This window comes from Burkholderia sp. ZZQ-2 (assembly GCF_050768715.1).
GTDB classification, from domain to species: Bacteria; Pseudomonadota; Gammaproteobacteria; order Burkholderiales; family Burkholderiaceae; genus Burkholderia; species Burkholderia cepacia.
In genome coordinates this window covers 57,481-115,151 of record NZ_LDVA01000273.1, presented here as the reverse complement: position 1 = coordinate 115,151, position 57,671 = coordinate 57,481, and the positions used below count along the sequence as shown (strand labels likewise).

Below are 57,671 nucleotides of genomic sequence, written 5' to 3'. Positions count from 1 at the left end.
CGCGCACGATCCGGACAAGGCGAAATTCCTGCTCCAGAAGGCGGGCGCGCTGGGCGTCACGCTGCCGCCGATGTATGCGACGTCCGACGCGAACGGGTCGGTCGAGATGGCCGTGCTGCTGCAGCAGGCCGGCCAGAAGATCGGGCTGAACCTGCAGGTCAACCGCGCGTCGCCCGACGGCTACTGGTCGAACCACTGGATGAAGCACCCGCTCACCTTCGGCAACATCAACCCGCGCTCGAGCGCCGACGTGCTGTTCACGCAGTTCTTCAAGTCGGATGCGCCGTGGAACGAGTCGGGCTGGAAGAACGCGAAGTTCGACCAGCTGCTGCTCGCCGCGCGTTCGGAAACCGACGACGCGAAGCGCAAGCAGATGTACGGCGACATGCAGGTGATCGTGTCGCAGCAGGGGCGCGTCGGCATTCCGGCCTTCATCAGCTTCCTCGACGGTTATGACAAGCGCCTCGCCGGTCTCGGTTCGATCCCGACCGGCGGGATGATGGGCTTCATGTTCGCCGAGCACGTGTGGTGGAACGCGTGACGTCGTTGCTGGCGGCCGCCGTGCGGCCGGTGCGGGCGACCGCGCCGGCCACGCGCGGCCTTTTCGGGAGTGTCGCTTCATGAACCGAATTCTCATCGGCCTGATCGTCCGACGCATCGCGCTCACCGCGCTGACGTTGCTGATCGTGTCCGCGATCATCTTCACGATCACGAACCTGCTGCCCGGCGACGCCGCGCAGGCCGCGCTCGGCCAGTCGGCGACACCGGAGACGGTTGCCGCGCTGCGCCAGCAGTTCGGCCTCGACATGCCCGCGCACGTGCGTTACGCGCACTGGCTCGCCGGCCTGATGCACGGCGATTTCGGCCGTTCGCTGTCCGGCGACATGCCGGTGTCGGAGATGATCGGCGGGCGCCTGCCGAAGTCGCTCACGCTTGCGGCGATCACGACCGCCGTGTCGGTGCCGATCGCGCTGCTGCTCGGCATCCTCGCGGCGGTCAAGCGCGAGTCGCTGGTCGACCGCGTGATCAGCCTCGGCACGCTGTCGCTCGTCGCGACGCCGGAATTCCTGATCGCGACCGTCGCCGTGCTCGTGTTCGCCGTGAAGCTGCGCTGGCTGTCCGCGTTGTCGTACAGCGGCGAGATCGAAAGCCTGCACGATTTCCTGCGTGCGTATGCGATGCCGGTGCTGACGCTGTGCGCGGTCGTGATCGCGCAGATGGCACGCATGACGCGCGCCGCGGTGATCGAGCAGTTGAGCGCGTCGTATGTCGAGATGGCCGTGCTCAAGGGCGCGAGCCCCGCACGCGTCGTGCTGCGCCATGCGTTGCCGAACGCGATCGGCCCGATCGCCAATGCGATCGCGTTGAGCCTGTCGTATCTGCTCGGCGGCGTGATCGTCGTCGAGACGATCTTCAACTATCCGGGCCTCGCGAGCCTGATGGTCGACGCCGTCAGCAACCGCGATTTCCCGCTGGTCCAGGCGTGCACGATGATCTTCTGCGTCGCCTACCTGACGCTCGTGCTGTTCGCCGACCTGTGCTCGATCGTGTCGAACCCGCGACTGCGGACCTGACCGTCCCGTCCTTCTTCCGAGATGCCGCCCATGCACCCGACCGACCCCGTTCAACGCAGCAACACGCTGCCGCCGTCCGGCGAACCGCGCCCGCCGTGGGGCGGCGCGACGCCGCCCGCCGCCCCGGCCCCCGACCAGCCGCGCAAGCGCCGTTCCGCACGCATCGAATTGACGGCCGGCGGCCGTGTCGGCCTGTCGATGGTCGGGCTGATGCTGTTCATCGCGGTGTTCGCCCCGCTGCTCGCGCCGCACGACGTGGGCGCGATCGTCACGCCGGACGTGTTCGCGCGGTTCAGCGCGAAGCTGCCGTTCGGCTCCGACTTCCTCGGCCGCGACATGCTGAGCCGGATCCTGTACGGCACGCGTCTGACCGTGCTGCTCGCGCTCGCCGCGGTGCTGCTCGCCGCGCTGACCGGCACGACACTCGGGCTGCTCGCGACCGTGTCGGGCCGCGCGGTCGACGAGACGATGAGCCGGCTGCTCGACGCGCTCACGTCGATTCCGTCGAAGATGTTCGCGCTGATGTTCGTCGCCGCGTTCGGCTCGTCGCTGCCGCTGCTGGTCCTGACCGCCGCGGTCAGCTACATGCCGGGCTCGTACCGGATCGCGCGCGCGCTGGCGGTCAACATCAGCACGCTCGAATTCGTGCAGGTCGCGAAGGCGCGCGGCGAGAGCGCGCTGTACATCGCGTGCGTCGAGATGCTGCCGAACATGATTCATCCGATGCTCGCCGATACGGGCCTGCGCTTCACGTTCGTCGTGCTGCTGCTGAGCGGCCTGAGCTTTCTCGGGCTCGGCGTGCAGCCGCCGTACGCGGACCTCGGCTCGCTCGTGCGCGAGAACATCGCGAGCCTTGGCGACGGTTCGGCTGTCGCGATCATGCCCGCGGTCGCGATCGCGATCCTGACGGTGGGCGTCAACCTGTTGATCGACGGTCTGCCGCATCGCGGCCGCCGCAAGGGCGCGGCCGCGGCCGCCGGAGAACACTGATGCGAGATCAATCGACTCCGCTCGTCGAGGTGCGCGGGCTGCGCGTTGTCGGCGGTCGCCCGGGCGCCGCGGAAACGACGATCGTCCACGACGTCGACTTCGAGATCGGGCGCGGCGAGGTGCTCGCGCTGATCGGCGAATCCGGCTCGGGCAAGACGACGATCGCGCTGTCGCTGATGGGCCACGCGCGCACCGGCTGCCGGATTGCCGGCGGCTCGGTGAAGATCGGCGGCACGGACGTCTGCAGGCTGTCGGCGTCGGGCCTGGCCGCGCTGCGCGGCCGCAAGGTCGCGTATATCGCGCAGAGCGCGGCTGCCTCGTTCAACCCGTCACGCACGATCCTCGACCAGGTGATCGAGAGCGCGCTGATTCACCGGACGATGTCGAAGCGCGATGCGCAGGCAAAGGCGGTCGAGCTGTTCCGCGCGCTCGCGCTGCCGGAGCCGGAGACGATCGGCAAGCGCTATCCGCACCAGGTGTCGGGCGGGCAGTTGCAGCGGCTGATGGCCGCGATGGCGCTGATCACGGATCCGGAGCTCGTGATTCTCGACGAACCGACCACGGCGCTCGACGTCACCACGCAGATCGACGTGCTGCAGGCGTTCAAGAGCGTGATCCGGCGCTACGGGATGAGCGCGGTCTACGTGTCGCACGACCTGGCCGTGGTCGCGCAGATGGCCGACCGGATCGTCGTGCTGAGCGACGGCGTGATCCGCGAGACGGGCGACACCGAACAGATCCTGCATGCGCCGGCGCACCCGTACACGCAGAGCCTGATCGCGGCGGTCACGCCGAACGATGCGCAACGCGACGGGAAACCGGCGCCGGCCGACCCGGCGCCGTTGCTCGAGGTGCGCGGCGCGGTCGCCGGTTACGGCGGCCGCAACGCGAAGGGCTGGCCCGCGAAGCTGATCCTGAACGAAGTCGACCTGCGCATCGGGCGCGGACAGACGGTCGGCGTGATCGGCGAATCGGGCTCCGGCAAGACGACGCTCGCCAAGGTGATCGCGGGCCTGGTGCCGGCGGCGGCCGGGAAGATCCTGCTCGACGGCGAGCCGCTCGCGCGCGATATCGGCAAGCGCACCAAGGAGCAGCACCGCCGGGTGCAGATCGTGTTCCAGAACGCCGACACCGCGCTCAATCCGGTGCATACCGTCGAGCGCACGCTTGCGCGGCCGCTCGCGTTCTACCACGGGATCAAGGGCGCGCGTGCGCGGCAGCGCGTCGCGGAGCTGCTCGAACTCGTGCGGCTGCCGCAGGCGGTGGCCGCGCGGCGCACCGGCGAGCTGTCGGGCGGGCAGAAGCAGCGCGTGAACCTCGCGCGCGCGCTCGCGGCCGAACCCGACCTGATCCTGTGCGACGAAGTCACGTCGGCGCTCGACACTGTGGTCGGCGCCGCGATCATGGACCTGCTGCGCGACCTGCAGGCGAAGCTCGGCGTGTCCTACGTGTTCATCACGCACGACATCGCGAAGGTGCGCGCGATCAGCGACGACATCGTCGTGCTGTATGCGGGCCGCCGCGTCGAGACGGGCAGCCGCGACGCATTGTGCGCGCCGCCTTATCACCCGTATTCGCACCTGCTCGTGTCGTCCGCGCCGGAGCTGCGCGCGGGCTGGCTCGACGATGCGGCCGAGCGCTGCCATCGGCCGCTGGTGCCGATCGGCGAGCGCGCGGACGACGGCGAGCTGTGTCCGTTCCTGTCGCGCTGCGCGATGCGGGTGGACGGCGTCTGCAACCGGACGCCACCGGTGCTGCGCAAGCTCGACAACGGCGCGCAGGTGCTGTGCCATCGCAACGAGGAAGACCTGGCGCGCTTCCAGGCCGAGCCGACGCAGGCGGGTGCCGCGCCCGGGCAGCCCGTGCAGCTGTAATGCGCGACACGCCGCCGTTCGGCGCGCGCGACGTGGCGGCCGGTGCACCGCATAGTCTGCTGCGGCGGTTGCCCAAAACGGCGATTTGCGCGCGTGCCGCGCGCGAATACGCGGCAACTGCGGTTTTTGATGGTGATTAAATGATTTCCCGTGAACGGCAGCCGATCGTCGTCGTCAACAAGCTCGAGAAGGACCCGATGAAATTCGAATCGTACTGGCTGGATACCCGCCCCGCATTTCGCGCGGGCTGCGAGGGCCCCGTCGAAGGGCGCGCCGACGTGGTCGTGATCGGCGGCGGCTTTACCGGCTTGTCGGCGGCGCTCGCGCTGGCGCAGCGCGGCGTATCGGTGGTCGTGCTCGAGGCCGCGCAGGTCGCGGGCGAAGCGTCCGGCCGCAACGGCGGCCAGTGCAACACGGGCGTCGCGCAGGATTACGCGTCATTGGCCGCGCGCATGGGCGCGGAGCCGGCGAAGCAGTTCTATCGCGCATACGAAAGCGCGGTGAAGAGCGTCGAGACGATCGTCACCGAACACGCGATCGACTGCGATTTCCGGCGCGCGGGCAAGCTGAAGCTCGCCGCGAAGCCGCAGCATTTCGCGGGGCTGGCGAAGACGTTCGACGCGTTGCGGCGCGACGTCGATCCGGACATCGAACTGATCGAACCCGAGCGGATTCGCGATGAAGTCGCGTCCGACGGCTTCTACGGCGGACTCCTGCAGCGCAACGGTGCGCAGATGCACATGGGCAAGTTCGGTGTCGGGCTGGCGCACGCGGCGGTGCGCGCGGGTGCACGCGTCTACGAGCATGCGGCCGTCACGCAGCTGGACCGGCTCGACGGCGAGCGGCACGCGATTACCTGCACGCGCGGCAGGATCGTCGCCGATCGCGTGCTCGTCGCGACCGGCGCATCGCAGCACGGCCCGTTCGGATGGTTCCGGCGGCGCATCGCGCCGGTCGGCAGCTTCATCGTCGTGACCGAGCCGCTCGCCGACGCGCAGTTGAACCGGCTGTTCCCACATCGCCGTGCGTACGTGACGTCGCGCCAGATCGGCAACTACTTCCGCGTGACGCCCGACAACCGGCTGCTGTTCGGCGGCCGCGCCCGCTTCGCGATGTCGAGCCCGCGCTCCGACGCGAAAAGCGGCGACATCCTGCGGGCCGGCATGGCCGGCTATTTCCCGGAACTGGCCGACGTCCGGCTCGACTACTGCTGGGGCGGGCTGGTGGACATCACCGCCGACCGGCTGCCGCGCGCGGGCCAGCACGACGGGCTCTATTACTCGATGGGCTACAGCGGCCACGGCGTGCAGATGTCGGTGCACATGGGCCGCGTCATGGCCGACGTGCTGTATGGCGCGACGGCCTCGAATCCGTGGCGCGAGCTCGACTGGCCGGCGATGCCCGGACATTTCGGGCACGCGTGGTTCCTGCCGTTCGTCGGCGCGTATTACCGCGTGCAGGATTTCCTGCACTGAAGCGGGCGCCGGGGAGAATTCAACATGAAAGCGCGTTTCGTTTGCCCGTCAGCGGGCGTCGCCTTGCCGGGCGTGACACCGCAGGCGGCGAAATGAGGACTGCCAGCATGCTCGACCTGATTCACGATTCGGTCGAAGACACGACGCCATGCACACCGCGCGTCGCGCGGCCCGTCTCGCCGGCGATCGGCGATGTGCTGCGCACGATCGACGCGTCGTTCGCGCAGCCGCTGAATCTCGACACGCTCGCGGCGGTGGCCGGGTTGAGCGTATCGCGTTTCACCGCGCGCTTTCGCAGCGAAACCGGGTTGTCCCCGCACCGGTATCTGTGCCTCGTCCGGGTACGGCGGGCGCAGGACCTGTTGCGTGCCGGTGTGGCGCCGTCGGTCGTCGCGACCGACGTCGGTTTCTTCGACCAGAGCCATCTGTGCCGACATTTTCGGCGGGTGCTCGGGATCACGCCGCGCGATTGCGTGGTCGCGCGACCGGGCGGTGCATCGGCGCGCACGACGTCGGCGCGCGCGCACACCGAACGCCGCGCGGGCGCAAGTGCGGGCGGCGTGCACACCTGACGGGATTCCGGCGGGTTCGCCGGCGAACGGAGATTTCCAATATTGCGCGACGGTTTTTCGATCCGGCCGCCGCGCACTGCAGAGGAGCAGAAATGACCGCAGCTTTCGTGTTGCATCGTGCCGACGGCGCGCCTTGTTCCACCTCGTTCCGCAAGCAGGCGTTCGGCGAGGGCGATCCTTTTGCGCGACATCGGGAGATCGCGTGGGAAGGCCCCGACTCGATGGCCGCGGGGCGTATCGCCTTCGTCGGCGAACTCGACGTGACGCACTTTCCGCACATCGAAACGATCGCGGTCATCGAAGGCGAGCTGACGCTCGAAGCGGCCGGGGCCGCGCCGCTGGTGCTCGGGCCGGGGGAAGGGGCAGTCATCGGCGCCGGCACGGCGCTTCGCATCAACGCGGAATCGCGCGTGTTGTTGATGTTCTGCGCAGCCGCGTGCACGACGCCGACGAAACACGGCCTGTTTCCGCTGCGGGCCGACGCCGACTTCAAGCCTTCCGCATCGCTGCCGCCCGAGGTGCTGCTCGGCCCCGCACCGCAATGCCGCAGCGACAACGTGTTCCTCGACGACGGTGCCGGGTATTGCGCCGGTACGTGGGATTCGACGCCCTATCACCGGATCGTTCGCCCGCATCGCGTCAACGAGTTCATGCTCCTGCTGGCCGGCAGCGTGCGGTTTGCCGACCCCGACGGCAGCGTGCTGTCGCTCGGCACCGGCGATGCGCTGTTCGTGCCGCGCGGCGCATCGATCGGGTGGGAAAGCAGCGAACGCGTCGCGAAGTTTTACGTCGTGCAGAACGTACGTGCCTCAACCGAACGAGACTGACCATGTCACCACCGCTGCGCCTTATTGAAACCTCGCCCACGCCGCCGGCATCGGCCGACGTCGTCGTAATCGGCGGCGGCATCATCGGCGTCTTTACCGCCTATTACCTGGCCCGGCGCGGGGTATCGGTCGCGCTCGTCGAGAAGGGGCGAATCGGTGCCGAGCAGTCGAGCCGCAACTGGGGCTGGTGCCGGCAGCAGAACCGCGACGAACGCGAATTGCCGATGGCGAGCAAGAGCATCGATCTGTGGGAACGATTCGCCGCCGAATCCGGCGAAGACACCGGCTTTCATCGCTGCGGGCTGTTGTATCTGAGTAACGACGAGGCCGAGCTGTCGCGCTGGGCCAACTGGGGCGAGTTCGCGAAGACCGCGGGCGTGACGACATACATGCTCGACCGCAAGCAGGCCACCGAGCGCGGACACGCGACCGGGCGGACGTGGAAAGGCGGCGTCTTTTCGCCGACCGACGGCACGGCCGACCCGGAGAAGGCCGCACCGGCCGTCGCCGCCGCACTGATGAAGCTCGGCGGCAGTGTCCACCAGCACTGCGCGGCGCGCGGCATCGAACTCGAGGGCGGGCGTGTCGGCGGCGTCGTCACGGAGGCCGGCGTCATCAAGACCAGGACGGTCGTGCTTGCCGGCGGCGCATGGGCGTCGTCGTTCTGCCGCCAGCTCGGCATCCGCTTTCCGCAGGCGTCGATCCGTCAGTCGATCCTGAGCGTGTCGCCTGTCGAGCATCCGCTGCCGGGTGCGATGTATACGTCCGGTGTGTCCGTGACGCGCCGCAGCGACGGACGCTACGCGCTGGCGATCAGCGGTCGCGCGCGCGTGGACGTGACGCCGCAGTTCCTGCGATTCGCGCCGCAGTTCTTGCCGATGTTCGCGAAGCGTTGGCGCAATCTTCTGCCGGGCTGGCTCGAAGGCGTGCGCGGCGGGCATGAAACGCTGAAGCGCTGGCGGCTCGATGAACCGACGCCGATGGAGGCGGTACGCATTCTGGATCCGAAACCGGACATGCCGACGGTCAACGAGACCCACCGCCGCGCCGCCGAACTGTTTCCCGAACTTCGCGACGCGAAGATCACGCACGCTTGGGCCGGATTCGTCGACAGCACGCCGGACGGCGTGCCGGGCATCGGCGAAGTGCCGGGTGTGCCGGGGCTGATCCTTGCCGCGGGCTTTTCCGGTCACGGCTTCGGCATCGGGCCGGGCGCCGGGCATCTGATCGCGGATCTCGCAACCGGTGCGCAACCGCTGGTCGACCCGGTGCCGTATCGGCCGGAACGGTTCAGTGATTCCGCGTGGGGCAAGGTCGCGGATTTCTAGTACGCGGGGCGACGGCGGCCACGGCGCGAACCGTGGTCATGCCGATGGCGCGAATCATCGACGGACGATCGACGGACGCGCCGCTCTCACCCCGTCGACAAGCTTCGATCGGCCCGTTATATCCGACCGCTTCGGCAGACTGTCGTTCGTGCCGTTCGCGGGCGTGCAGCACCGCCTCAAGGACATCCTGCAATGAATTCATCCGTCATTTCCCCCGTTCGTCACCTGATGCAAGCCGGCAGGCTGGATCGTTTCTTCATCGACGGCGACTGGGTCCTGCCCGACGGCGGCGACCGGTTCGCGGTCGTGTGTCCGTCCACCGAGGACACGGTGTGCGACATCCCGCTCGGCAGCGCACGTGACGCCGACCGGGCCGTCACCGCCGCGCGCCGCGCTTTCGAACGGTGGTCGGCCACTTCGCCGCAGGCGCGTGCCGCGCTGCTCGATCGCGTCCACACGTTGATGCTGGAGCGGGCGGAACTGTTCGCCACGGCGCTGGCCACCGAGATGGGTGCGCCGATCGCCTATGCGCGCGCCGCGCACGTGCCGCTCGCGGCCGAGCATATCCGGGTCGCGCGCGACAATCTCGCGCGCTATCCGTTCGTTTCCCGACGCGGGACGACCGCGATCGTACGCGAGCCGATCGGCGTGTGCGCGCTGATCACGCCGTGGAACTGGCCGATCTACCAGATCACCGCGAAGGTCGGCCCGGCGCTCGCGGCCGGTTGTACGGTCGTCCTGAAACCCAGCGAGCTGTCGCCGCTCAGCGCATTGCTGTTTGCGGAAGTGATCGCCGATGCGGGGGTGCCGGCAGGCGTATTCAACCTGGTGAGCGGCAATGGCGCAGAGGTCGGTTCCGCGCTTTCGTCGCATCCGGAGGTCGACATGGTGTCGATCACCGGATCGACCCGCGCGGGCGTGCTGGTCGCGCAGGCAGCCGCGCCGACCGTCAAGCGCGTCGCGCAGGAGCTCGGCGGCAAATCGCCGAACATCGTGTTGCCGGATGCGGACTTGCAGCAGGCGATCGCACCTGGCGTCGCCGCCGCATTCAGGAACATGGGCCAGTCGTGCAGCGCGCCGACCCGCATGATCGTGCCGCGCGCCGCGCTCGGCGCGGTCGAGGCGCTGGCCGTCGCGGCAGTGGAGCGGCTGGTGGTCGGCGATCCGTTCGCCGAGGCGACGACGCATGGGCCGCTTGCCAATCGCGCGCAGTTCGGGCGGGTCGCGCAGATGATCGACGCGGGCATCGACGAACGGGCGAAACTCGTCGCCGGCGGCCCGGGGCGGCCGGCGGGATTCGATCGGGGCTTCTACGCGCGGCCGACCATTTTTTCCGACGTGCGCACCGACATGACGATCGCGCAACAGGAGATTTTTGGTCCGGTCCTGGCGATCCTTCCCTACGACACGGTGGAAGAAGCGATCGCCATCGCGAACGACACAGTGTACGGGCTCGGCGCGCATGTGCAGGGCAGCGACCACGAAAGCGTACGCGCGGTGGCCGCCCGCATCCGGGCAGGGCAGGTGCACTTGAACTATCCGGCATGGGATCCGCAGGCGCCGTTCGGCGGCTACAAGCAGTCGGGCAACGGCCGCGAGTACGGGATCGAAGGGATGGAGGACTACATGGAAATCAAGTCGATCATCGGCTTTTACGACTGACGCAGCCGCTGCGTGCGAACGCGGCGGCAGCACGGACTGGAAGCCGCTTACTTTCGGAAGGTGCCGAAATTGGAAAAACCTGTCATTCCCGATACGTCGCTGCAAGCGCATCACGCGCACTGGGCAAGGCTGCGGCGCGATCTGCATGCGCATCCCGAGCTGCGATTCGAAGAACACCGGACCGCCGACGTCGTTGCCCGCGAGCTTGACGCGCTCGGCTATGCGGTATCGCGTGGGCTGGGCGGCACGGGCGTCGTCGCGAGCCTGCCCGGTGCGGATCCGGGGCGCGGCATCGTGCTGCGTGCGGATCTGGATGCACTGCCGATCCAGGAAGCCAACGACTTCGCGCACGCATCGTGCACGCACGGGATCATGCATGCATGCGGGCATGACGGCCATACCGTCATGTTGCTCGGCGCCGCGCGCATTCTGAAGGAGCTGCCGCCATTGCCGGGTGCCGTTCATTTCGTGTTTCAGCCGGGAGAAGAGGGCGGCGCGGGCGCGCGCAAGATGATCGACGACGGGCTGTTCGAGCAATACCCGACCGAAGCGGTGTTCGGCATGCACAACTGGCCCGGCTTGCCTGCCGGGCATTTCGGATTGCGTACCGGCCCGATCATGGCCGCGGGCTCGCGCTTCAGGATCAAGGTGACCGGCAAGGGCGCGCACGCGGCGCAGCCGCATCTGGGCATCGATCCCGTTCCGCTCGCGTGTTCGATGGTGCTGCAGTGTCAGACCATCGCCGCGCGGCACAAGGACCCCGTGGACCCTGCGGTCATTTCCGTCTGCATGATCCATGCGGGCACGACGGACAACGTCATTCCGGACAGCGTCGAGCTGCGCGGGACGATCCGCACGCTGTCGTCCGCGTTGCAGCAGAAACTGCAGACAGACGTGCAGCTCACGTGCGAGGGGCTGGCGCGCGCGTATGGCGCGCAGGTCGACGTCGAGTTTTTCCAGTATTACCCGGCGACGGTCAACACGCCGGCCGAGACGGCGCTGTGCGAAGCGGTGATCGGCGACACGTTCGGTGGCGAACGCCTGTACCGCGACGTGCCGCCGAACATGACGTCGGAGGATTTCGGCTTCATGCTGGAGGAACGGCCCGGCGCTTACGTGCTGATCGGCAATGCGCCGGAGGGCGCGGCGGCACCGTCGCTGCATCACCCGAAGTACGATTTCAACGACGAAATCATCCCGGCCGGTGTCCGGTATTGGGTCGCGCTGGCACAGCATTACTACAGGCGATCGTCGTGAACCTGTGCCTGATATCGGGGCGCGGCATCGTGCTGCGCTAGATATGGGACGTGCGCACGCTGCTCGACAGCGTGCGCACTCGTGCAGGTGCTGCCCGGCGTCGCGCAGCCCGCGAACGTGTGGGCGTGCGTCGACTTTCCGGCGGACGTATTCGGCCGCATGGCCTGGCCGGCCGTGTTCAGTGCCAACCTCCGCCGTGTCACGGCCGTCGTATCGTCAGGCCACGCTGCCGAGGCGCGTCGCCAAATGACCGCATGCGATGAAAGCCATCCTCGTAGCTGATTGACGGTTGCAGGAAGATCGTCTTTTGTCATACGACAAAGGTTTCACGCTCCCGGACAAGTTCGCGTGGCCACGGGCGAATTGCGCCAGACAGGACCGTCTTCACGGAACAGCGCAAATTCTCAGGATCGAAACGTTCCGACATGCAGGCCGTCGAGCCACACGATTCGTGATCCGTAGCATTTTTCACCCCACCGGATCGGCCGCAAACCAGGCGCAGAGTCGAAATGCATTTCCTCTCCCCCTGCCGGTATCGATGATTCCTGAAGCCGGTACCACCGTGCATCGCCGCCGCGCGTTTCTTTGGCGTTACGTTTTTTTTGCGTTGCGATGTCGTTCTCCTTCGTCTGTTGCCGGCCCGCTTCGGTGGAACGGTGCCTGGCATCGTTAATGCATGTGTGGTCGGTGTGATGAGCAAACGAGGGCCGCAACTGCACGCTCGACACACGCATCGGGTGTCTGCCGTTTGCGGGTGCAGTTGCGGTCATCACAGGGCGACGTGACCGACGCCGGTGGCGGTTCCGTCGTCATGCGAGTGACGATGCGTGGCGCAATTCGTATGAGGTTGTTTCAGGCATCGACGTCCCCCAGGGTCCGCGGTCGCCAGACACTCAATGCTCAGGCCAGGCGTTGTTCCGATGACATACCTCCGGTTTTCACGCAGAGACCAGTGAAAGGAGTTCTCCAATGAAATCCCCACTCAAGCTTGCCGTGGCATGTGCAGCGATCTTGTCCGCGACGGCATTGATGAGCCCCGTTTGCAACGCGGGAGCGTCCGGTGCTTCCGCCTCACACAAACGCGTCGAGCCGCCACCGCGCGCGGCTGTCGCGACGGAGATCGTGCCAGGCGTGGCGGAAGACGAGAAACGGAATGCCGAGCGCGAGCATGGCAGGGGACCGACCTTCAACGAAGGCAAACATCGTCGGGCCAACGGCGACATTCAGCGCGACTAAGCACGAAGGAGATCACAATGAAGAAGCTCATCCTCGCATGGGTGCTGGTGCTCGGATTCGCATTCGGCCAGATGCCGTCCACCGTGCTCGCCCAGACCACCACGGCGAACGTCCTCGTGCTCTATGACGCCCCACCGAACGACCCGTACACGAAACTCGGCATGGCTTATGCGATCATGCTGCGCAATCTGCTTGGCCATTTCAACACCAATGTCACGCTTGCGCCCGTCGACAGCTATACGGCCGGAACCGTCGAAAAGTACCAGGCGACTTTCTACCTGGGGAACTATTACAACAACACCCTTCCTGCCGCATTTCTGTCGGACGTCGTCAAGACGTCGAAGACGGTGGTCTGGTTCAAGGACAACCTGTGGGAAGTCGCGTGGGATCCGTCGTACAACTTCACGGCCCGCTACGGATTCACCTTTAGCGGGATAAGCGGGCTGGCCTACGCGCCGACCAGCAGCAACCCGAACCCGGACTTCTTTGACACGGTGCTCTACAAGAACATGAGCATGGTCAAATACTATGCGTTCAACGCGAGCACCGGCGTCGTCAGCGCGGATCCGGACATCGGCATCACCGCGGTGTCCGACGCGACGAAGGCCAGTGTACTCGTCACCATCAAGGACAGTCAGACCGGTGCGCAGGCGCCTTATGTCATGCGCGCGGGCAATTTCTGGTACTTCGCCGACATGCCGTTCTCGTACATCGGGCCGCGCGACCGGTACCTGGTGATCTGCGATCTGCTGCACGACATTCTCGGGACCAACCAGCCGGTGCTGCATCGCGCGATGGTGCGTCTGGAAGACGTCAACGCGTTCACGACCTCGTCGTCGATGAAGACGCTGACCGACTACATGTATTCCAAGAAAATTCCGTTTTCGATTGCGACCATCCCGCTGTACCAGGATCCGCTCGGTGCCTATAACGGCGGTGTGCCGCTGACCGTACACCTCGCGCAGGCGAGCAGCCTGAAGCAGGCGCTCAATTACGCGCTGATCCGGGGCGGCAGTATCGTGATGCACGGTTACACGCATCAATACAATTCGACGCCGAATATCGACAATGCGGTCAGCGGCAATGACTACGAGTTCTGGCTGGCGACGCAGAACCGTCCGGTGGACGAAGATTCGACACAGTGGGCATCGAACCGTCTGAAAGCGGGCCTGCTGGAACTGTCGACGAACGGCTATGTTCCCTTTGCGTGGGAAGCGCCGCACTACCAGTCGTCGCCCCTTTCGATCAAGGCCGTTCCGCCGCTGTTCAAGACGACGTACCAGCGGGTCGTCTACTACACGTCGGATCAGCCGAACCTGAATTCGACCGCGCCGAATCACGATTTTTCGGTCGGGCAGTTCTTCCCGTACATCATCAATACCGACTATTACGGGCAACGGGTGCTGCCCGAGAACCTCGGGAACATCGAATACAACATCTGCGGTATCGATCCGTTCTCGTGTCTGTCCTATACGTGGCAGGATCTCTACACGAATGCACAGTACGCGCTGACGGTTCGGGATGGTTTCGCGTCATTCTTCTTCCATCCGTTCTGGCTCGAGCCCGATCTCGGCACGCCCGGGTTCCAGGATTTCCAGAGCCTGGTGAACGGGATCACCGGTCTCGGCTTTCAGTGGGTCGCCGGGAATGGCGTCAAGTAGATGATTCCGGAATCGGGAGGGAGCCGGGGAGCCGGGCTCGACTCCTTCACCGGGTTCGATGGCGCCACGTTTCGCTTCGCCTGATGGCGAGTGAGATAAATCCAAGGGGATCGGGCCGGAAAATCTGCTCGCGGCCGCACACGTTTTTCTATTGCGCCCCGCCGTACTGGCAGACCGAGGGCTACGGCGTTGCATTTCCGTTCGAGGAGTACGAGCAGATGGCGGCCACCGTGCGGACCTGCGCCGGCGAGATCATGGCAGCATCAACGACCATCCGGATATCCGGCGGGTGTTCGAGGGGTTCGAGATGGAGAAGGCCAGCCTCAACTACACGGTAGGCAAGAGCGGCCGCGATGCCGCGCGCGGCGAACTGATCGTGTACAGCGGGGATCGGGCGGCCGCGCCGGCTGGGCTGTTCCAGGCAATGCGGTAAAGTATCGCCTTCGCAGGGGGCCACGCTGAGAGAGCAGCGCCCTTGCTGGACCAGGAGAAAAATTGAATGTCCGAAAACCGCTACACCTACGGCACCTGGCACAATCTGCGGCCAGTCGACGTCTTTGCCCTGGTGGCGCTCGACGAGACACGCAAGCAACTCGGCCTGGACGATCTGGCCGCCGCGTCGGCAATGCTGCTCGGTCAGGGCGACGTTCCTGTTCCGGGCAAGTTCGCTGGTGCTACGCCGGGGACTTCCGTCGCCTCGCTTGCCGCCCGGAAACTATTTCCCCAAATACTGCCGTTTCGCCTGCCGATGATCACGGGCGTCGGGTTGTCCGGTATTCGAATCTCCTTCACCCGCCGCCTCGGCGCGTGGGTCGGCCGGACGATTCCGGTCGTAGGCGAGGTGTTCCTGGCTCGCGATGCGTTCCTGATCATGCGCAATACCGTGACGACCTACAACCGACTCGTGAAGCCCGAGGATCGGGTGCTCTGAGCCATGAAAGACGATACCTGGGAACGTTTTGAAGCCTTCACCCGTAAGGAACTCGGCCGGCCATTGTTCGGTGGCCAGTTGAACCTTCAGCCGGAATCGCGGCTTGAGGAGGATCTCGGCGTGACTGGCCTGGATGGGGTTGAATTCATCGACAAGTGGGCCGAGACGTTCGGCGTCGACGCCCAAGGGTTCCCGTACCGGCGCTATTTCGGCCCGGAAGGCCAGGAACTGCTGTCGTCGCTCATTGGGTTGTTCGTGAAGCGGCTGCGGCCGCCGAAGCGCCACCCGCTGACGCTCGGCATGCTGGCGGAGGCAACGCGACGTGGGAAGTGGGATACGGACGCGATCGAGGCTGCTGCAGGGGAGTGATCGTATTTGATAGGACCGGTCGGCATAGCCGACCGGTCTTTTTCATTGGCGGAAATATAGTTGAGCCACGTGAAATTTTTCCACCCACCCATTTATCGCGCTTCAGCCGGTGCATTTATCGCGCGCGGCTTCATTCGTCGGAACGAGCGGGAGGCGGCGCACGGACGCTTCGCATGGACGTCGCCGCCGGTCGGAGGCGACGTCGCACGGATCGATCGCTGTGCCGGTTACGCCGCCGACAGCACGATCGACACCCCCGTCGCCGTATAGACCGGCGTCGCCTTGAAGCCGTCGACGGTCACCGTCGCGAATTTCGCCGCGCCCGCTGCCGCGTCGATCAGCGCGATGGTGTCGCCGGCCTTCGGCGCATAACCGTTCACGAACTTCACGTGCAGCGTGCCGCCCGCGATGGTGAACGCGCCGCCCACGCGCAGGCGGCCGCCGCCGTTGCCGTCGATGTCGAGTTCGAGCGTCGTGTTGTCGAGCTGCGTATAGCGCGTCGCGATCGTGACGGGCGCACCCGCCGCGATCCGGATGCCGCCGCCGGCGCCGACATACACATCGCCGTTGCCGAACGCCGTCGCGGACGCCGCGGCGAGCGTGCCGCCGCTGACCTGCGTGCCGCCCGTATAGCTGTTGTTGCCCGCGAGCGTCAGCGCGCCGCTGCCTTGCAGCGTCAGCTTGCCGGTGCCCGTAATGTCGTTGCGCCACAGGTCGGCGGCGTTGAGGCCGCCCTTCGACGCATCCATCGCGACGATCACGTTGCCGTTGAATGCGCCGTAACCGTCGGCGGCCGCGAACAGGTTCAGCCGGCCCCAGCCTTCCGCATCGTCCATCACCGGGTAGCCGGACGGCAATTCGGTGGTCTTCAGCACGACGCGCCGCTGATCCGCGCCCAGGTACGGAAAACGCGTCTGCAGCAGGATCTCCGCCCCCTTCGGCACGACCGGCGGCGCACCGGTCGCGTCGAGCGCGCCGAAGCCGTAGGTCATGCGGCGCGCGAAGGCCGCCTTGTTCGTCGCGTAGTCGGCGAAGCGGTCGGTCGCCGTCGTGCCCGACCGTGCGAATGCCGCGAACGTCGAACCGGTCGTGCCGGTGAGCTGCTGCAGCGTCTGGTGCGCCTGCCCGTAGGCGGCCTGCGCGTCGTTCGCGTACGCCGCGAGATTGGCCGCGCTGATCGCCAGCGCGAGCATGCGCCCGCCGATCACGTCGAGCGGCGAGTGCATGCCGGCGAGGATGCGGTTCTCGCCGAGTTCGAGGCCGCGGCTGACCATTTCCTGGTAGCGCTCCGGCACGAGCCACGCCATCGTCACGGCGTCGCGCATCGCTTCCGCCTGGTGGCCGCTGATGAACCCGCCGTCGGTCGCGGGCGTCGTGCTTTCCGCGGGCACGAGCGTGGGGGCGACGACGACACCCGTGCTCCAGCGGTACGGCCGCGCATACTTGTAGAAGCGTTTCGCGGGTTCGGTCGACGCGTTGTTGCCCATCTCGTTGAGCAGGTCGACGACTTTCCCGAAGCTCGCGTTCGCGCTGCCGCCCACGCCCACGTTGTTGCCCGTGTCGTTGTACAGGACGGTCGTCGCGTCGGCCGGCACGCTGGTGATGCTGGTCGTCTGCTGCGCGGCCGTGCGCCATGCGGAAGTGAGCGGCCCCATGCCGTCGGTCACGCTGTAGCCCTTGCCGCGCCGGTCGTCGTAGTACGCGGCGTCGGCTTGCTGCGGCGTGCGCGCGGTCGTCGCGTTGACCACGTATTGCACGTTCGCCCGCAGCACCGCGTCGTTCAGGATCGTGCCGCACGGCGTGCCGTTGCCGGGCAGCCCCGTGCAGGTCGACGGCGAAATGGCCGGAAACGCGCCGTTGGCCGGCGCGCTCACGCCCGCATCGACGAGCATCGTCGACGGCTGCCACAGGTCGAGGAAGCGGCTGACCACGCGCACCGCGGCGTTCGTCGACAGCGTGGCGTAGCGCGCGTCGCCGCGCTGGTTGGTCGCGACGTTGTCGACGAAGGCGGGCACGCCCGGAACCGGCGCGCTGTCGACGAAACCGGGATCGGCCGGCGGCGCCGGCATGGCCGCGCTGGTCGGGGTGGTCGAGGCGACATCGTCGCCGCCGCCGCACGCGGCGAGAACGATCGCGCTCGACAGCGCGGCGACATGCAGCGGGAAACGGCTTCGTGACGCAAACATGCAAGACTCCATCCTGATGGTCAAAGATGGCGAATTGTGGTGACGATTCGTTACGCGGCCGTTAAGGATTTGTTGCGTGTCGTACTCCGTGCGCGAAAATTCCCACTATCTGGTTAATTCACGATACTGAACATCTCGGATGCCATTTTTTACGCATCCGAGACGGATATGTAGCGGCGTGCCGCTACGCGCCGGCCATACGCGTGGATGGAAAGTCCGGCGACCTCGATATCGAACAACGATCCCTGTTGCCGCAACGACCCATGACGGAACAGTGGCCCGGGGCAATCGTTGGTGTGCAACCCGCGGCCCGGAGCCGCGACTCGACCCGTGGCCGTCATGCCGAGCGCGCGGACGGCTCCGTTTCCGCGCAACACACCCGGTTTCGGCCTTCGCGCTTCGCGCGGTAAAGCGCCATGTCCGCCTGATGCGACAGCGCGTGCACGGAGGCGGGGCGTGCGCGATGGCCGGTCGCGCAGCCGATGCTGACGGTGAACGGCGGAACGGGTTCCGCGAACCCGTCGAGCCGGTTGTGTTCGACCTCGCGGCGAATCGCCTCCGCGACCTTCGCGGCGCCGCGTTCGTCGGTGTCGGGCAGCACCGCGACGAACTCTTCGCCGCCGTAACGCGCGGCGAGGTCGCCGCGCCGCTGCGTATGGGCACGGATGCATGCGGCGAGGAACCGGAGCGCCGTGTCGCCGCGTGCGTGTCCGTATCGGTCGTTGTACTGCTTGAAGTGGTCGGCATCGATGAACAGCACCGACAGGCTGCCGTCGTGGCCGCGCTGGAGCCGTTCCCATTCGTCGGCCAGCGCGACGTCGAGCGCGCGGCGGTTGTGCAGGCCCGTCAGCGGATCGGTGCGCGTGAGGTCGGTGAGCAGCGTCTGCTTGCGAAGGTTGTCCCGCAACGCGAACGCGAGCAGCCAGACGACCGCGCAGAAGAGCGCGCAGAGGAGCGACGCCGACACGCCGACCGACCACGACATCCGGATGAAACCGGCCAGCACGTCGGCTTCGGCCGGCGCGACGACGGCGATCAGCGGTGTGCCGGGCACCCGCTGGAACGTATAGAGCCGCAGCGTTCCGTCGATGCGCGAATGCGCCGCGTAGAAGCCCGAATCCTGGTTCAGCATGCGATCGAAGGCTTTCGAGCGGCGCAGGCGGACCATCTGGTGATCGTTCAGCGACGGGTTGCGGGCGAGGATGGTGCCGTCCGCGCGCACGATCGCGCTGATGCCGTGCGGCCCGACGTCCAGCCGCGACAGCAGCTGATCGAAATAGGCGAGGTCGATCGCGACCACCGCGATGCCGTTGAACGTGTGGTCCGGTCGTTCGATGCGCCGGGAAAGCGCGATCGACTCCGTGCCGCCGCGCGAGCGCGCGCGATAGGCCTCCGACACGTAAAGGCCGACGTTCGGCGAGTCGCGATGGACCTTGAAATAGTCGCGATCGCCGAAGTTCCAGTGGTGGGACGGGCCGCAGCACGCGTCGATCAGCCGGCCGTCGCGGTCCGTCACGCCCATTCCCGTCACGTATTGCGCGGCCGCGCGCTGGAACAGCAGGTCGTGCCGCAGCCCGGCGTCCATGCGTCGCACCTCCGGCTTGCCGAGATCGGCGGAGAGCGCGATCAGCGCGTTGTTGGACGTTTCGACGGTCCGCGCGATCTCGCTGACCAGCACGGCGGCGACGTTGCGCGAGGTTTCGTGCGCGTGCTCGACGACTTCGCTTCTCGTGGCCCAGAGCGTGGCCGCGCTGATGCCGATCGCCGCGAGCGACATCAGGGTGCCCAGCGCACCGACGACAAGATGGTTTCGTCCCGCCCAGTCGGCGATTTTCTCGATGGAGGTGGATGCGGACATGCTGGCGCTCGCAGGGGGAGGCCCGGCGCGATGAACCGGGCTGCGCTGAAACCCGGGTTAACGGCAGGTCGTCGAAGAAATCGAGGCCCGGCTGCAATCCAAGTGGGCGCGGTGCGGCCCGCAAACGTGTGCGGGCCGGGTGCTCGACGGGGCGCGTATCGGAAAGCGCGAGCGGGGGCGCGGCTGGCGAAGCGATCGCGTCGCGGGCTGGACGATCGGCGCGGCGGAATCCGGAACGCGGGCCTGACGCGGTGCCGGCGATGTCCCGTCCGCGCGATCAAGCCGGCCCGGCCGCGTCCGTCTCCGCGTCATCCGTCGCCGCCGCGTGGCGCGCGCGTTTCAGCGTACCGGCCAGCTTCTCGATCGCATGCAGGTCCAGCGTATCGAGATGCTCGCGCACCTCCTGCACGAAGGCCGCGTAATCCTGTTCGTCCGCGTACTGGCCGAGCCATTCCTCGATATCGGTGAGCTGCCCGTTGCCGGCGAGCCGGATCAGCGCATCGAGTGCATCGTCGGGCGGGCAGCCCATCGCGGGCGCGGTGCCGCCGGGCACGGCCTCGTCCGCCGCATGAAACCGCCGCACGAGCTCCGATGCCGGCACGAGCACGTGCCCGACGGCCGGCGCGACGATCGCGAACGAGAACGACGTGCCGACGCCCGGCTGGCTTGCGACGGCCAGCTCGCCGCCCATCGCGCCGACGATGCGCTGCGCGATGAACAGGCCGAGCCCGGTGCCGCCGTTGACGGCCTGCACCTGCTGGTACGCGCGAAAGATGTCGCGGGTGCCGCTGATGTCGATGCCGATGCCCGTATCGGCGACCTCGAACAGCAGGCGCCATGCGTCGCCTTCGCGCGACGCATGCACCGACAACGTGACCGTGCCGTCGCGCGTGAACTTCGATGCGTTGGACAGCAGGTTCAGCAGCACCTGCTGCAGCCGCATCCCGTCGATCGACATCGTGCGCGGCAGCGGGCTGGCCGGCCGGTACACGAACCGGTTGTCCTGCTGCGCGCACAGCGCGAGTGCATAGTGGCCGATGTCGTCGAGCAGGCCGGGGAGGTCGGTCGCGTCCGGCGACACGCCGAGCGGCTGCAGCTCGGCCTTCGTGAACGCGAGCAGTTCGTCGATCAGCGTGAGCTGGTAGCGGATGCTGCGGTCGATCGAGCGGATCAGCCGTGCCTGGCCGCGCGTCGCGCCTTGCAGCAGCAGCTTCGCGTAGCCGTTGATCGTCGACAGCGGCGCGCGCAGGTCGTGGCTGACGTAGCCGAGCGTCTCGATCTTCTGCTGCATGTGCGTGGTGACCTGCTGGAGCGCGTCGTTGAGCGCGAGCGTGCGTCGTGCGACTTCGTCGCGCAGGCGATCCTGTTCGGTGAGCTGCCAGTGTTCGAGCCGCTTGCGCGCCTCGGTGCGCTGACGGCCCACGTGGTGGATCCACGCGGCCAGCACCAGCAGGTGCGTGGCAAGCCCGACGATCGCGATGACGGGGTTCGGATAGATGTCGGACTTGAGCCAGGACAGCACCGGCGGCAACGCGTCGACGCCGTCGAGCACGCGGATCAGCATGTTGAAGGTGGCGAACGCGATCGCGATCAGCATCACGCGGCCGGTCGGCGTGCGGCGGACGGCGAGCCACAGCGCGAGGCTGATGTTGACGATCCCCAGCGCCGCGTTCAGCCGCAGGCAAAACCACGTGAAGGTCAGCAGATCGCCGCAGGCGGCGCCGGCCACGCCGACGAACTCGAGCGCGAGGAATGCCATGTAGACCGCGCGCAACGGCAGCCTGGCCTGTTCGCGCCGGGCGACTGTCAGGATGAAGACGATGAAGCAGGCGATCGCGAGATACACGAAGATGATTTCGCCGCGTGCCGACCACTCGCGCAGCGCGGGCGGCAGCGCCATCGCCGTATAACCGCGGTAGGCCGCTTCGAACAGCGTCGTGCCCAGCGCAAGCCCGGCCAGTACGTAGAACATGCCGCTGCGCGAAAAGAACCCGATCAGCAGCGCGCACCACACGAGCGCGAGCAGCCCGCCGAAGAAACCGAAGTCCCACATCGTCGCGCGCCGTTCCAGCGCATCCCATGCCGCACGGGAGAATGCCGCCGGCGCGAGCCGCATCTCCTTGCGCGACGTGACGCGGATCAGCACGGGGATGCTTGCGCCGGCGGGCAGCGTGACGTCGAGCGTCGGGTAGCGCGACGGCGGCCCGGCCGCATCGCCGCCGGCATCGGCGGCCGGGAAGCGGCCGTCGAGCGTCCACCGGCCGTTCCGGCCGACATAGAAGTCGGCATGGTCGACGCGCGCGTCGCGAATCGCCAGCACCAGCGGCCGAGCGGCACTGTCACGGTTGACCAGCGTCGCGCTGACCCACCATGCCGACCGCGAAAACTCGATGTTGAACGAGGGCGCTGTCGTCGTGGACGCATCGTGCGGCCGATCGGCAACGCGCGCGGCGACCTGTTCGGCGGTCATCGTCGTGCTCGCGTCCTCGAACACCGACACGGCTTCCAGTTGCGCGGGGTTCGGCGTCGCTGCCGCGCGGGCCGTCGCGCAGGTGACGGCCAGTGCGATCAGAAGCAGCAGCACCGCGCGCCATCCGGCTGCCCAAGCCGCGTCGCGACTACACATCGGGATGATGCCCGCCGGGTGTGGGCGGTGCGTTGACCGCATGGCGCTGGCGCCGCCAGTCGGACGGCGTGATGCCGAAGCGTTCGCGGAATGCCGTCGCGAAATTGCCGGGCGTGGAAAAGCCGATTTCCTCGGCGATGTCGCCGATCCCCATCGACGTCTCCGCGAGGAAATGCATCGCGGCGCGCAGGCGCGTGTCGCGCAGGTACTCGAACACGGTCAGGCCGAGCTGGTCGCGGAACACGCGCGACAGCCGCTTTTCGTGCGTGCCGACCTGCCGGGCGAGATCCTCGAGCGCCGGCGGATGGCGCAGGTCGCGCAGCAGGACCTCGGCCGCCGCGCGCACGAGGGCCGCCTCCGGGTTGTCGGGCATCTCGGGCAGGTGCGCGAATGGCTGGCTGCGCCGCGCGCGCTTCAGGTGGTTGCGGATCCGGGCCAGCACTTCGGTCGGCTCGAACGGCTTGACGATGTAGTCGATCGCGCCGGTTTCGAGCCCCGCGATGCGATCCTCGAGATCGCCCGCGGCCGTGAGGATGATGACCGGGATGGACTGCGTCGACGGCGTCGACGCCAGCAGCCGGCACGCGGCGAAGCCGTCCATGCGCGGCATGCGGACATCCATCAGGATCAGGTCGGGCGCGATCGCCTGGGCGCGGTGATACGCCTGCAGCCCGTCGAACGCGACGCTGATCCGGCACCGCGCGGCCCGCAGGATTTCGGTCAGGAGCCGCAGGTCGTTCGGGCGGTCGTCGACGACAAGAATATGGGCGTCGGCGAGATCCGGCGTGGAGCGAAGCGACGCCGGGCTGGACGAGCGGGATGACATGGTGGCGGACGCGGTGGAAGGGTGGTCGGTCGGATTGAAAGCTTCGCTTTCAGCGCGATTGTTGCGAAAAATTATATGTCGACAACAGTACCGATTGTGAGGATTCCGTGCGGCCCGTGTGGGCATATTCGGCGGGGCGCCGCGCGGTTTCGACACTGGCGTTCCGCCGAATGGAATCGGAGTGGAAAAACATGCCGAAGTGCATTTTTAATATCGGTCTTTATTTCCGGATTTTATCGGTTGATGAATCGAATTGGCCCGCAGAATGAATTCGAGCGAGTTGTGTCGAGAGACGATGCCTTCCAGTGTGAAGTTGATGCGCTGAATCGACGCTCGCCTGATTAATTTCTTTTTGCGGGACGGTCAAGATTTATCCGGATGAAAACCGGATTTCGAGCGGGAATGTATGAATGTAAATGCCGTCCGCTCGGGAAAAGTTTTTTTCCGCTCCAGAAAAGATGCGTTTGAACGGATGACCGCACACTAGCCCCGGCGCGGCTGGAATCGGTTCTTCGAGGGGAACGGTTTTGCAAGAATTCCTGCCGCTGCCCTATTCGGATGACGCGATATTCAATGTGACATCGAATGATGGCAATTCTCAGGATGTGGGAATGCGATGACGGACAAGAAAATTGGCACGAGGGTAATACAAATTTCATAATTTTCCGAATGAGTGCGTATACAAGATAAGCGGAAAGATTGTGAGGTTGGTCAGGGTGTGACGCATCGACCAAAAAAATCGTCAAGAAAATTCGACCGATTAAATCGATGCGGGGGCGTTCGGCAAGTCAGGCGCTATTTCCGGAAATCCGGAAAAGCGTTTGACTGCCGGCGGAGAAAGTGAGCGGCTGCGCGCGCAGCCCGGCGGTCTGATCCGTCCGGGTGCGATCGCGCAGCGCGTTCTCGAATCAGGCGGGCACGAAAAACATGAACGCGACAGGCATGGCAGGTCAACGCACCGGTTCGAGCGAACCGGGTGCGCATGCTTCATACCCGGGGACTACTCGGCGTCATCCTCCTCCTGAATGAATCGTGACGGGCCGCCCCGGGGTTCGGGTCGGCATCCGTCCATCCGGCGTCTGAACGACGCCTTCCCATGAAATTCGAGGTCGCCGCCGGCTCGGCGCGACGGCGCGCGCATGTGGATTCGCGATGCGCGGGGTCGCGCGTTGCCGTCTTTCGCGCGACATCGGCTTCGATGAACCGATAACCGGCGAGTGCCGCCGCGCCGCGTGCCGATGCACGCGTGCGGCGTGCAGTCGTGCGATCGCCCGCGCGATCGCGATTACCGAGCAGTGTTGTTCGATCGTTTAGTTAGCTATCCAAAGTGAAGCGCGAAGCGTCGCGGCACGGACGAGGGGGCAGGCCGATGCGTCATCGCCTGCCGTCGCGTTTGCTGCCGCGTCATCCAGCACATGAGAACCGAGGGAACACAAGATGAACAAGTCGTTCAAGTCGATCTGGAACGAAGCACTGGGGGCCTGGGTTGCGGCTTCCGAGCTTGACCGTGCGCGCGGCAAGCGTGTCGCGTCGGCGAGCGGCCCGCGCGAGCATGCGGCGAACGAGGGCGCCGCGCGACGCGCGGGCCTGCTTTCGGCGCCGTCGCCGCGACGGCTGGCCGTGCTGATGGCGTCCACGTATCTTGCGTTGTTCCATGCGGGGGCGCACGCGCAATACGCGCCGGACGGCGGTTCCGCGACCGGCGGCGTGACGTCGATCTCGATCGGCGTCGGGTCGAGTGCCGCGCAGCAGAACTCGACCGCGCTGGGCAACCTGTCGACGGCAGCAGGCGTTTCCGCCACGGCGCTGGGGCCGGGCGCGCATGCGATGGCAGACGGTTCGACGGCCGTCGGCATCAACGCGCAGGCGACCGGCGTCAACAGCGCATCGCTCGGCGTGCAGGCGATCGGTTCGGGCGCGTATTCGGTTGCGGTCGGCAATCTGTCGAGCGCGACCCAGAGCGGTGCGGTGGCGATGGGCAGCGGCGCGGCGGCGACCGGCGTGTCCGCCGTCGGCCTCGGCAACAATGCGCTGGCGTCCGGCCAGTATGCGGCTGCGGTGGGTCTCGGTGCGAGCGCGGTCGGGGCCCAGAGCGTTTCGCTCGGCTATGCGTCGCATGCTACCGACACGGGCGCCGTCGCGCTCGGCAACCAGTCGACGGGTTCCGGCGCGGCCGCCGTGGCCGTCGGCAGCGGTGCGCTGGCGAGCGGCAATTCGGGTATCGCGATGGGCGTCAACAGCGGCGCGAAGGGCGGTTCGTCGATCGCGATCGGCTGGGGCGGGACGGCCGGCGTACCGGGCTCGGGCACGCAGTCGCTTGGCGTCAGTTCGATCGCGCTGGGTTCGAAGACGACGGCCGGTGCCGATCAGGCAATGGCATACGGCCTGAGCGCAAATGCGTCGGGCGTCAGTTCGATCGCGATGGGGGTGCAGTCGACCGCGACACAGCAGTTTGCGGTCGCGCTCGGCAATCTCGCGCTCGGCAGCGGCATCTCGGCCACCGCACTGGGGCCCGGTGCGACGGCGTCGGCCACGAATGCGACGGCCATCGGCATCAACAGCGTCGCGGGCGCGGCGTCCACCGTGGCGATCGGCGACAGCAATTCGGTCGCGGCCGCGGCAGGCGCGGGGTCGATCGCAGGCGGCAACAGCTCGAAAGTGTTGAGCGGCGTCGGGGCGGTCGCGCTCGGCCTGGGGCAGACGGTCAGCGGCAACGGCGCGGTGGCGATCGGCGACCCGAGCACCGCGATCGGCACCGGCGCGGTCACGATGGGTTCGAACAACACCGCGAACGGCGACGGCGCGGTTGCGATCGGCAATTCGAACGTCGCGCAGGGCACGGGCTCGCTCGCGCTCGGCAATACGTCGACGGCAGCGGCAGCCGGTGCGGTGGCGTTCGGCGCGTCGGCCGTGGCGAACAATGCAAACGACGTCGCGCTCGGTTCCGGGTCGACGACGGCCGCGCCGAATCCGACGGCCAGTGCGGTGATCGGCGGCGTCACCTACAACTTCAACGGCACCAACCCGACCAGCGTCGTCAGCGTCGGTGCGGCGGGCACCGAGCGCCAGATCACCAACGTCGCGGCCGGGCGCATCAATTCGGCGAGCACGGATGCAATCAACGGGTCGCAGCTCGATGCGACGAACCAGGCGGTGAATTCGCTGTCGACGTCGACCGCGTCGAGCGTCAGTTCGTTGTCGACGGGGGTGTCGTCATTGTCGACCGGGCTGTCGTCGGCTAATAGCGCGATCACGTCGTTGTCCACGTCGACGTCGACCGGCATTACCTCGTTGTCGACGGGCTTGAGTTCGACCAACAGCTCGGTGACTTCGTTGTCGACCTCGACTTCAACCGGGCTGTCGTCGGCCAATAGCGCGATCACGTCGTTGTCTACGTCGACGTCGACCGGTATCAACTCGCTGTCCACGGGCTTGAGTTCGACCAATAGCTCGGTGACGTCATTGTCGACCTCCACATCGACCGGCCTGTCGTCGGCCAACAGCGCGATTTCGTCGCTGTCCACGTCGACGTCGACCGGCATTACCTCGCTGTCCACGGGCTTGAGTTCGACCAATAGCTCGGTGACGTCATTGTCGACCTCCACGTCGACCGGGCTGTCGTCGGCCAATAGCGCGATCACGTCGCTGTCCACGTCGACGTCGACCGGCATTACCTCGTTGTCGACGGGCTTGAGTTCGACCAACAGCACCGTGACTTCATTGTCGACGTCCACGTCGACCGGGTTGTCGTCGGCCAACAGTTCGATTTCGTCACTGTCCACGTCGACTTCGACCGGCCTGAGTACGACCAACAGCTCGGTGGCTTCGCTGTCGACTTCGACGTCGACCGGCATCAGCTCGTTGTCCACCGGCCTGAGTTCGACGAACAGTTCGGTCACGTCGCTGTCCACGTCGACGTCGACCGGCATCAGCTCGCTGTCCACCGGCCTGAGTTCGACGAACAGCACGGTCACGTCGCTGTCGACTTCGACATCGACGGGCATCAGCTCGCTGTCCACCGGCCTGAGTTCGACGAACAGCGCGGTCACGTCGTTGTCCACGTCGACCTCGACCGGCGTCGCTTCGCTGTCCACCGGCCTGAGCACGACCAACAGCACCGTGACATCGCTGTCCACCGCGACGTCGACGAGCATCGGCTCGTTGTCCACCGGCCTCAGCTCGACGACCAGCTCGATTTCGTCGCTGTCGACGTCGACCTCGACGACCGTCGGTTCGCTGTCCACCGGCCTGTCGAGCACGAACAGCAACCTGACGTCGCTGTCCACCGCGACGTCGACGGGCATCGGTTCGCTGTCGACCGGCCTCAGCTCGATCGCGTCGAACAACGGCAATCTCGGCAACAGCACGGCCGGCGCGATCGGCGGCGGGGCCACCTACGACCCGACGACCGGCACGATCTCCGCGCCTTCGTACGTGACGTACAACAGCGACGGTTCGACGACGGTCAACAACAACGTCGGCTCGGCGATCGACAACATCAACGCGCACGGCATCAAGTATTTCCACGCGAACTCCACGGCGCCGGACAGCCAGGCGCTCGGGCTCGACAGTGTCGCGATCGGCCCGAACGCGATCGCGAAGGTGGACGGCAGCATCGCGCTCGGCGCCGGGTCGGTGTCCGATCGCGCGACGGTGCCGGCCTCGGGGACCATCCGCAACGGCAGCGCGTCGATTCCGTTCAACACGACCGACCAGACGCTGCTGGGCGCGGTATCGGTCGGCGACGCGACGAGCAAGACGTATCGCCAGATCACCAACGTCGCGGACGGCACCGGCCAGCAGGACGCGGTGACCGTGCGGCAGCTGGCCGGCGCGCTGCAGTCGTTCGCGGTCACGACGACGAAGTACTTCCACGCGAACTCGACGGCCGTCGATTCGCTCGCGGTCGGCGCGGAGTCGGTCGCGGTCGGCCCGACGACGGTGGTCAACGGCGACAACGGCGTGGGGATCGGCAACGGTGCGATCGTCGATGCCACCGCGCCGGGCGGCGTCGCGATCGGCCAGGCGGCAAGCGCCGCGCAGGCCGATGCGATGGCGCTCGGCAGCGGCGCGACGGCCACCGGCGCGCAGTCGGTCGCGCAGGGCGCCAACGCGGTCGCGGCGAGCGTCGGCAGCGTCGCCCTCGGTTCGGGCGCGCACGCCACGGCAACCGATGCGCTCGCGTTCGGGGCCGGCGCGTCGGCGACGCTCGCGAACAGCATCGCGCTCGGTTCGGGTTCGCTGACCACCGTCGGCGCGCAGACGAACTACATCGCGTACGGCCTGAGCAGTCCGCAGTCGTCGGCCGGCGAAATCAACATCGGCAACCGGCAGATCACCGGCCTCGCGGCCGGCAAGAGCGGCACCGACGCGGTCAACGTGTCGCAGCTCGACTCGGTCGCCAACCAGTTGACGACGCTGATCACCCAGCGCACGTCCAACCTCGGCGGGTCGTACACGACGAACCCGACCGGCACGAACGTGCCGCCGGGCTCGACGGGGCCGAATTCGTCGGCGGGCGGCTCGGGCGCGGTCGCCTCGGGCTCGAACAGCACGGCGGTCGGCAACGGGTCGCTGGCGTCCGGCAACGGTTCGACCGCGATCGGCGTCGGCTCGACCGCAACGGGCAACGGGTCGACCGCGATCGGCACGGGCAGCAACGACGGCGGGCGCTCGAACGTCGTCGCGGTCGGCTCGGCGGAGTCGGCGCGCCAGGTCGTCAACGTCGCGGCCGGCACGCAGGGCACCGACGCGGTCAACGTGAACCAGCTGAACGCGGTATCGAACCAGTTCACGCAATCGCTGAACACGGTCAACAACCAGCTCACGCAGATGCAGCAGCAGATCCAGCAGACCGATTCGATGGCGCGCGACGGGATTGCCGCGACGGCCGCCATGGCGTCGATCCCGCACATGGACCGCGACTCGAACTTCGCGATGGGGGTCGGTACGGCGAGCTTCCTCGGCCAGAAGGCGATGGCCGTCGGCATGCAGGCGCGCCTCACGGAGAACCTGAAGGCGACGCTGAACGGCGGTTTCGCCGGCAGTCAGCGCGTGGTCGGCGCGGGTATGTTGTATCAGTGGAAGTGATCCGTGCGCAGCGAACCGCTCCGGCGTGCAGCGCCGGAACGGTTCGCGCTGAACGAGAACGCATCCGCATGCGGCCGCACTGCCGCGCCGCATGCGCGATATCGAACCGATTTTCGGGAGTGAATCAGTGAAGAAAACCTCTCTTGCCCTGCTCGTGTCCGTGGTCTCCCTGGCCGCCTGCTCGAGCGCGTCCGGGCCGACGTTCAATGCATACGAACTGCAGCCGAGAAACGGCGTGCGGACGTTTCGCGTCGATTGTCACGGCATCCTGTCGAGCGAAAAGACCTGCATGAAGGTCGCGACGCGCATGTGCGACACGCAGCCGGTTCGACTGGTCGATTCGGAGGCGCCGTTCCGCGACGGCGCGGATCCGCGGTCGATCGAGTTCCAGTGCGGCGCGGCACCCGCGCCGCTTCCGGCGCCGGTGGCGGCGGCACCGGCCGCCGCGGAAAAGGTCAGCCTGACCGGCGACACGTACTTCGCGACCGACTCCGCAACGCTGACGCCCGCCGCCCGCGCTTCGCTCGACGCATTGCTGAGCCGTCAGGCGGACCGGCATTTCTCGTTGGTGAAGGTGACCGGCTATACCGACTCGGTCGGCTCGGATGCGCACAATCTGGCGCTGTCGCAGCGCCGCGCGGAGGCGGTCGGGTCGTATTTGCGCGAGCATGGCGTGAACGCGGATTCCGTGACGGCCACCGGAAAGGGGGAGGCCGATCCGGTGGGCTCCAACGAGACCGCCGAAGGGCGGGCGAGCAATCGACGCGTGGAGATCCTGCTGCAGAAGTAGCGGGTGGGGGCCGCGAGCGGACCGGCGAAGGCGGCCGGCTCGCGGCCGCATCGTCGCCATGATGATCAACGTTGGTCGCGCGCGGCAGCCGATGCCGGCTCCGCTGCCGTCGCGCTCCGCGTCGATCATGGCGAACCGGGACAGCCGGCGCCGGACCGAACGCGGAGCGTACGACCGCCGGGTTTCCCGATCCTGTACCCTGTCCATGTCTTTCGTGCGTTCCGCGGCGGTCGTCGGCATGACGACCGCCGTGCCTTCCGTTACGATGCGCCCGGTCGATCAGCGCCGTGCCCCCGGTCGGCAGCAAGTCGATCCGGTTGCAGACCTCCAAGGCAAACATGGAAATCAAGTGGATCGAGGATTTCATCGCCCTCGCTCAATATCAAAGCTTTTCCCGGGCGGCGGAGTTCCGCAACGTCACGCAGTCGGGCTTCAGCCGTCGCATCCAGTCGCTCGAGCAATGGATCGGCGCCGAACTGATCGACCGCAGCAGTTTTCCGCCGGTCCTGACGCCGGCAGGGCGGCTGTTTCGCGAGACGGCGGAAGACGTCCTCAGCCGCCTGTTCGACACACGCGCGATCATCCGCACCGAGCAGCGCATCGCGGGCAAGAGCCTGCAGATCGCGGCGGGCCATACGATCGCGCTGAATTTCCTGCCGTCATGGCTCAAGGCGCTTGCGATGCATTTCGGCGAGGTGCGGGCACGCGTCGTTCCGACGAATGTCCACGATTCGATCCTGATGCTCGTCAACGGCAACTGCGAGCTGATGTTCGCCTATCACCATCCGGAGCTGCCGCTCCATCTGGATCCGGTCAGGTACGAACACGTGACGGTCGGCCTCGACACGTTGATGCCGGCCTGCCGGCCCAACCGCCGGTCGGCGCCCGCATTTCGCCTTCCCGGAACGAAGCAGCACCCGCTGCCGCTGATCTCCTATACGGACACCAGCTACTTCGGGCGCTGCCTCGCGTTGCTGCTCGATCGCGCTCCGGATGCGCCGGCGTTGCAGCTGCACTATGAATCCGACATGGCCGAAGTGCTGAAAAAGCTCGTGATGGAAGGCGAAGGCGTGGCGTGGCTGCCGCGGAGTGCGATCGCCGCCGAGCTGGCGGCCGGCGAACTCGTACCGGCCGGGCCGGCGGCGTGGAACCTCGAAATCGAGCTGCGCGTCTATCGCGACGCGTCCAATCGCAGCGAGTTCCTGGAGACGCTCTGGCAGCATCTGCGCGCCGAACCGTCGCGGCGCGGCTAGGGTTTTCCCGCCTTATGCGAGTCTCGCATACCGCCATGATGCACCGGCATCATGATCTGTTCTGCCGTCCCTACCATTCGTTCCAACGGCAAATGTGACGCGTGGCCCGCGTCGCGCGGCCCGTCGCCTGCTGGCGGTCGGGCGTCACCCAAGGACGGATGGACATGAAAAATCGGCTTACCTCAAGCATCGCAATCGGCATGGTCCTCGGCGTCGCCGCCGGCTATGCGTGTCACACGAGCATCGCGGACCCGGGCACGCTCAAGACGGTCGCAGGGTATTTCTCGATCGTGACGGACATCTTTCTTCGGCTGATCAAGATGATCATTGCGCCGCTGGTGTTCGTGACGCTCGTTTCCGGCCTGGCCGGAATGGACAGCGGCGAAGACGTCGGGCGCATCGGCCTGCGCTCGGTTGCGTGGTTCGTCTGCGCATCGCTGGTTTCGCTGGGCCTCGGCCTCGTCATGGCCAACGCGTTGCAGCCCGGCGCCGGCCTGAACCTGGCGGAACCCGCGGGCGAGGCCAACCTCGGCCTGAATACCGCGGCACTGAACGCCAGGGACGTGATCACGCACGCGTTTCCGACCAGCCTGCTCGACGCGATGGCGCGCAACGATATCCTGCAGATTCTCGTTTTCTCCGTCTTTCTCGGCATCGCGCTGGGCGCGCTGAAGCACGATCAGCGTGTCGGCATCGTCATCCGGTCGATCGACGGCATGGTGCCGGTGATGTTGCGCCTGACGAACTACGTGATGCGCGCGGCGCCGCTGGGTGTCTTCGGTGCGATCGCGTCGTCCGTCGCGCTGCGCGGGCTCGACGTGATCTACACGTACGGCAAGCTGATCGGCGCGTTTTATCTCGGGCTGCTCGTCCTCTGGACGATCCTGATCGGCGCCGGATACCTGTTTCTCGGGCGGCGCGTCGGCGCGTTGCTGAGGGCCGTGCGCGAACCCGCGTTGATCGCGTTCTCGACCGCCAGCAGCGAAGCGGCGTATCCGCGCCTGACCGAGCAGCTCGAGAAGTTCGGTGTCGACAAGAAGGTCGTCGGTTTCACGCTGCCGCTCGGTTATGCATTCAACCTGGACGGCTCGATGATGTATCAGGCGTTTGCGGCCCTCTTCATCGCACAGGCGTTCGGTGTGCACATGCCGCTTTCGCAGCAGGTGTTCATGCTGCTGATCCTGATGTTGAGCAGCAAGGGCATGGCGAGCGTGCCGCGCGGATCGGTGGTCGTCGTCGCGGCCGTCGCGCCGATGTTCCATTTGCCGGCGGCCGGCGTGGCCATGATCCTGGCGATCGACCAGGTGCTCGACATGGGCCGCACGATGACGAACGTGATCGGCAACAGTGTGGCGACGGCCGTGATCGCGAAGTGGGAGGGCGCGCGCGCCGCGCAGCCGGACAGCGCCGCGTTCGATTCGCGGGAGCTGAACGCATGACGCACCGGGACATCGCAGGCACGGGACGGACGTTCGGCGTGGTCGGCGGCCTCGGGCCGCTGGGAAGCGCCGACGTGTTCTTCAAGCTGGTGAAGGCGACTCCGGCGTCGTCCGACGAGGATCACGTCGACCTGATCTTCGAGCAGCACCCGTTCAGAGGTTCGGGTTCGGGCAGCGCGGCGACGACGGCGCGCAAGCTGTACGTGTTCGACATGATCCGCGCGTTCGAGAAACGCGGCGTGACGACCGTGGTGCTGCCGTGCTTCCTGAGCCACACCTTCATCGACGAACTGAAGGCCAATACGCGCCTGCCGATCGTGGACATCGTCGAAGCCGTTCGCAGCCACGTGCAGCGCACGTATCCCGGCGCCATACGCATCGGCGTGCTGGCTTCGGACCATGTGCGGGCCGACGGGCTGTTCGAACGGTATTTCCCGGCGCCGCAGTTCGAGATCGTCCATCCGCGGCCGCGCGGCGATGTCGATCCCGTCACCGAGGCGATCTACGGGGCGGACGGCATCAAGCGCGGCAATCTTCGCGGCCGGCCGGTCGAGCTGCTGCGCGACGCATGCGAGGATCTGGCGGACCAGGGCGCGCAGGTCATCGTTCCGGGGCTGACGGAGATCGCGCTCGTGGCGGACGAAATCGGGCCGCTGCGGATACCGCTGATCGATTCGAATCTCGCGTATGCGCAGTACGCGGTTTCGACCCGATGCGCGGCCCGTGCACCGGTATTCAAGATCGGGGTCGTCGGTGGCGTCGGGCCGGCCGCGACGGTGGACTTCCTGGACAAGATCGTTCGAAACACGCCGGCTTCGCGCGACCAGGAGCACATCAAGCTGCTGGTCGAACAGAATCCGCAGATCCCGGACCGTACGGCGAACCTCGTCGGTGACGGTACCGACCCCACGATCTCGCTGTATGCGACGTGCAGGCGGCTCGAGGACGGGGAGGCGGATCTCATCGCGATTCCGTGCAATACCGCGCATGCGTTTGTCGAGCGGGTTCAACCGCACCTCGGCATTCCGATCGTGAACATGCTGACCGTGACGGCCGCCCATCTGCGCGATGCGTATCCGGGGCTGCGCGAGGTCGGCGTGCTGGCAACGTCGGGCACGATCGAAAGCGGCGTATACGAAAAGGCGCTCGAATCGTATGGATTCCGACAGGTCGCGCCGGCGCCGGCACTGCAGGCGCGCGTGATGGAAGCAATCTACGGAGAGCGGGGTGTCAAGGCCGGCTTTACGACCGGCCAGTGCCAAGCGGACATCGGCGCCGCCGTCGACGCGCTGATTGCCGACGGCGTCGACGTGATCGTTCTCGGCTGTACCGAGCTGCCGATCCTGCTGCCGGGCCGCGAATATGTCGCGCCGAACGGTATGCGTGCGACGCTGGTCGATCCGACCGACGTGCTCGCGCGCCAATGCGTGGCGTATGCGACGGCTGCCGGTGCTTGAGCTTGAGATTGAGCTTGAGCTTGAGATTAAGCGGCCGCGCCGCCTTCGACGCGGCGGCCGGCGGGTGTCGGATGTGCCGCGTGGTTCGGGCGGCGCAGGCGTGGATCAGCCGATGCCGGTCTTGTGCGATTCCACGACGACCGCGCGCGTGACGAAGCAGTTTCCGCAGGCCGACAAACCGGGCGCCCGGCAGCGGGCGCCATGTCAGTGTCTGAGCACGCAGACGGCGACGATTTCGTATCCGGGGTCGGCATGCATGTGCGCCGCCATTTCCGCTTCCTCATACGAACGAAACGACGTGGCATCCTCAACCGCCGGTGCCATGCCGATATCGCCATCCTCGGCGGTGCACAGGAACTGCTCGCCGGTCTTCACGACGTAGACGGACAACATGATTCCCTCCATCGTTTGCAGGGGGAAATTTCAGTCTAGCAGGCCAGAAAAGGGGCGCGGGCGGTTTGCGGCGCCCCGTTTCCGCGAGGCTGTCGCCGGAGGGTTTGCCGCGTCGCGTGTCAGCTAGACCTGCGACATGAGCGGAAAGCCGTGCACAATACCGGCATGCAGACCCCAGATCTCGAACATCTCGTCACCGTCACCATGCCCTTTGGAAAGTACAAGGGCCGACTCATTGCCGACCTGCCCGGGCCTTACCTCAACTGGCTGGCCCGCGAAGGGTTCCCGCGCGGCGAAATCGGCCGGCAGCTTGCGCTGATGCATGAAATCGACCACAACGGCCTGCGGGACTTGCTGGAGCCGTTGCGCAAACGCGGATAGCGTCGCTCGGGGCCGAACGGCTTCGGATGCTGCACCGTCGCTGGCCCACGCGCACCTACTGCGTTGCCATTGCTGACATAGAATGGAAAGAGTAGTTGACGGCACAAAGGGGTGCCAACATGAGACGCCTTTATTTCCTCGTACCCGATACGCAGATGGCCAAGGCCATCGTCGACGATCTATTGCGCGCACGTATCATCTGGCGCCATATCCACGTCCTCGCCGATCACAGCGTCACACTCGATCAGTTGCCCGAAGCATCGTTGCTGCAAAGCAGCGATGTCGTGCATGCGCTCGAGCGCGGCGTTGCGCTTGGCGGCGCGGCGGGTGCACTGATCGGCCTCGTCGCACTGGTATTTCCCCCGGCGGAACTCGTGATCGCAGGCGGCGCCGTTGTCGGGTTGACGCTGGCGGGAGCGGGTTTCGGGGCGTGGACCGCCGCGATGATCGGCATTGCCGAGCCGAACGCGCGACTCCAGCGATTTCGCGAGGCCATACAGGAAGGCCAGATCCTGATCATGGCCGATGTGCCGGCATTGCGAGAGCAGGAAATCGAGGAGATGGTCGCCAGGCACTTTCCGACGGCGGACCTGGAAGGCGCCGAGCCCACGACACCGATCTTCCCCTGACGCGCGACAGCAAGCCGGCCTGCCCGATACCCGGGTTCATCGACGCATTTCGTCGAGCGCACGGCCGCGCGCGGAGAGGGGCGTTCGCACGTTGCGCAGGCAACCCTGCTTCCGAATCGCTCGAGTGACGCAGGCCCGACGCGCGTGACGCCCTCGGAACCGAAGCGCCGACGACGAAGCGTCGGCAAGGAGGTCGTATGGAACTGCACATGCAATCGCACCATTGGGCGCGTCGGACGCCGGACTGGGTCGCCGCCGCCGTGGCCGGTCTCGCAGGCGGTGCGCTGGTGATCGCGCTGGAATTCGTCTGGTCGACACTCGTGCTCGGCTCGAGCCCGTGGCAACCGACACACAAGATCGCGGCGATGGTGATGGGCCGCAGCGCGCTCGGCCAGATGACGCAATTCAACCTTGAAATCGTCGCGATGGCGCTGCTGCTGCACTACGTGCTCGGCGCGATCATGGGGGTGATGCTCGCCGCGATCATGGCGCCTTTCCGCCTCGATTCGAGCGTGGGCATGGAAGCCGCCATCGGGCTGGCGTTCGGGATCGTCGCGTATGGGTGGAACTTCTACGTCATGACGGCCGTGTTCCCGTGGTTCGTCTCCGAGCGGGGTGCCGGGCCGTTGCTGGCCAACCTGTTGTTCGGCGTGGTTGCGGCCATCACTTACGGCAGGCTGGAGCGATTGCGCAAGCGGAACGTGGACGACTGATACATCGCGTTTCCCGCCGCGCCGAGCCTGACCACCCGGCGTTCGCGGGAGACACGGAACCCGGTGTCGGCGGCGCCGGCGAGTGATATGCAGCGAGGCGGCCTATGGCCCTTGCGATTGCCCTGGTCCTGATCATCCTGTTGGCGGTGGGGTTTCACTTTGCCAGTCCGTGGTGGATCACGCCGATCGCGTCGAACTGGGTGCGCATGGACGACATGCTGACGATCACGCTCGTCATCACCGGTGCATTCTTCATCGCCATCAACCTGTTCATCGTCGTCGCACTGGTGCGCTATCGCCACCGCAGCGGGCATCGCGCGGCCTACGAGCCGCACAACCGGCGTCTGGAATGGTGGCTGATCGGCCTGACCGCCGTCGGCGTGGCGGCGTTGCTGGCGCCGGGGCTGTTCGTCTACGCGGACTACATCCGGCCGCCGCGCAACGTGCTGCAGATGGAAGTGCTCGGCCAGCAATGGCAATGGCGCTTCCGTTTCGCGGGCCCCGGCGGCAAGCTGGGCACGACGGACGTGCGCTACATCAGCAACGACAACCCGTTCGGCCTGAACCCCGCCGACCCCAACGGCCGCGACAATTACCTGATCGAGACGCCCGAGGTGCACCTGCCGCTCAACCGGCCGGTCCAGGTGCTGACGCGCTCGCGCGACGTGCTGCACGATTTCTACGTTCCGCCGTTCCGGGCGCGGATGAACATGGTGCCGGGCATGGTGACCACCTTCTGGTTCACGCCGACCAAGGCGGGGCGCTACGACATCCTGTGCGCGCAGCTCTGCGGGATCGGGCACTCCGGCATGCGTGGCGTGGTGGTCGTGGAAGACGAAGCCGCGTTCTCGCGCTGGCTGGCGCAGCAGACCACCTTCGCGCGGCAGCAACTCGCCCGCGTGCAGGCAGCCCCCGCCGCTGCCGGCGGCAGCGCGCACGCGCTCGCCGAACTGGGCAAGACGCTCGCGGCGGCCAAGGGCTGCGTCGCCTGCCATACCGTGGACGGCAGCCCGCTCGTGGGCCCGACCTGGAAGGGCCTCTACGGCAAGACCGAAACGATGGCCGACGGCAGCACCGCGAAGGTGGACGAAGCCTATCTGCGCGCGTTCATCCGCGATCCGGCGGCGCGGGTCGTGAAGGGGTTCTCGCCGATCATGCCGCGCTTCGACCTGAGCGACCAGGAACTGTCCGCACTGGTGGCGTATATCGAGGCGCAAGGCGGGCCGCCTCCGGCCGGTACCGCGGCCAGGCAATAGCGGAGCAGAAACCATGACCTATGCGCACACCGACCACGCCCCGCAGAGCTTCTGGACCCGCTATGTCTGGAGCCAGGACCACAAGGTCATCGCGGTGCAGTATGCGATGACGGCCATCGCGATCGGGCTGGTCGGCCTCGTATTGTCCGACCTGATGCGGCTGCAGCTCGGCTTTCCGGGCAAGTTCGCCTTCATCGACGCGAACCACTACTACCAGTTCGTCACGATGCACGGGATGATCATGGTGATCTACCTGCTGACGGCGCTGTTCCTGGGCGGTTTCGGCAACTACCTGATCCCGCTGATGCTCGGCGCGCGCGACATGGTGTTCCCGTTTCTCAACATGCTGAGCTACTGGGTCTACCTGCTGGCCGTGCTGGTGCTGGCGGCGAGCTTCTTCGTGCCGGGCGGGCCGACCGGCGCGGGCTGGACGCTGTATCCGCCGCAGGCCATCCTGCCGGGCACGCCGGGCGTCGAATGGGGCATCGTGCTGATGCTCGTGTCGCTGGCGATCTTCATCGTCGCGGCGACGATGGGCGGCCTGAATTACGTGACCACCACGCTGCAGGCACGCACGCGCGGCATGACGCTGATGCGCATGCCGCTCACGGTATGGGGCATCTTCATCGCGACCATCATGGCGCTGCTGGCGTTTCCGGCGCTGTTCGTGTCGGCGGTGATGATGCTGTTCGACAGGACGCTCGGCACCAGCTTCTTCGTGCCGGCCGTGGTGTCGATGGGGCAGACGCTCAAGCATGCCGGCGGCAGCCCGCTGCTGTTCCAGCACCTGTTCTGGTTCTTCGGGCATCCGGAGGTCTACATCGTCGCGCTGCCGGCCTTCGGCATCGCATCGGACCTGATCAGCACGCACGCGCGCAAGAGCATCTTCGGCTACCGGATGATGGTGTGGGCCATCGTCATCATCGGCGCGCTGAGCTTCGTGGTCTGGGCGCACCACATGTTCATCGCCGGCATGAATCCGTACTTCGGCTTCTTCTTCGCCACCACCACGCTCATCATCGCCGTGCCGACCGCCCTCAAGGTCTACAACTGGGTGCTGACGCTGTGGCGCGGCGATATCCACCTGACCGTGCCGATGCTGTTCGCCATCGGCTTCATCAGCACCTTCGTGCTGGGCGGGCTGACCGGGCTCTACCTCGGCAACGTGAGCGTGGACATCCCGCTGTCGAACACGTATTTCGTGGTCGCGCACTTCCATATGGTGATGGCCGTGTCGCCGATTCTGGTGGTGTTCGGCGGCCTCTACCACTGGTACCCGAAGGTGACGGGCCGCATGCTCGACGACACGCTCGGGCGCGCGCACTTCTGGATCACCTTCGTCGGCACCTATGCGATCTACTTCCCGATGCACTATCTCGGCATCCTCGGCATGCCGCGGCGGTATTACGCGTACCAGGGCTACAGCTTCATCCCGCATTCGGCGCAGACGCTCAACACGTTCATCACCGTCGTCGCGCTGATCGTCGCGGCCGCGCAGTTGCTGTTCCTGTTCAACCTCGCGTGGAGCCTCGTGCACGGCCGGCGCGCCGACGGCAACCCGTGGCGGGCCACCACGCTGGAATGGCAGACGCCGCAAACGCCGCCCGCGCACGGCAACTGGGGCGCAGCGCTTCCCGTCGTCTACCGCTGGGCATACGAATACAGTCCGCCGGGGCAAGAGGAAGATTTCGTGCCGCAAAACCAGCCGCCCGCGACGGTGCCTGAACCGGCCCACCCGGCGCTTCACCCCGGCGAGGCCCACGAATGACCACGCTGCCGCGCCCCTTCGTTCACGACGCGCCACCCGGCTTGCCGAATGCGGGCCGCACCGGCCTGATCGTCTTCATGGCGGTCGCGACGACGTTGTTCTCGCTGCTGCTGCTCGCCTATGCGATGCGCATGCGCGAGCCCGACTGGCAGCCGATCCCGCATCCGGCGCTGCTGTGGTGGAACACCAGCGCGCTGGCGCTGGCCAGCGTCGCCATGCAGCGAGCCCGGCAACTGACCTTGCACCGCACCGTATGGCTCGTGTGCGGCGGCGTGCTGGCGGCCGTGTTCGTGGCTGGGCAACTGACCGCCTGGCACTTGCTGTCGGCTGGCGGGCAGACCGTTGCGGTCAATCCGTCGAACAGCTTCCTCTACCTGCTCACCGGCCTGCACGGATTGCATGTGCTGGGCGGGCTGGCGGCGTGGGCGGTGACGATCGCGCAGCTCCGGCACGCGGACCCGTTCCGGGCCCGGCGTGTCATCGATCTGTGCGCGCTCTACTGGCATTTCCTGCTCGCGGTGTGGCTCGTGCTGCTGGCGGCGATGTGGTGGCTGACCCCCGGGATCGTCGCCGCCGTCTGCGGGCCGCTGTATGGAGCCGCGCCATGACCGCGCCCACGGCCCCCACCGGATCCGCCGCCGATTCGCCCGCGGCCCCGCCTGTCGATGCGCCGTCCGCCGACGCCCGACCCGACGGCTGGCGTGGCATCGTCACGGACTGGTCGGCCGATCGCGAAGCCTTCAAGGTGCCGTGGGGCAAGGCGATGATGTGGATCTTCCTGCTGTCGGACACCTTCGTCTTCAGCAGTTTCCTGATCGGCTACATGACGGTGCGCATGTCGACCACGGCGCCGTGGCCCGATACCGCGAAGGTGTTCGGGCTCAGCGTGGGCGGCGTGGAGGTGCCGTTGCTGCTGATTGCGATCATGACGTTCACGCTGATCAGCAGCAGCGGCACCATGGCGATGGCCGTCAACTTCGGCTACCGGCGCAACGCGAGGCCCGCCGCCGCGCTGCTGCTGGCGACCGCGCTGCTGGGCGCCACCTTCGTGTCGCTGCAGGCGTTCGAATGGAGCAACCTGATCTTCCGGGAAGGCATCCGCCCGTGGGGCAATCCGCTGGGCGCGGCGCAGTTCGGCGCGTGCTTCTTCACGATCACCGGGTTCCACGGCTTTCACGTGACCTGCGGCGTGATCTACCTGCTGCTGATCGCGCGCAAGATCCTGCAGCCGGGGTTCACCGAACACGGCAACTTCCAGATCGTCGAGATCGCCGGCCTGTACTGGCACTTCGTCGACCTGGTGTGGGTGTTCATCTTCGCGCTGTTCTACTTGTGGTGAGGCAGGCCATGGACCATACCGATCCCGCCGACCGACCCGACGCCGCGCACGGCCAGCAGCATCCGATCGGCCTCTACCTGAAGATCTGGGGCCTGCTGTTCGTGCTGAGCACGTTGTCGTACCTGGTCGACTATTTCAACGTGCAGGGCCTGTTGCGCTGGGTACTGATCGTCGTGCTGATGATCGCCAAGGCCGGGCTGATCGTGTCGATCTTCATGCATATGATGTGGGAGCGGCTGGCGCTGGTGTACGCGATTCTCGTGCCGCCGCTGTGCCTGCTGGTGCTCATGGTGCTGATGGCGGCCGAGGCGCATCACACGTTCGGGATGCGGGAATTGTTTTTTCGCTGATTCCTTCGCAGGGGGTAAACGTGTCGCAGCGCGACGGGCACGGTGACGGGCCGCGGTTGTGCGCCGGGCGGCTTCGCGGCATCGGAGGATGCCGGTCATCCGGCCACGCAAACATCGAGGAGGGCAAGATGAAGTTTTCACGCCGACGTTTTATCGCTGCCACCACCGTTCTGGCATCCGCGCTGGCCGTTGGGCGCCGCGCGGCCGCGGCAGATGCCGGGGCCGGTGCCGTGCAGGAAACCGATGCAAACGCCCAGGCCCTCGGCTACAAGACGGATGCAAGCCGGGTCGACCATGCGAAATTCCCGAAATTTCAGGCGGGCGAGGCCTGCGCGAACTGCCAGTTCTTCCAGGGCAAGACCGGTGCGGCGACGGCGCCGTGCACCATTTTCGGCGGCAAGCAGGTCAATGCGAAAGGCTGGTGCGGCGCTTACGCGAAAAAGGCGTAGCAGGGCAGCGGCGAGCGGGTGGCCGGGATACGTGATGCCCGGCCCATCTCATGACTGATCGGACTCGAGCCACGCACCCGGCGCGACGCGAAATCCGGATGGCAGGCAAGGGTCAGAGATCGCCGCGCACTTCACCGGTTCCCAGCGCGGTCCGCTGCCGGTTGACTTCCGCCCAGAGCTCGTCGCTGTCGTCATTGCGCAGCAGGACCATCCAGTCCAGTTGATCGTCGGTTACGTCGAAGTATTCCAGGATCTCGCGGCGAGCCGCATCGACGAACTGCGCGAATTCCGGGGTTGCCTGGGCCTGCGCGTGCAACGCGTCGTATTCCGCATCGTCCGCGCCGCCGCCGTGCTCGTCGATGTAGTGCGAGATCCACTGGTCTATTTCGCGGTCGTAGTCGGCTTCGGCGCGCATCGCTTGCACGGCCGTGTGGAAATCCAGTTGGGCAAACGCGGCGATCGCCGCCGTTGTCGCCTCGTCGAAGGTAGTCGTCATTCCATTTCTCATGTTGATCAGCGCGCATCATCGCATGGGCGGCGCCCGGGCAGGTGCGTCGAATCAGGATGGCGCAACACACGGCTTGCGTGCCGAAGTCCGACCCGGGCAACGGCACCATTTTCGGAAGGTCGATGCCTCCGCCGGATATCGCGTCGGCGGTATGTTACCGGCTCGAAACGACCCTGAGCGGTCAGCCGGTCAACACGGAATCATCGGCTGTTGTAAATCACGTCGCTCATGTATTGATTCAGGTCGCGAAAATCCTGAACGGTCCAGGCGTGCGGCGCCAGCTTTACGCCGTTCTCCCTCAAGGTTCTCGGAATCAGGTCCCCGTTCGGGCGAAGTATTACCGACGAAACGATGACGCCTGGATAATCGTGGAGCCGCTTTTTGAACGCGGCAGTCGTGAGGTCAGGCGTCGGGGGATTGCTTTTCCTGGCCAATGGCCCGGTGCCCTTGATATCTGCGCCATGGCACATCGCGCATCTCTGTATAAAGAGATTTTTCCCGTTGATGTTTTGCGAGAAGGCGAGTGACGGCTGAGTCAACACCCACGCTCCCAGCGAAGTGATGAGCAATGCTCTTGCTTTCATTTTCCTTGTCGTATCACGCGGATTGCCGGGCCGGGGAGTATAAACGCGTTGTCGCGGAATGGCCGCGCCTGGCTGAACCGGGTCGGACGGCCGGGCGTCCGTATCGCGCCCTGTTGCAGTCCCGGCCCCCACCGCCATCCCATGCCGCCCTCAGGGTCGTCATGGAAAACTGTATGAATATACAGTATAGTGTCCGTCGAAATCGGGCCGCACAGGTGCAACCCTTGCGGCGCGTGCGCCGCGCCTGCGGGCATCCGCCGCAGCGTTCCGGCACCGGGCACTCTGGTTAACTCATTCAGACGGGCAGGCAAATTGTCATCCAGCAATCTGATCCGCATTCGCGGAGCACGTCAGCACAACCTCAAGAACCTCGATCTCGACCTGCGCACCGGCGAGATGACGGTCGTCACCGGCCCGTCGGGCTCCGGCAAGTCGAGTCTCGTGTTCGACACGCTGTACGCGGAAGGCCAGCGGCGCTACGTCGAGACGTTCAGCGCGTACGCGCGGCAGTTCCTCGACCGGATGGACCGCCCGCAGGTCGAGCGGGTCGACGGCGTGCCGCCCGCGATCGCGATCGACCAGACCAACCCGGTGCGCAGTTCGCGCTCGACCGTCGGCACGATGACCGAGCTGAACGATCACCTGAAGCTGCTGTACGCGCGCGCGGCCGAGCTGTTCGACCGCAAGACCGCGCGGCAGGTGCGGCACGACACGCCGGAGACGATCTACGCGGAACTCGTCGCGCGCACGCAGGCGGACGATCCGCGCGTCGTCGTCACGTTCCCGGTCGAGCTGCCCGAAACGGCGTCCGATGAAGAAGTCGCGCAGTGGCTGTCCGCGAGCGGTTACACGCGCGTGCAGGCGCAGCGCGAGGTCGCGTCGCCCACCGGGCCGCGCAAGGTGCTCGACGTGGTGGCCGACCGCTTTCGCGTGCAGCAGGCCGACAAGGTGCGCGTGGTCGAGGCGATCGAGGCGTCGCTGAAGCGCGGCGGCGGGCGCGTGAACGTGTACGTGCTGGCGCCGGAAGCGGAAAACGCGATCGCCGAGCCGCAGGTGTGGCGCTTCTCCACCGGGCTTCACGATCCCGACAGCGACCTGCGCTACGCGGAGCCGCAGGCGGCGCTGTTCTCGTTCAATTCGGCGTACGGCGCGTGCGAAACCTGCCGCGGCTTCGGCCGCGTGATCGGCGTCGATCTCGGCCTCGTGATTCCCGACGCGCGCAAGACGCTGCGCGGCGGCGCGATCAAGCCGATGCAGACGCCCGCGTGGAAGGAGTGCCAGGACGACCTGATGCGCTATGCGGCGAAAGCCGGCATCCCGCGCGACACGCCGTGGGCCGAGCTGTCGGACGCCGAGCGCGACTGGGTCGTCAACGGTTCGCCGGACTGGAACGGCAAGTGGCAGAGCCAGTGGTACGGCGTGAAGCGCTTCTTCGGCTATCTCGAGTCGAAAGCGTACAAGATGCATATCCGCGTGCTGCTGTCGAAATACCGCAGCTACACGCCGTGCGACGTGTGCGGCGGCGCGCGCCTGAAGACGGAATCGCTGCAGTGGCGGCTCGGCTCGAAAGAGAACGCCGACGGCGTGCTCGCGCCGGCCGGCCGCTTCATGCCGCGCGGCGTCGACTGGAGCCGCGCGCAGCTCGAGGCGCTGCCGGGCCTGACCGTGCACGACCTGATGCTGTTGCCGATCGAGCGCATCCGCCGCTTCTTCGACGACATCAGCCTGCCGAGCGCGCTGCTCGACGATGCATTGAAGCTGCTGCTCGCCGAGGTGCGCACGCGCCTGAAATACCTGTGCGACGTCGGGCTCGGCTACCTGACGCTCGACCGGCAGAGCCGCACGCTGTCGGGCGGCGAGGTGCAGCGGATCAACCTGACGACGGCGCTCGGCACGTCGCTCACGAAAACCCTGTTCGTGCTCGACGAACCGAGCATCGGGCTGCATCCGCGCGATCTCACGCGGATCGTCGAGGCGATGCAGCGGCTGCGCGACGCGGGCAATACGCTGGTGGTGGTCGAACACGATCCGTCGGTGATGCTCGCGGCCGATCGCCTGATCGACATGGGGCCCGGCCCCGGCGAACGCGGCGGCACGATCGTCTACGACGGCACGCCGGGCGACATCCGCTCCGCGCACACGCTGACGGGCGAGTATCTCGGCGGCCGCAAGCATGTCGCGCATGCGTCGAACTGGGCGCGCCGGGTGGTCGACGCGAATACGCCGCGCATCGTGCTCGAAGGCGCGAGCGAACACAACCTGCGCGACGTGACGGTCGAGATTCCGCTGCAGCGGCTCGTCTGCGTGACGGGCGTGTCGGGGTCCGGCAAGTCCACGCTGCTGCAGGACGTGCTCTATCCGGCGATGGCGCGGCACCACGGCAAGGCGACCGAGTCGCCGGGCGCGTACCGCAGCCTCACGGGCGCCGACCAGGTGGGCGACGTCGTGTTCGTCGACCAGTCGCCGATCGGCAAGACCACCCGTTCGAACCCGGCGAGCTACGTCGGCGCGTTCGACGAGATCCGCAAGCTGTTCGCGAAGGCGCCGCTCGCGCTGCAACGCGGCTACGGCGCCGGCACGTTCAGCTTCAACTCGGGCGACGGCCGTTGCCCGACCTGCGGCGGCTCGGGCTTCGAGCACATCGAGATGCAGTTCCTGAGCGACGTCTACCTGCGCTGCCCGGACTGCGACGGCAGCCGCTACCGCGCGGAGATTCTCGAAGTGCGCATCGAGCGCGACGGCCGCGCGCTGAGCATCGCCGACGTGCTCGATCTCACCGTCAGCGAAGCGGCCGCGTTCTTCGCGACCGACGCCGAGGTGCTGCGCGTGCTGCAGCCGATCGTCGACGTCGGCCTCGAATACGTGAAGCTCGGCCAGCCGGTGCCGACGCTGTCGGGCGGCGAAGCGCAGCGCCTGAAGCTGGCCGGCTTCCTCGCCGAATCGGCGGCGGCCGTGAACGGCCGCCGGGTCGTCACGGAAGAGGCGCGCATCGCGCGGGCGAAGCTGTTCATGTTCGACGAGCCGACCACCGGGCTGCACTTCGACGACATTGCGAAGCTGATGCAGGCGTTCGGCAAGCTGCTCGCGGCCGGCCATTCGCTGATCGTGATCGAGCACAACCTCGACGTGATCCGCGCGGCCGACTGGCTGATCGATCTCGGCCCGGAAGGCGGCGACGGCGGCGGCCTCGTGCTGTGCGCGGGCACGCCCGACGACGTGAAAGCCTGCGCCGCATCGCATACCGGCGTGGCGCTGCTGCAGTACGAGCGCGCGATGGATGCCGACATGGCGCTCGCCGACGAAGGCAAGCCGCTGCAGGCCGTGCTGAACGCGGCGCGCGAGCGGCGTGCGATCGAAGGCGAGGACGTCGTGCGGATCGTCAACGCGCGCGAGCACAACCTGAAGGCGCTCGACGTCGACATCCCGCACGGCAAGTTCAACGTGATCACCGGCGTGTCGGGTTCCGGCAAGTCGACGCTCGCGTTCGACATCCTGTTCCACGAAGGCCAGCGCCGTTACCTCGAATCGCTGAACGCGTATGCGCGCTCGATCGTGCAGCCGGCCGGCCGCCCCGAAGTCGACGCGGTCTACGGCATCCCGCCGACCGTCGCGATCGAGCAGCGGCTGTCGCGCGGCGGGCGCAAGAGCACGGTCGCGACCACGTCCGAGGTGTGGCACTTCCTGCGGCTGCTGTACGTGAAGCTCGGCCTGCAGCATTGCATCCACGACGGCACGCCGGTCACGTCGCAATCCGTCGAATCGATCGCCGCGCAGTTGCTGCGCGATCATCGCGGCGAACACGTCGGGCTGCTCGCGCCGCTCGTCGTGAACCGCAAGGGCGTGTATACGGATCTCGCGAAGTGGGCGAAGGCGCGCGGCAGCACGCATCTGCGCGTCGACGGCGAGTTCGTGCCGGTCGATCCATGGCCGAAGCTCGACCGCTTCCGCGAGCATACGATCGAGCTGCCGGTCGCCGATATCGTCGTGTCGCCCGACAACGAAGCCGAACTGCGACGCGTGCTCGACGAGACGCTCGAGCTCGGCAAGGGCGTGATGCATCTGCTCGCGCCGCTCGACGGGCTGCACGACGCGATGCAGAACGATCATTCGACCGCGCGGGTCGGCACGGTCAAGGTGCTGTCGGTCAAGCGCGCGTGCCCGGTGTGCGGCACGAGCTACCCGGAGCTGGATCCGCGGATGTTCTCGTACAACAGCAAGCACGGCTGGTGCACGACCTGCGTCGGCACCGGCGTCACGCTCACGCGCGAACAGCGCGCCGCGTACGACGACACGGTGCTCGCCGGGGACGATCGCGGCCGCGAGCAGACGCTGCCGTCGGACGAACAGGAACCGGAAGGCGTCGGCAACGAGCCGTGCCCGGATTGCAACGGCACGCGGCTGAACCCGTCCGCGCGGGCGGTGACGTTCGACGCGCACCCGATCGTCGAGGTCGCGCAATGGACGGTGTCGGACACGCGCCGCTGGATCGACGGGCTGGAACTGACGGGGCGCGACGCGCAGATCGCGCGCGACATCGTCAGCGAGATCGGCAGCCGCCTCGCGTTTCTCGAGGAAGTCGGGCTCGGCTACCTGAGCCTCGATCGCGCGGCGCCGAGCCTGTCGGGCGGCGAAGCGCAGCGCATCCGGCTCGCCGCGCAACTCGGCAGCAACCTGCAGGGTGTCTGCTACGTGCTCGACGAACCGACGATCGGCCTGCATCCGCGCGACAACCAGATCCTGCTGGATGCGCTGCGCAAGCTCGGCGACAAGGGCAACACGCTCGTCGTCGTCGAACATGACGAGGACACGATCCGCCGCGCCGATCACATCATCGACATCGGCCCGGGCGCGGGCAAGCGCGGCGGCACGCTGGTCGCCGAGGGCGCGGTCGCCGATCTGGCCGCGCAGCCGGATTCAGTGACGGGCCGCCTGCTCGCGCAGCCGATGACGCATCCGCTGCAGCCACGCCGCAGCGTGAGCCTGCCGGGCAAGAAGGGCGGCGCGGCCGTGCCGGAAGCCTGGTTGACCGTGCACGGTGCGCGGCTGCACAACCTGCGCGACGTCACGGTCGGCATTCCGCTCGCGCGGCTCGTCGCGGTCACGGGCGTGAGCGGCTCGGGCAAGTCGACGCTCGCGCGCGACGTGCTGATGACGAACCTGCTCGACGCGGTCGGCCGCTCGGTGCTGTCGTCGCCGGCCACGCGCCGCGCGCGCAAGGCCGCGCAGCAGGACGCGCCGGCCGCCAACCGTCGTTCGAGCGTGCTCGCGCGCAGTGCGCCGCGGCCGTCGCTGAACGTCACGCATGCGTGGCAGGGCTGCGAATCGCTGAGCGGCTGGGAGCAGATCGACCGCGTGCTCGAAGTCGACCAGACGCCGATCGGCAAGACGCCGCGTTCGTGTCCGGCCACCTATATCGGCGTGTGGGACACGATCCGCAAGCTGTTCGCCGATACGCTGGAAGCGCGTGCGCGCGGCTACACGGCGTCGCGCTTCTCGTTCAACACCGGCGACGGGCGTTGCCCCGCATGCGAAGGGCAAGGCGTGCGCACGATCGGGATGAGCTTCCTGCCCGACGTGAAGGTGCCGTGCGACGTGTGCCACGGGCAGCGCTTCAACCCGGAGACGCTCGCCGTCACGTGGCGCGGCCGGAACATCGGCGACGTGCTGACGATGGAGATCGACGAGGCGGTGGAGTTTTTTGCGCCGATCTCGAACATCGCGCATCCGTTGCAGCTGATGAAGGATGTCGGCCTCGGCTACCTGACGCTCGGCCAGCCGTCGCCGACGTTGTCGGGCGGCGAGGCGCAGCGCATCAAGCTCGTCACCGAGCTGACGAAGGTGCGCGACGACATCACGCGGCGCGGCCAGAAGGCGCCGCACACGCTGTACGTGCTCGACGAGCCGACGGTCGGCCTGCACATGGCGGACGTCGCGAAGCTAATTCGCGTGCTGCACCGGCTCGTCGATGCGGGGCATAGCGTCGTCGTGATCGAGCACGACCTCGACGTGATCGCGGAAGCCGACTGGATCATCGATCTCGGGCCGGAAGGCGGTGTGGGCGGCGGCACGATCGTCGCGGCGGCGCCGCCGGAAGCGCTCGTGCGGGTGAGCGCGAGCCATACGGGGCAGGCGCTCAAGCCGGTGCTCGCGCGAACGGGCACGGACGAAGGGGAAGCCGAGCGCGAGGGCGAAGCGCGGGTAGGGTGAGCGCGGCACTTCGTGTTGACAGCCTCGGTGCCAGGGGGATTGCCTCCCGGCTAACGGGCTCGGTTCTTTTCTTTCAAGACGTGGGGTAATGGCTCCGGTGTGGCGCCGTTACCCCGCTTCAGATACGCGAAACCTCGCGCTATCGGAGCTTCGTTTTCTGGTGTCGACCGGCGCCATCCCCGCATGCGGTGCCGTCATGTCTGTCGGCGGCTCGCTCGATCGCGTGCCCGTCACTTAAAACACATTCCCCACGCGTTTTCGCGCTGTCGCATCCATTCCGTGGTCGGGTTCGGCTGCGCGTCGAACTGTTGCGCCAGACCGGCCAGCGTCCGCTCGCCTTTAGCGTTGCAAGCGCAGCACTTTTGCATCGAACCCCGCCGGGTGTGACCATCGGGTTCTCTTCTTCATCGTCCAGGTTCCTGGGCCGGCATTATCGCGGGCCAACGGGTCGAGCGCTCCACTTACACACCTGCCCGGATTTGCGAGGCCACGCCTGAATCAATCGCGAATTCCATTATGTGTGTGCGCGCTATCGGTTTTGATCCGCGCGTCATATTCATAGAAGAAATGACCGCAACGGGGCAGTCGCACGTTCTCCATAATCGACATCTGAGATTGCCTGCCTTTTCGACGCTTTTTCATGAAAGTTTGAATCCGGTCAGCCCGGCCATTCGCGAGGTTGAGTTCGATGTCTCGTTTCCTCTTTTCGATCCCCGATAAAAAACCGATCGCCAAAGAGGTGAACGCGCGCGTTCCGGTCGATGGTGCCGTGCTGGTCGTGCGCCATGCCTGTCGACAGGCGGATTGGGCAGATCCCGGGCCGACAGCACGCGGCGCGTGTACCACCAGACAGACCCAATGACGAAGGATACGAAAGTGAGCAACGTCCGCATTGATCACATTGCCTTCCTGACACCGGGCAATTACGCCGGTGAAGACGCGGCGGCGGGATTCGAGCAGACGCTCGAACTGTTCGGCGCGGGCGAAGCGCTCGGTTACGACAGCGCGTGGGTGCGGCAACGCCACCTCGAGCGCGCCGTCTCGTCGGCCGCCACGTTTCTCGCGGCGGCGAGCCAGCGCACGACCCGGATCGGATTGGGCGCCGCGGTCATCCAGATGGGCTACGAGAATCCATTCCGGCTGGCCGAGGATCTCGCGACCGTCGACGTGCTCTCGCGCGGGCGGCTGAATGTCGGGCTCAGCGCGGGCGCACCGAATCACGGCGCGCTGCTGGGCGAGCGGCTGTTCGACACCGATCCGGATCTCGTCGACTTCTCGCACGCGCGTGTGGCACGCCTGCGCCGCAATCTCGCCGGCGACTGGCTCGGCGACGACGACACGTTCGTCGAATCGGCCGCGGGCCGGGTTCGGCCGCGCGTGAGCCCGTTTGCGCCCGGCCTGACGGGGCGACTCTGGTACGGGGGCGGTTCCAGGCGGTCGATCGAATGGGCCGCCAGGAACGGGTTCAACCTGCTGATCGGCAATATAACTACGGGCGAGGGCACCGATAGCCATATCGACGCCCAGTTGCGGCAACTGGATCTGTATCGCGGCCATTGGCATGAAGTTCATGCACCGCGGATCGCGCTGGGGCGCGTGATCGTCCCGACCGACGGCGCGAGCGCGAAGGAGCGCGAACGCTATCGCGCATTTGCCGACGCGCGTCATGCCCGCACGCTGGCGCCGCAGGGCGAGCGGCGCACGCTGTTCGCACCGGATCTCGTCGGCAGCTCGGACGAGATCGTGGAGCGGCTGCTGGCCGACCCGGTGGTCGGACAGGTGCGGGAGCTGCGCCTCGAATTGCCTTACGACCTGCCGTTCGAGAACTACCGGCAGATTCTCGAGGACTTCATCACGCGTATCGCCCCGGCACTCGGGTGGCAGCCGGTTGACCGGCGCGAGCCCGCCGCAGCCTGATGCGATCGACATGACATTCCATCGAACGGCGCACGTGATCGAAGTCGGCGACGGACCGGATGCCGCCGGGCACGCCGCCCCTTCGATCTCGTTGCAACTGGACCGAACATGACAACCGCTTCTCCATCCCGGCTCGCGGCAATCGGCCGCCCGCGCCGCTTCGGCAACAAGCAGACGCATCCGGTGCGTCGCTTCGGCGGTATCGCGATCGCCATTGCGCTGCATCTCGTCCTGATCTGGGCGCTCGTGAACGGTCTCGCGACGCGGGTCGTCCAGATCGTCCAGCAACCGATCGAGGCACGCATCATCGCACCGGTGAAGCCGCCGCCTCCACCGCCGCCACCGAAGCCGGTCGAAAAGGTCGTGTCGAAGCCGAGGGTGACGGCGCCGCCGCCGCCGTTCGTGCCGCCGCCCGAGGTGCACGTGCAGGCCCCGCCGCCCGCCACCATCACGCACCAGGACGCGCCGGTCCAGAGCGCACCGGTGCACGAAGCGCCACCCGCGCCGGCGCCGGTGCCGGTTGCCAAGCCGGTGAATCGCGAGATCGGTGTGGTCTGCCCGAATTCGGACGAAGTCCGGTCGTCGATCGTCTACCCGGCGGAGGCGCAGGACAACAACATCACGGGTGACGTGACCGTCGAATTCACCGTCGATCCGGACGGCCGCGTCACGAACCTGCGGGTCGCGCAGCCGGCCGACCCGGTGCTCAATCGCGCGGCGCTCAACGCGGTCAAGCGCTTCAACTGTATCGCCCAGGGGCAATCCGTGCGTGTGCGGGTACCGTTTTCCTTCAACCTGAACTGACGGGGAAGGCAACGCGGCAGACGCCGCCTGCTTCCCGGATCGATCCGAAATAGATATGGAGTGCGTATGAGAAAGCATTTTCGGGCCGCGCTGGCGGCAAGCCTGATGATCGCCGCCGGCGTGAGCGGCACGCTGGTCGCCCCGCAATCCGTGCTTGCCCAGGAGAAGGCTGCGGCACGGGTCGAGACAGCATCCGGCGCAGCGCCGATCGTGGCGGCGCCGGCTGCGTCGAACGGATCGGAGCGCCCGGTACCGCCGCCCGAACCCGCGACGTCGGCCACCGTCGAGAACCCGTACGGCCTGGGCGCGCTGTGGGCGAACGGCGACTTCGTCGCGCGTTTCGTACTGGGGCTGCTCGTGGTGATGTCGCTCGGCAGCTGGTACGTCATGGTCACCAAGTTCATCGAGCAGGCGCGCGCGAACGGCCGCGCGAAGTCGGCCGACGAGCAGGTCTGGAATGCGCCGACGCTGGCCGAGGGTGCCGCCCAGCTCGACGATACGTCGCCGTTTCGCTTCATCGCCGAGAACGCGATCGAGGCGGGCGAACACCACGACACCGCATTGCTCGATTCGGTCGACCGCAATACCTGGATCGAGCTGAACATCGAGCGTTCGATCACCAGCGTGTCGAACCGCCTGCAGGACGGCCTGGCGTTTCTCGGCACGGTGGGCTCCACCGCGCCGTTCGTCGGGCTGTTCGGCACGGTGTGGGGCATCTATCACGCGCTGACGGCCATCGGCATCGCGGGCCAGGCGTCGATCGACAAGGTCGCCGGCCCGGTGGGCGAGGCGCTGATCATGACCGCGATCGGCCTCGCGGTGGCCGTGCCGGCCGTGCTCGGCTACAACTTCCTCGTGCGCCGCAACAAGTCCGTGATGGAACGCGTGCGCGATTTCGGCGCGCAACTGCATACGGTGTTGCTCGCGGGCGGCAGGCGCGCGGCGGGCCGCATCGCGACGCCTGCGGCACAGTCGCCGCAGGCGCTGGCGGTTCAGTCGTAAGCGGGGCGCGTCATGGCAATCAGTGTCGGCGGTGACGACAACGACGAGGTGATCTCGGCGATCAACACGACGCCGCTCGTGGACGTGATGCTGGTGTTGCTGATCATCTTCCTGATCACGATCCCGGTGGTGACGCACACGATCCAGGTGCAGTTGCCGGCGGAGCGGGTACAGCCGCTGCAGACCCAGCCGAAAAGCATCGAGATCGCGGTGAACCGGCAGGGCGACCTTTTCTGGGGCACCGAGCATGTGAACCTTCCGACGCTGGTGTCGCGGCTGAAGGAGATTTCGACGCAGGCGCCGCAACCGGACGTCCACGTGCGCGGCGATCAGGCCACGCCGTATCGGTACATCGGCCGGGTCGTCGCGGCATGCGAGCGGGCCGGGGTCGTCAAGGTCGCCTTCATCACGCAGCCGCCCGCGCGCGGGGGCTAGGGAGTTCGAACGATGGGTATGAACGTAGGCTCCGGAGGGAGCAAGGACGAGCCGGACGTGATGGTGGACATCAACACCACGCCGTTGATCGACGTGATGCTGGTGCTGCTGATCATGTTGATCATCACGATCCCGATCCAGATGCACTCGGTGAAGATGAACCTGCCGGTGGGGAACCCACCGCCACCGCCGCATCCGCCCCAGGTGGTGCAGATCGACATCGGGGCGGACGGGGCCGTCAACTGGAACGGCGCGGCGGTGAGCGGCGGGGCCGCGCTGGACGCGAAGTTCCGCGTGGTGGCGGCCGAGGCCGACCAGGACGAGATCCGGCTGCGCCCGGACAAGTCCGCACCTTACAAGGCGGTGGCCGAAGTGCTGGCCTCGGCCCAGCGCGAAGGCGCGACGAAGATCGGCCTGATCGGCAACGAGCAGTACATGGAGTGAGCGGCTCGAAAGAACGATAGCGCGGATCGAGTCGTATCCCGCCGGGTCGCAAGCGATCGCGCGATCCTCTCGGGTGCCGCTGCATGCGCAATCGCCGCACTGTCACGCAACTTCGCGCAACCCCGCGTGAATCGTATTCGCCGGCCGGGCGACGCAAACGTGTTGTCCAGGCCCGGCGCTTCCGCACGAGCAGATCACCTGCCACGGTGCAAGCGAGTACGCCGGGCGACTGGCCATCCATTCGCATCAAGAAACCGACGCGTTCCTCCTAAGCCGGCCACCCCATCAGCGAAGACTGCTCGAAGCGGAGCAGGGCCGCCGGGCTGCGATCGTTCCGCCATCGCAATGATGTCGACATCGTCACGATACTTTCCGGCCCATCGGTTCGAACATGCAATGCGCAGCTTGTCGAGCGAAATCGATATTTCACAAACGTGCGCATATTCATTTTCATTATTCAAATCGGGCATCGTCAATATCCACAGATTTAACGGGTGCCATTTCCATTCGCCACGCAATCGCAACATTTTCTGCGTGATTGCGTAATCGTGCGCAAGGCCGGCAATTGTCGGATGAATCGATAAATGAAAATGCATATTTGTTATTTAACAAACTATTACACCAGGAGGATGATTCGTCACGCACTGATATCAAAACAAACGAGAAGCGTGACGCGAGAATGAAACGACACTTCGCGGTGCGCTGAAATGAGGGCCTTGAAGTGGTTTATCAGAGAAACGACATTGCGCGCGTGAGGATCCCCCGTTGCCGCTCGCTGGCGCTGGCCGCCTGCTGGATTACCGCCGGCAGCGCCGCGTGGGCACAGGGCACGAAGCCGGAACCGGCGCCTGCCGGCGATACCCGGGACGTCGTCGTCACCGTTCAGGACGTCGTCGTCACGACCGGCACGCGTGAAAGCGCGCGGAAGGTGCGCGATGCAGCCGCCCCGGTGGAAGTGATCAGCGGCGACGCGCTGCGGCGCACCGGGCAGGGCAACCTGCGCGATGCACTCGTCCAGCTCTCGCCGTCGATCGCGCGCCAGGCGATGCGCGGCGATGCGGGCAACCTGACCAGCGCGCTGACGCTGCACGGGCTGAGCCCCGATTACGTGCTGGTGCTCGTGAACGGCAAGCGCCGCCATTCGACCGCGAACGTGTCGCTGAACCGCGGGCCGCAGCAAGGATCGACCGGTGTCGACGTCGACCTGATCCCGGTCACGGCGATCGATCATGTCGAGATTCTCCGTGACGGCGCATCCGCGCAATACGGCTCGGATGCAATTGCCGGCGTGATCAACGTCATCCTCAAGTCGAATTACCAGGGCGGCGAGGTGTCGAACACGACCGGCCAGACCTATCAGGGCGACGGCCTCGCGCAGAACAATGCGGCCACCATCGGGCTGAGGCTCGGCGATACCGGTTATGTCGACCTGAGCGCCGAATACAACCGGCAGAATCATACGGTGCGAACCGACGCCGATCCGCGAACCGGCCGGAACGACAACCTGATTCTCGGGTCGCCTTCCAGCACGCGGGAATCGATCGCCTTCAACGCGGGTTACCTGCTCGAAGGCGGCGCGAAGCTGTACGGCTTCGGCACGTATGCGCACCGGAGCGGCGGCAGCTACCAGAATTTCCGGTTGCCGTCGGTCCTGCCCGCGCTCTATCCGAACGGCTTCACGCCGCAGGAAACGATCAACGAAAACGACTTTTCGCTGACCGCGGGCGTGAAAGGCGACCGGCTGCTCGGCTGGGCATGGGACATCAGTTCGACCTACGGCCGTGACAACATCGGCATCGGCATGGTCAATTCGGCGAATACGAGCCTGTTCGCCGCGACCGGATCGACGCCGACCGGCTTCCGCCTGTCGACCTTCACGAACACGCAGTGGACCAACAACCTGGACCTGTCGCGTGCATTCCACCTGCCGCTGCTGCCCGCGCCGCTCAACGTGTCGGTCGGCGCCGAGCATCGCCACGAAAGCTACACGGTCGGCGCGGGCGATCCCGCGTCGACCTACGGCGCGGGCAGCCAGGCGTTGCCGGGCCTGTCGCCGCTCAGTGCGCTGTCGAAATCGCGCGAGGTGCTCGGCACCTACATCGATCTCGCCACCCGGCTCGCGCCGAACTGGCAGGTGGATCTCGCGGGGCGCTTCGAGCATTACAACGACGTCGGCAGCACGACCAACGGCAAGGTCTCGACGCGCTACGACATCACGCCGCGCATCGCGGTCCGCGGAAGCGTCGGCACCGGCTTTCGCGCGCCGTCGCTCGCCCAACAGTACTTCACGAACCTGAACATCTCGCCGCTTTCCGCCTACGGGCAACTGGCTCCGAACTCGCAGGCCGCACGCAACCTCGGCGCGACGCCGCTCAAGCCCGAGAAGTCGACCAACTTCGATATCGGGCTCGTGCTCAACCCGCTGCCGAACCTGAACGTGACGATCGACGCGTACCAGATCAACATCCGCGACCGGATCGTGCAGGGCGGCACCTATAGCGGACAAGCCGCGATCGATGCGCTGACGCAGGCCGGCATCACGTTGCCGGCGGGCTTGCCGTCGGTGACGGCGAACTATTTCACGAACGGCGTGAATACGCGCACGCGCGGCCTCGACATCCTGGCCACGTATCACAGCAACTTCGCGAGGTGGGGGAGCGTCGACTGGGATCTCGGCATCAACTTCAACACGACGAGCGTGACGAGCGTGGGCCGCGACACCAACGGCAACACGCTGTTGAACGCGCAGCAGGTCGGCTACATCACGTCGTCGACGCCGAAGAACAAGATCATCGTCGGCGGCACCTGGCACCGTGACAAATGGGCGCTCAGCCTGCACGAAACGCGTTACGGCACGACCTCCGGCGAAGAGAGCTACTGGAGCGGCCCGAATGCATTTTCGACGACGCGCTTCGCGCATTTCACGAACGCGGCGCGCTACGTCACGGACGTCGAGCTGCGCTATGCGATGACGCGCAAGTTCGAAATCGCGGTGGGCGCGAACAACCTGTTCAACGTGTACCCGAGCAAGCTGCCGTCCGAGAACCAGTTCCTGGGCACGCAGTACGACATCGTGTCGTCGCCGATCGGCATCAACGGCGGCTTCTATTACCTGCGCGCCCGCTACCTGCTCTGATGCGCGCGGCTCCCTTACTTCTTTCACTCCTTCATTCCATCACGCCATGAACCGACCGGCAGAGGTTGACCATGCAGTGATCGACGTCGACGAAACGTCGCTGTGCGCCGATCACATTCTCGATTTGTGCAGAGGCAATGCGCTCGCGATACGCATTCGTGCGTTCACGCCGCCGGCGGTCGTCCGGCGAGCGGAGGAGCAGCTGTTCGCCCATCCCGACCGGGGCGCGCTGGGTCACGCAGCCGAATTTACCCGGCTCGGCATCGCGTACGCGGAGGTGCGATCCGAAGAGGTGCGGCAGGCGTATCACCGGCATGCGCGCGCCAACATCGAGCGCGTTCGGACGTTGTTCGGCGAGCTGGCGTCGCCGGTCGACCGGTTCCGCACGCTGCTCGACGACGCGTGGCCCGAAGGGGCACGGCTGCTGAGTGTGGACGGGAGCAAGTGCTTCGTCGGCGTGTGCCGCTACCTGACGCCCGGCGTGGATCTCGAGCCGCACATCGACAACCTGGAATGGACGCTGCCGGCGGGCACCGGATGGGCGCTGCAGTATCAGCTGTCGGCCAACATCTATCTGCAGGTGCCGCCGCACGGCGGCGAGCTGGAACTCTGGCGCGTCGCACCCGATGCGCGCGAATACGAAGCGCTCAAGGGCGATCGCCACTACGGGATCGGCCGCGAGCAGGTGGGTGCGCCCGACCTGGTGATCAAGCCGGAGGTGGGCGACCTGATCTTCCTGAATCCGCGTTTCATCCACGCGGTTCGCCCTGTCCGGGGCGCCGACCGGGTCACGTTGAGTGCCTTCGTCGGCATCAAATCCGTTACCGAACCCTTAGTTTACTGGAGCTGACCATGTACAAGGTTTCATTGCAGGCACAAGGAAAATTTCAGGCGCACGAGTACGTCGGCAAGACGGCACTGCTGCTGATCAGCGTCGGCAAGGAATATCACGAAGGCGAAAAGCTGGCGGCGACCGTCGACAAGATCAACGTGGCGGGGTTCGGGCAATGCGTGATCGGCGTGGCCGATACGCTGCAGCGCCACAACTATGCGACCGGCTCCGCGCGCAGCAACT

Annotated in this window: 48 protein-coding genes (2 of these 48 only partly in view); 39 read left to right on the top strand and 9 right to left on the bottom strand. The window is 66.6% G+C overall.

The genetic code is table 11. The features are described 5' to 3' along the window. The 16 genes from ABY44_RS21530 to ABY44_RS21455 all read left to right on the top strand — a co-directional run. On the top strand, positions 1-541 hold the final stretch of the coding sequence (locus tag ABY44_RS21530) for an ABC transporter substrate-binding protein (protein ID WP_027792825.1). It extends 1,046 nt beyond the left edge of the window; the window shows 541 of its 1,587 coding nt (coding positions 1,047-1,587); its start codon lies beyond the left edge, outside the window; it ends in the stop codon at positions 539-541. A 79-nt stretch (positions 542-620) separates the two neighbouring features. After that, on the top strand, positions 621-1,574 hold the full coding sequence (locus ABY44_RS21525; protein ID WP_027792824.1) for an ABC transporter permease: 954 nt from the start codon (positions 621-623) through the stop codon (positions 1,572-1,574). A 30-nt stretch (positions 1,575-1,604) separates the two neighbouring features. After that, positions 1,605-2,564 carry an ABC transporter permease gene (locus tag ABY44_RS21520; protein ID WP_027792823.1) on the top strand — a complete coding sequence of 320 codons (960 nt, stop codon included), beginning with the start codon at positions 1,605-1,607 and terminating at the stop codon, positions 2,562-2,564. Then, complete coding sequence (locus ABY44_RS21515) at positions 2,564-4,438, top strand: ABC transporter ATP-binding protein (RefSeq protein WP_059699519.1); 1,875 nt, start codon at positions 2,564-2,566, stop codon at positions 4,436-4,438. Before ABY44_RS21520 ends, ABY44_RS21515 begins: the two co-directional genes overlap by 1 nt. Next, complete coding sequence (locus tag ABY44_RS21510) at positions 4,438-4,578, top strand: hypothetical protein (RefSeq protein ID WP_155638004.1); 141 nt, start codon at positions 4,438-4,440, stop codon at positions 4,576-4,578. Before ABY44_RS21515 ends, ABY44_RS21510 begins: the two co-directional genes overlap by 1 nt. 57 nt (positions 4,579-4,635) lie before the next feature. Then, positions 4,636-5,913 carry an NAD(P)/FAD-dependent oxidoreductase gene (locus ABY44_RS21505; protein WP_060174520.1) on the top strand — a complete coding sequence of 426 codons (1,278 nt, stop codon included), beginning with the start codon at positions 4,636-4,638 and terminating at the stop codon, positions 5,911-5,913. Positions 5,914-6,020: 107 nt separating this feature from the next. Next, positions 6,021-6,485, top strand: coding sequence for a helix-turn-helix domain-containing protein (locus ABY44_RS21500; RefSeq protein ID WP_051363326.1), 465 nt, complete (start codon positions 6,021-6,023; stop codon positions 6,483-6,485). Positions 6,486-6,577: 92 nt separating this feature from the next. After that, a complete protein-coding gene (locus ABY44_RS21495) occupies positions 6,578-7,312 on the top strand; it encodes a cupin domain-containing protein (RefSeq protein ID WP_060174450.1) in 735 nt (244 codons plus the stop codon). A 2-nt stretch (positions 7,313-7,314) separates the two neighbouring features. Next, entirely contained in the window at positions 7,315-8,640 is a 1,326-nt protein-coding gene (locus ABY44_RS21490) for an NAD(P)/FAD-dependent oxidoreductase (RefSeq protein ID WP_060174449.1), read from the top strand. A 192-nt stretch (positions 8,641-8,832) separates the two neighbouring features. Next, positions 8,833-10,302 carry an aldehyde dehydrogenase family protein gene (locus tag ABY44_RS21485; RefSeq protein ID WP_027792817.1) on the top strand — a complete coding sequence of 490 codons (1,470 nt, stop codon included), beginning with the start codon at positions 8,833-8,835 and terminating at the stop codon, positions 10,300-10,302. Positions 10,303-10,371: 69 nt separating this feature from the next. Continuing rightward, positions 10,372-11,559 (top strand): M20 aminoacylase family protein, encoded by a 1,188-nt coding sequence (locus ABY44_RS21480; protein ID WP_060174448.1) that lies wholly within the window; start codon positions 10,372-10,374, stop codon positions 11,557-11,559. A gap of 969 nt (positions 11,560-12,528) precedes the next feature. Further along, positions 12,529-12,795 (top strand): hypothetical protein, encoded by a 267-nt coding sequence (locus tag ABY44_RS21475; RefSeq protein ID WP_124672355.1) that lies wholly within the window; start codon positions 12,529-12,531, stop codon positions 12,793-12,795. A 17-nt stretch (positions 12,796-12,812) separates the two neighbouring features. Beyond that, entirely contained in the window at positions 12,813-14,456 is a 1,644-nt protein-coding gene (locus ABY44_RS21470; RefSeq protein WP_027792814.1) for a DUF2334 domain-containing protein, read from the top strand. A gap of 307 nt (positions 14,457-14,763) precedes the next feature. After that, positions 14,764-14,889 carry a hypothetical protein gene (locus tag ABY44_RS21465; protein WP_258959084.1) on the top strand — a complete coding sequence of 42 codons (126 nt, stop codon included), beginning with the start codon at positions 14,764-14,766 and terminating at the stop codon, positions 14,887-14,889. A gap of 66 nt (positions 14,890-14,955) precedes the next feature. Beyond that, a complete protein-coding gene (locus tag ABY44_RS21460) occupies positions 14,956-15,387 on the top strand; it encodes an STM2901 family protein (RefSeq protein ID WP_060174446.1) in 432 nt (143 codons plus the stop codon). A gap of 3 nt (positions 15,388-15,390) precedes the next feature. Then, positions 15,391-15,756, top strand: coding sequence for a DUF1493 family protein (locus ABY44_RS21455; protein WP_027792812.1), 366 nt, complete (start codon positions 15,391-15,393; stop codon positions 15,754-15,756). Positions 15,757-15,983: 227 nt separating this feature from the next. Here the strand turns inward: ABY44_RS21455 and ABY44_RS21450 are convergent, their stop codons facing one another. From ABY44_RS21450 to ABY44_RS21435, 4 genes are all read right to left on the bottom strand, one after another. Continuing rightward, entirely contained in the window at positions 15,984-17,942 is a 1,959-nt protein-coding gene (locus tag ABY44_RS21450; protein WP_060174445.1) for a phosphatase PAP2 family protein, read from the bottom strand. Between the two features lie 337 nt (positions 17,943-18,279). Further along, the gene (locus tag ABY44_RS21445) at positions 18,280-19,800 is read right to left on the bottom strand and encodes a sensor domain-containing diguanylate cyclase (protein ID WP_059699496.1); all 1,521 of its coding nucleotides are present in this window, start codon (positions 19,798-19,800) and stop codon (positions 18,280-18,282) included. A gap of 277 nt (positions 19,801-20,077) precedes the next feature. After that, positions 20,078-22,426, bottom strand: a complete 2,349-nt coding sequence (locus ABY44_RS21440) for a sensor histidine kinase (protein ID WP_060174444.1) — start codon at positions 22,424-22,426, stop codon at positions 20,078-20,080. Then, entirely contained in the window at positions 22,419-23,252 is an 834-nt protein-coding gene (locus ABY44_RS21435) for a response regulator transcription factor (RefSeq protein WP_027792808.1), read from the bottom strand. Before ABY44_RS21435 ends, ABY44_RS21440 begins: the two co-directional genes overlap by 8 nt. 1,437 nt (positions 23,253-24,689) lie before the next feature. Between ABY44_RS21435 and ABY44_RS21430 the strand changes: the two genes are divergently transcribed. The 5 genes from ABY44_RS21430 (at position 24,690) to ABY44_RS21410 (ending at position 34,281) form a co-directional block, all read left to right on the top strand. Then, a complete protein-coding gene (locus ABY44_RS21430) occupies positions 24,690-29,342 on the top strand; it encodes a YadA-like family protein (RefSeq protein ID WP_431641870.1) in 4,653 nt (1,550 codons plus the stop codon). A gap of 127 nt (positions 29,343-29,469) precedes the next feature. Continuing rightward, positions 29,470-30,132: an OmpA family protein gene (locus tag ABY44_RS21425; RefSeq protein ID WP_027792806.1), complete on the top strand. Its 663-nt coding sequence runs from the start codon at positions 29,470-29,472 to the stop codon at positions 30,130-30,132. Between the two features lie 338 nt (positions 30,133-30,470). Beyond that, positions 30,471-31,385: a LysR substrate-binding domain-containing protein gene (locus ABY44_RS21420; protein ID WP_060174442.1), complete on the top strand. Its 915-nt coding sequence runs from the start codon at positions 30,471-30,473 to the stop codon at positions 31,383-31,385. A 164-nt stretch (positions 31,386-31,549) separates the two neighbouring features. Then, entirely contained in the window at positions 31,550-32,824 is a 1,275-nt protein-coding gene (locus tag ABY44_RS21415) for a dicarboxylate/amino acid:cation symporter (RefSeq protein WP_027792804.1), read from the top strand. After that, positions 32,821-34,281, top strand: a complete 1,461-nt coding sequence (locus ABY44_RS21410) for an aspartate/glutamate racemase family protein (protein ID WP_060174441.1) — start codon at positions 32,821-32,823, stop codon at positions 34,279-34,281. Before ABY44_RS21415 ends, ABY44_RS21410 begins: the two co-directional genes overlap by 4 nt. Before the next feature lie 204 nt (positions 34,282-34,485). Here ABY44_RS21410 and ABY44_RS21405 read toward each other — a convergent pair whose 3' ends face one another. Continuing rightward, complete coding sequence (locus tag ABY44_RS21405) at positions 34,486-34,674, bottom strand: hypothetical protein (protein WP_027792802.1); 189 nt, start codon at positions 34,672-34,674, stop codon at positions 34,486-34,488. 165 nt (positions 34,675-34,839) lie between these two features. Here ABY44_RS21405 and ABY44_RS21400 point away from each other — a divergent pair, with 165 nt between their 5' ends. From ABY44_RS21400 to ABY44_RS21360, 9 genes are all read left to right on the top strand, one after another. Beyond that, positions 34,840-35,055 (top strand): DUF3820 family protein, encoded by a 216-nt coding sequence (locus ABY44_RS21400; RefSeq protein WP_027792801.1) that lies wholly within the window; start codon positions 34,840-34,842, stop codon positions 35,053-35,055. A gap of 119 nt (positions 35,056-35,174) precedes the next feature. Continuing rightward, positions 35,175-35,684 (top strand): hypothetical protein, encoded by a 510-nt coding sequence (locus tag ABY44_RS21395; protein WP_027792800.1) that lies wholly within the window; start codon positions 35,175-35,177, stop codon positions 35,682-35,684. 197 nt (positions 35,685-35,881) lie between these two features. Continuing rightward, on the top strand, positions 35,882-36,397 hold the full coding sequence (locus ABY44_RS21390; RefSeq protein WP_060174440.1) for a hypothetical protein: 516 nt from the start codon (positions 35,882-35,884) through the stop codon (positions 36,395-36,397). A gap of 104 nt (positions 36,398-36,501) precedes the next feature. After that, positions 36,502-37,653, top strand: a complete 1,152-nt coding sequence (locus ABY44_RS21385) for a c-type cytochrome (protein ID WP_060174439.1) — start codon at positions 36,502-36,504, stop codon at positions 37,651-37,653. Positions 37,654-37,666: 13 nt separating this feature from the next. Next, complete coding sequence (gene ctaD / locus ABY44_RS21380; RefSeq protein ID WP_027792797.1) at positions 37,667-39,421, top strand: cytochrome c oxidase subunit I; 1,755 nt, start codon at positions 37,667-37,669, stop codon at positions 39,419-39,421. Beyond that, positions 39,418-40,029 carry a cytochrome c oxidase subunit 3 gene (locus ABY44_RS21375; RefSeq protein ID WP_431641863.1) on the top strand — a complete coding sequence of 204 codons (612 nt, stop codon included), beginning with the start codon at positions 39,418-39,420 and terminating at the stop codon, positions 40,027-40,029. The genes ctaD and ABY44_RS21375 overlap by 4 nt, the downstream gene beginning before the upstream one ends. Beyond that, positions 40,026-40,760 carry a heme-copper oxidase subunit III family protein gene (locus ABY44_RS21370; RefSeq protein ID WP_027792795.1) on the top strand — a complete coding sequence of 245 codons (735 nt, stop codon included), beginning with the start codon at positions 40,026-40,028 and terminating at the stop codon, positions 40,758-40,760. The genes ABY44_RS21375 and ABY44_RS21370 overlap by 4 nt, the downstream gene beginning before the upstream one ends. 8 nt (positions 40,761-40,768) lie before the next feature. Continuing rightward, positions 40,769-41,110, top strand: a complete 342-nt coding sequence (locus ABY44_RS21365) for a cytochrome C oxidase subunit IV family protein (protein ID WP_027792794.1) — start codon at positions 40,769-40,771, stop codon at positions 41,108-41,110. Positions 41,111-41,238: 128 nt separating this feature from the next. After that, positions 41,239-41,559: a high-potential iron-sulfur protein gene (locus ABY44_RS21360; protein ID WP_027792793.1), complete on the top strand. Its 321-nt coding sequence runs from the start codon at positions 41,239-41,241 to the stop codon at positions 41,557-41,559. A 112-nt stretch (positions 41,560-41,671) separates the two neighbouring features. Here ABY44_RS21360 and ABY44_RS21355 read toward each other — a convergent pair whose 3' ends face one another. Beyond that, complete coding sequence (locus tag ABY44_RS21355; RefSeq protein ID WP_060174437.1) at positions 41,672-42,055, bottom strand: hypothetical protein; 384 nt, start codon at positions 42,053-42,055, stop codon at positions 41,672-41,674. A gap of 212 nt (positions 42,056-42,267) precedes the next feature. Beyond that, positions 42,268-42,651, bottom strand: coding sequence for a c-type cytochrome (locus ABY44_RS21350; RefSeq protein WP_060174436.1), 384 nt, complete (start codon positions 42,649-42,651; stop codon positions 42,268-42,270). 312 nt (positions 42,652-42,963) lie between these two features. Here ABY44_RS21350 and uvrA point away from each other — a divergent pair, with 312 nt between their 5' ends. Then, positions 42,964-48,858: an excinuclease ABC subunit UvrA gene (uvrA, locus tag ABY44_RS21345; RefSeq protein ID WP_060174435.1), complete on the top strand. Its 5,895-nt coding sequence runs from the start codon at positions 42,964-42,966 to the stop codon at positions 48,856-48,858. A gap of 498 nt (positions 48,859-49,356) precedes the next feature. Here the strand turns inward: uvrA and ABY44_RS21340 are convergent, their stop codons facing one another. After that, positions 49,357-49,758, bottom strand: coding sequence for a hypothetical protein (locus ABY44_RS21340; protein ID WP_155638003.1), 402 nt, complete (start codon positions 49,756-49,758; stop codon positions 49,357-49,359). On the opposite strand from ABY44_RS21340, the gene ABY44_RS21335 reads away from it, so the two are divergent. The 5 genes from ABY44_RS21335 (at position 49,735) to ABY44_RS21315 (ending at position 53,460) form a co-directional block, all read left to right on the top strand. After that, complete coding sequence (locus tag ABY44_RS21335; protein ID WP_060174519.1) at positions 49,735-50,775, top strand: LLM class flavin-dependent oxidoreductase; 1,041 nt, start codon at positions 49,735-49,737, stop codon at positions 50,773-50,775. The genes ABY44_RS21340 and ABY44_RS21335 overlap by 24 nt on opposite strands. 108 nt (positions 50,776-50,883) lie before the next feature. After that, positions 50,884-51,579: an energy transducer TonB gene (locus ABY44_RS21330; RefSeq protein WP_060174434.1), complete on the top strand. Its 696-nt coding sequence runs from the start codon at positions 50,884-50,886 to the stop codon at positions 51,577-51,579. A gap of 66 nt (positions 51,580-51,645) precedes the next feature. Then, the gene (locus ABY44_RS21325) at positions 51,646-52,581 is read left to right on the top strand and encodes a MotA/TolQ/ExbB proton channel family protein (protein ID WP_060174433.1); all 936 of its coding nucleotides are present in this window, start codon (positions 51,646-51,648) and stop codon (positions 52,579-52,581) included. Between the two features lie 12 nt (positions 52,582-52,593). Further along, on the top strand, positions 52,594-53,016 hold the full coding sequence (locus ABY44_RS21320; RefSeq protein WP_027792786.1) for an ExbD/TolR family protein: 423 nt from the start codon (positions 52,594-52,596) through the stop codon (positions 53,014-53,016). A gap of 12 nt (positions 53,017-53,028) precedes the next feature. After that, positions 53,029-53,460, top strand: a complete 432-nt coding sequence (locus ABY44_RS21315; RefSeq protein WP_060174432.1) for an ExbD/TolR family protein — start codon at positions 53,029-53,031, stop codon at positions 53,458-53,460. A gap of 194 nt (positions 53,461-53,654) precedes the next feature. Here ABY44_RS21315 and ABY44_RS21310 read toward each other — a convergent pair whose 3' ends face one another. Continuing rightward, on the bottom strand, positions 53,655-54,056 hold the full coding sequence (locus tag ABY44_RS21310; protein ID WP_155638002.1) for a hypothetical protein: 402 nt from the start codon (positions 54,054-54,056) through the stop codon (positions 53,655-53,657). Positions 54,057-54,211: 155 nt separating this feature from the next. On the opposite strand from ABY44_RS21310, the gene ABY44_RS21305 reads away from it, so the two are divergent. From ABY44_RS21305 to ABY44_RS21295, 3 genes are all read left to right on the top strand, one after another. Then, entirely contained in the window at positions 54,212-56,596 is a 2,385-nt protein-coding gene (locus ABY44_RS21305; RefSeq protein ID WP_230948780.1) for a TonB-dependent receptor plug domain-containing protein, read from the top strand. A 76-nt stretch (positions 56,597-56,672) separates the two neighbouring features. After that, complete coding sequence (locus ABY44_RS21300; protein WP_230948779.1) at positions 56,673-57,446, top strand: 2OG-Fe(II) oxygenase; 774 nt, start codon at positions 56,673-56,675, stop codon at positions 57,444-57,446. Positions 57,447-57,448: 2 nt separating this feature from the next. Further along, positions 57,449-57,671, top strand: the start of a protein-coding gene (locus tag ABY44_RS21295) for a hypothetical protein (RefSeq protein WP_048027334.1). The gene runs 488 nt beyond the window's last position; 223 of the gene's 711 nt are visible here — the first part of the coding sequence; the start codon lies at positions 57,449-57,451; the stop codon falls past the right edge of the window.

What these genes read in the sequence shown, in the direction of transcription:
- ABY44_RS21505 (WP_060174520.1), top strand. Translation starts at nt 4,636, where the DNA reads ATGAAATTCGAATCGTACTGGCTGGATACCCGCCCCGCATTTCGCGCG.
- ABY44_RS21515 (WP_059699519.1), top strand. Translation starts at nt 2,564, where the DNA reads ATGCGAGATCAATCGACTCCGCTCGTCGAGGTGCGCGGGCTGCGCGTT.
- ABY44_RS21440 (WP_060174444.1), bottom strand. Translation starts at nt 22,426, where the DNA reads ATGTGTAGTCGCGACGCGGCTTGGGCAGCCGGATGGCGCGCGGTGCTG.
- ABY44_RS21325 (WP_060174433.1), top strand. Translation starts at nt 51,646, where the DNA reads ATGAGAAAGCATTTTCGGGCCGCGCTGGCGGCAAGCCTGATGATCGCC.
- ABY44_RS21450 (WP_060174445.1), bottom strand. Translation starts at nt 17,942, where the DNA reads ATGTTTGCGTCACGAAGCCGTTTCCCGCTGCATGTCGCCGCGCTGTCG.
- ctaD (WP_027792797.1), top strand. Translation starts at nt 37,667, where the DNA reads ATGACCTATGCGCACACCGACCACGCCCCGCAGAGCTTCTGGACCCGC.
- ABY44_RS21455 (WP_027792812.1), top strand. Translation starts at nt 15,391, where the DNA reads ATGAAAGACGATACCTGGGAACGTTTTGAAGCCTTCACCCGTAAGGAA.
- ABY44_RS21430 (WP_431641870.1), top strand. Translation starts at nt 24,690, where the DNA reads ATGAACAAGTCGTTCAAGTCGATCTGGAACGAAGCACTGGGGGCCTGG.
- ABY44_RS21410 (WP_060174441.1), top strand. Translation starts at nt 32,821, where the DNA reads ATGACGCACCGGGACATCGCAGGCACGGGACGGACGTTCGGCGTGGTC.
- ABY44_RS21420 (WP_060174442.1), top strand. Translation starts at nt 30,471, where the DNA reads ATGGAAATCAAGTGGATCGAGGATTTCATCGCCCTCGCTCAATATCAA.
- ABY44_RS21470 (WP_027792814.1), top strand. Translation starts at nt 12,813, where the DNA reads ATGAAGAAGCTCATCCTCGCATGGGTGCTGGTGCTCGGATTCGCATTC.
- ABY44_RS21400 (WP_027792801.1), top strand. Translation starts at nt 34,840, where the DNA reads ATGCAGACCCCAGATCTCGAACATCTCGTCACCGTCACCATGCCCTTT.
- ABY44_RS21360 (WP_027792793.1), top strand. Translation starts at nt 41,239, where the DNA reads ATGAAGTTTTCACGCCGACGTTTTATCGCTGCCACCACCGTTCTGGCA.
- ABY44_RS21330 (WP_060174434.1), top strand. Translation starts at nt 50,884, where the DNA reads ATGACAACCGCTTCTCCATCCCGGCTCGCGGCAATCGGCCGCCCGCGC.
- ABY44_RS21435 (WP_027792808.1), bottom strand. Translation starts at nt 23,252, where the DNA reads ATGTCATCCCGCTCGTCCAGCCCGGCGTCGCTTCGCTCCACGCCGGAT.
- ABY44_RS21385 (WP_060174439.1), top strand. Translation starts at nt 36,502, where the DNA reads ATGGCCCTTGCGATTGCCCTGGTCCTGATCATCCTGTTGGCGGTGGGG.
- ABY44_RS21370 (WP_027792795.1), top strand. Translation starts at nt 40,026, where the DNA reads ATGACCGCGCCCACGGCCCCCACCGGATCCGCCGCCGATTCGCCCGCG.
- ABY44_RS21390 (WP_060174440.1), top strand. Translation starts at nt 35,882, where the DNA reads ATGGAACTGCACATGCAATCGCACCATTGGGCGCGTCGGACGCCGGAC.
- ABY44_RS21520 (WP_027792823.1), top strand. Translation starts at nt 1,605, where the DNA reads ATGCACCCGACCGACCCCGTTCAACGCAGCAACACGCTGCCGCCGTCC.
- ABY44_RS21320 (WP_027792786.1), top strand. Translation starts at nt 52,594, where the DNA reads ATGGCAATCAGTGTCGGCGGTGACGACAACGACGAGGTGATCTCGGCG.
- ABY44_RS21415 (WP_027792804.1), top strand. Translation starts at nt 31,550, where the DNA reads ATGAAAAATCGGCTTACCTCAAGCATCGCAATCGGCATGGTCCTCGGC.
- ABY44_RS21310 (WP_155638002.1), bottom strand. Translation starts at nt 54,056, where the DNA reads ATGCATTTTCATTTATCGATTCATCCGACAATTGCCGGCCTTGCGCAC.
- ABY44_RS21445 (WP_059699496.1), bottom strand. Translation starts at nt 19,800, where the DNA reads ATGTCCGCATCCACCTCCATCGAGAAAATCGCCGACTGGGCGGGACGA.
- ABY44_RS21365 (WP_027792794.1), top strand. Translation starts at nt 40,769, where the DNA reads ATGGACCATACCGATCCCGCCGACCGACCCGACGCCGCGCACGGCCAG.
- ABY44_RS21500 (WP_051363326.1), top strand. Translation starts at nt 6,021, where the DNA reads ATGCTCGACCTGATTCACGATTCGGTCGAAGACACGACGCCATGCACA.
- ABY44_RS21355 (WP_060174437.1), bottom strand. Translation starts at nt 42,055, where the DNA reads ATGACGACTACCTTCGACGAGGCGACAACGGCGGCGATCGCCGCGTTT.
- ABY44_RS21475 (WP_124672355.1), top strand. Translation starts at nt 12,529, where the DNA reads ATGAAATCCCCACTCAAGCTTGCCGTGGCATGTGCAGCGATCTTGTCC.
- ABY44_RS21510 (WP_155638004.1), top strand. Translation starts at nt 4,438, where the DNA reads ATGCGCGACACGCCGCCGTTCGGCGCGCGCGACGTGGCGGCCGGTGCA.
- ABY44_RS21485 (WP_027792817.1), top strand. Translation starts at nt 8,833, where the DNA reads ATGAATTCATCCGTCATTTCCCCCGTTCGTCACCTGATGCAAGCCGGC.
- ABY44_RS21375 (WP_431641863.1), top strand. Translation starts at nt 39,418, where the DNA reads ATGACCACGCTGCCGCGCCCCTTCGTTCACGACGCGCCACCCGGCTTG.
- ABY44_RS21460 (WP_060174446.1), top strand. Translation starts at nt 14,956, where the DNA reads ATGTCCGAAAACCGCTACACCTACGGCACCTGGCACAATCTGCGGCCA.
- ABY44_RS21405 (WP_027792802.1), bottom strand. Translation starts at nt 34,674, where the DNA reads ATGTTGTCCGTCTACGTCGTGAAGACCGGCGAGCAGTTCCTGTGCACC.
- ABY44_RS21465 (WP_258959084.1), top strand. Translation starts at nt 14,764, where the DNA reads ATGGAGAAGGCCAGCCTCAACTACACGGTAGGCAAGAGCGGCCGCGAT.
- ABY44_RS21495 (WP_060174450.1), top strand. Translation starts at nt 6,578, where the DNA reads ATGACCGCAGCTTTCGTGTTGCATCGTGCCGACGGCGCGCCTTGTTCC.
- ABY44_RS21395 (WP_027792800.1), top strand. Translation starts at nt 35,175, where the DNA reads ATGAGACGCCTTTATTTCCTCGTACCCGATACGCAGATGGCCAAGGCC.
- ABY44_RS21315 (WP_060174432.1), top strand. Translation starts at nt 53,029, where the DNA reads ATGGGTATGAACGTAGGCTCCGGAGGGAGCAAGGACGAGCCGGACGTG.
- ABY44_RS21350 (WP_060174436.1), bottom strand. Translation starts at nt 42,651, where the DNA reads ATGAAAGCAAGAGCATTGCTCATCACTTCGCTGGGAGCGTGGGTGTTG.
- ABY44_RS21490 (WP_060174449.1), top strand. Translation starts at nt 7,315, where the DNA reads ATGTCACCACCGCTGCGCCTTATTGAAACCTCGCCCACGCCGCCGGCA.
- ABY44_RS21525 (WP_027792824.1), top strand. Translation starts at nt 621, where the DNA reads ATGAACCGAATTCTCATCGGCCTGATCGTCCGACGCATCGCGCTCACC.